Raw genomic sequence first — 57671 nt, 5'->3', positions numbered from 1 at the left:
ATTATTGAAGCTAAAGGTAAAGCAGAATCAAATAGAATTCTAAGTGCATCTTTAACAGATAAAATTCTTCAAGATAAAGGGATTGAAGCTACAGTAAAGTTATCTGAATCACCAAATAGTAAAATTATTGTTATTGGTTCTGGAGATTCTGGAATGCCAATCATTTTAGGGAATCAATAATTTAGAGAAATAAATATTATTGATTTGTTAAAAGTTTAATTCTTTTGAGTTAAAATTAGGATTTACAAATATTATTTAACAATCTTTGTAACAAGAAATAAAAACATGACATCTATTCAATTTCATCATCATTTTCATTTAATCGTTCAGACGAGGTGAAAGTGTGTTGAGTAAATTCAAAATATATTTTAAAACCCGTTTGAGAATTTCAAGCGGGTTTTCTATTTTTAAAACTCAAAGTTATTCTTAGACATTATCCAATAAGAAATGAATAAATTAAAAATTGCAGTACAAAAATCAGGACGTCTTAATGAAGACTCCATGAAAATTTTAAAAGAAATTGGTATTTCTATCGATAACGGAAAAGACCAACTTAAAGCTTCGGCTCGTAATTTTCCTTTGGAAGTGTTTTATCTTAGGAATGGCGATATTCCTCAGTATCTAAAAGATGGTGTAGTTGATGCAGCTATAATAGGAGAAAACGTATTGATAGAAAAAGGAAATGACCTCACTATTGTAGAACGTTTAGGTTTTTCGAAATGTAAAGTATCTATTGCTGTTCCGAAATCTTCTAAAGCTAAAAATTTAAAAGATTTAGACGGAAAACGAATAGCAACGTCATATCCAAATACTGTGAATCAGTTTTTAGATAAAGCAGGAATTAAAGCCAATTTACACATTATTAATGGCTCTGTAGAAATCGCACCTAATATTGGTCTAGCTGATGGTATTTGTGATATTGTGTCTAGTGGAAGTACATTATTTAAAAACGGATTAAAAGAAATTGAAACCCTTTTAACTTCTGAAGCCGTTTTAGCAACATCGCCTTTAATTTCAGAAGAAAATCAAGCCTTAATTGATACATTACAATTCCGATTAAAATCTGTTTTAAAAGGAAGAGAAAGCAAGTATATTTTACTTAATGCACCAAATGATAAACTTGATGCTATTGTTAAAATTCTTCCAGGCATGAATAGTCCAACCATTATGCCTTTGGCAAAAGAAGGCTGGAGTTCTATTCACTCCGTTTTAAACAAAAATGACTTTTGGAATATTATTGATGCCTTAAAAAGTAATGGAGCAGAAGGTATTTTAGTGAGTCCTATTGAAAACATGATATTATAAATAATTAAATAGACTATGAAATTATTTATAAATCCAGATAAATCAAGTTGGTCATCGCTATTAAAAAGGCCAACACAGACCATTGGTGATATTGAAACCATTGTAAAAGAAGTGTTCAGTGATGTCGCTAAAAATGGCGATGATGCTATAGATAAATTCACCTCTAAATTTGATGGTGTTTCGCTAAAAACCAATATAGTTTCAACAGAAGAGATTAAAAATGCTGTAAGTAAAGTTGATGAAAACTTAAAGTCAGCGATTCAACTTGCAAAGTCTAATATTGAAAAATTTCATAGTGCTCAAAAAACAGAAAAAGTTTTTGTAGAAACGATGTCTGGTGTAAGCTGTTGGCAAGAAAAACGTCCGATTCAAAAAGTCGGACTTTATATTCCTGGTGGAACAGCACCTTTATTTTCTACCGTTTTAATGTTGGCTGTTCCTGCGCAGATTGCAGGTTGCAAAGAAATTGTATTATGTTCGCCACCCAATAAAGAAGGCAATATTGCTAATGAAATTTTATATGCTGCGCAACTATGTGGTGTAACTAAGATTATTAAAGTTGGAGGAATTCAAGCTATTGCTGGTTTAACTTTTGGTACCGAATCGATTCCTCAGGTTTATAAAATTTTTGGCCCTGGAAATCAGTTTGTAACTGTTGCGAAACAATTAGCAACACAATTTGGCGTAGCTATAGATATGCCAGCTGGTCCAAGTGAGCTTTTAGTTATGGCAGATGATTCTGCTAATGCTTCTTATGTGGCTTCAGACTTATTAAGTCAGGCTGAACATGGCGCAGATAGTCAAGTGATTTTGGTAACAACATCCAAAACATTCGCTGAAGAAGTAAGTGTTGAAGTTAAAAAACAATTAGAAGCATTACCGAGAAAAGACATGGCTAAAGTGTCTATTTCTAATTCAAAAACGATTGTTGTTAATGATTTTGTAACTGCACTAGATTTAATTGACACGTATGGTCCTGAACATTTTATTATAGCGACTGAAAATGATGATTTCTTCATAGAAAACATAAGTAATGCAGGTTCTGTATTTATTGGAAGTTATACACCAGAAAGTGCAGGTGATTACGCTTCTGGTACTAATCACACCTTACCAACCAACGGATTTTCTAAAGCGTATTCTGGCGTAAATTTAGATAGTTTTCAAAAGAGCATGACGTTTCAGAAAATATCTAAAGAAGGGATTCAAAATATTGGTAATGCTATAGAATTAATGGCAGAAGCAGAAGGATTACAAGCACATAAAAATGCAGTAACTTTAAGGCTTAATGATTTAAAAACAAATTAACTAGCGTCACTTCGAGTGATTTTGAGGAACGAAAAATTGTATCGAGAAGAAATAATGAAAAATTTCAATCTAAATAATCTATTAAGAGATAATATTAAGACTATCAAACCATATTCTTCAGCAAGAGATGAATACAAGGATATTACAGATGGCATGCTTTTTATTGACGCTAATGAAAACCCTTTTAATACTAATGTTAATCGCTATCCAGATCCTCAACAAGTAAATCTAAAAAGTCAATTAGCGCAATTAAAAGAAATTTCAGAAAACAACATTCTTTTAGGCAACGGAAGTGATGAAGTTTTAGATTTAATATTTAGAGCATTCTGCGAACCAAATAAAGATAAAATCATTTCGCTTCCACCAACATATGGTATGTATTCAGTTTTAGCAAACATCAATGCTGTTGAAAATATTGAAGTGCCATTAACTAGCGAATTTCAACCAGATTTTGACGACATATCAAGAGCTGCCAATTCACATACGAAGCTATTGTTTATATGTTCACCAAATAATCCGACAGCTAATAGTTTTGAAGCCAATATTATTGAAAAATTAATTGTTGATTTTGAAGGTATTGTAGTTATTGATGAAGCTTATATTGATTTTTCAAAAGAAAAAAGCTGGTTGAGCAGATTAAATGAATTTCCTAATTTAATTGTAACACAAACCTTATCTAAAGCTTATGGTTTAGCCGGAATTAGACTAGGTATTTGCTATGCTTCAGAAGACATTATCTTAGTTTTAAATAAAATAAAGCCACCATATAACATCAATCAATTGACACAAGATAAGGCATCAGAACGATTGAGTAATATTAAGGATATTAAAAATGAAGTTGACATTATTTTGAATGAACGTGAAAAATTAGCAGCTGAATTAAAATCAATTTCACTTGTAGAGATTGTTTATCCATCAGACGCTAACTTTTTATTAGTCAAGGTTGATGATGCTAATAAACGCTACAAACAACTAATAGAAAAAGGTATTGTTGTTAGAAATAGAACAACACAGGCTTTGTGTGAAAACTGTTTGAGATTTACAGTTGGAACTAAAGTTGAAAATGAGAAGTTAATCGAAGTATTAAATCAATTATAACAAGGTTTGTCATTCCTGCGAAAGCAGGAATCCAAAAAGATGAACTATAATTTAAAATAGATTCCTGCCTGCGCAGGAATGACAGAAAAAGATGAAGCCAATATTATTCATAGACAGAGACGGAACTATTATAAAGGAACCTGCAGACGAGCAAATAGACTCGTTCGAAAAATTAGAGTTCTATCCAAAAGTATTTCAATTTTTAAGTAAAATCGCTAAAGAATTGAATTTCGAAATTGTAATGATTACTAACCAAGATGGTTTAGGCACTGAGGTTTATCCTGAAGATACCTTTTGGCCAGTTCATAATTTTGTATTAAAAGCTTTCGAAGCCGAAGGTGTTGTTTTTAAAGAACAATTTATAGATAGGACTTTTGCTAAAGACAATGCGCCAACTCGTAAACCAAATACAGGTTTGTTAACTAAGTATTTTTCTGAGGATTACGATTTAGCAAATTCATTTGTGATTGGAGACCGTTTAACTGATATTGAATTAGCAAAAAACTTAGGTGCAAAAGGGATTTTTATAAACGATAACACCAACTTGGGTACAGATGAAGTTACGGTTAGTAACAATGAATTAGAAGACTATATTGCTTTAGAAACCAATGATTGGGAAGAAATTTATAAATTCTTAAAAACCACAGAACGTATTGGTTCTATTGAAAGAAACACCAACGAGACCAAGATAAAAATTGATGTTAATTTAGACGGAACAGGAAAAAGTAATATTGATACAGGTATTGCTTTCTTTGACCATATGTTAGACCAAATTTCACGTCATGGACAGTTAGATTTAAACATTAAGGTTAATGGTGATTTAGAAGTTGATGAACACCACACTATAGAAGATACAGCAATTGCTTTAGGTGAAGTATTTGCAACAACTTTAGGAAACAAATTAGGTATTGAACGTTATGGTTTCTGTTTGCCAATGGACGATTGTCTTGCGCAAGTTGCCATAGATTTTGGAGGTAGAAATTGGTTAGTTTGGGATGCAGATTTTAAACGTGAAATGATTGGAAAAATGCCAACAGAAATGTTTTATCACTTTTTCAAGTCGTTTACTGATGGTGCAAAATGTAACTTAAATATTAAAGTTGAAGGTGATAACGAACATCATAAAATTGAAGCTATTTTTAAAGCATTTGCAAAAGCAATAAAAATGGCAGTAAAGCAAGATGTTGAAAAAATGATTTTGCCAAGTACAAAAGGAATGTTGTAATTGTGATTTGTCATTCCTGCGAAGGCAGGAATCCAAAAGTATAAATAAAATAGATTCCTGCCTTCGCAGGAATGACAATAAATTGTCAATGAAATTATCAATAGTAAATTACGGAGCAGGAAACATTAAAAGCATTCAATTTGCATTTAAGCGATTAGGTGTAGATGCTATACTAACTGATAATCCAGGTGAAATAATTGCTTCAGACAAAGTAATATTTCCTGGAGTTGGTGAAGCTAGCTCAGCTATGAAAATGCTCAAAGAAAGTGGCTTAGACCAATTAATTCCAAAGTTGAAACAACCTGTTTTAGGGATTTGTTTAGGTATGCAATTAATGTGTAATCATACCGAAGAAGGCGATACCAATGGATTAGGGATTTTTGATGCTAAAGTCAAGCGGTTTTCAAATAAAGTAAAAGTACCTCAAATGGGTTGGAATACCATTTCAAACTTAAAATCTGATTTATTTAAAGGTATTAAGGAAAAGGAGTTCATGTACTTAGTACATAGTTATTATGCTGAGAATTGCGATGAATCTATTGCAACTTCAGATTATGAATTAGAATATGCTTCCGCTTTAGAAAATGACAATTTTTATGGTGTACAGTTTCATCCTGAAAAAAGTGGATTTAAAGGTTCAAAAATTTTACAGAATTTTTTGAATCTTTAAATCCATTCTGAACTTGTTTCAGAATCTTTTGAATATGAAAGAATATTATTGTTACATACTGTCAAATAAAAATAGAACAGTTTTGTATGTTGGTTATACTGATAATATAAAAAGAAGAGTTTTACAGCATAAACAAGGAAATGGAGCTTTATTTACCAAGAAATACAATGTAGTTGATTTAATATTTTATGAAGAGTATGATAATTCTAAAGAAGCTAGAGATAGGTAAAGACAGCTAAAGAATTGGCATAAAGAATGGAAATTGAATTTAATAAAAGGTGTGAACCCAAATTTTAATACAATAAATATTATATAAAGACCCTGAAACAAGTTCAGGGTTGATTAACAAGTTAATCAATGAGAATAATACCAGCAATAGATATCATAGACGGAAAATGTGTTCGACTTACAAAAGGCGATTACAATACAAAAAAAATATACAACGAAAGTCCTTTAGAAGTCGCCAAAGAATTTGAAGCTTCAGGAATTGAATATTTACATGTCGTAGATTTAGATGGTGCAAAGGCAAGTCATATTGTAAATTACAAAGTATTAGAGCAGATCGCATCTCAAACCAATCTTAAAATTGATTTTGGAGGAGGCTTAAAATCTGATGAGGATTTAAAAATAGCATTCAACTCTGGAGCAAACCAAATAACAGGTGGAAGTATTGCTGTTAAGAACCCAGAAGTTTTTCAAAATTGGATTTCTAAGTTTGGAGCAGAACGTATTATTCTAGGTGCAGATTGTAATAACGAAAAAATCGCGATAAGTGGTTGGCAAGAAGAAAGTAGTTTAGAAGTTATTCCTTTTATTAAAGACTATCAATCTAAAGGTATTCAATATGTAATATGTACAGATATTTCAAAAGATGGTATGTTAGAAGGGCCTTCTTTTGAGTTGTATGAGCGTATTTTAAAAGAATGTCATTCAGAGCAAAGCGAAGAATCTATAAAACTCATCGCTTCAGGAGGAATTTCAAAATTTGATGAATTACCACAATTGTTAGAAATGGGTTGTGAAGGTGTAATTATTGGTAAAGCTATTTACGAGAATAGAATCAGTTTAAAAGAACTAGAGAATTTTATAATTAACAAATAATCAAAATGTTGTCATTCCGTACTTGATGCGGAATCCACTTTGAAGATTAAATAATTAGATTTCTGCTTTCGCAGGAATGATAGAAAAATATGTTAACAAAAAGAATTGTACCATGCCTAGATATTAAAAACGGTCGTACTGTTAAAGGTGTGAATTTTGTAGATTTAAGGGATGCTGGCGATCCTGTGGTATTAGCAAAACAATATGCAGATTTAGGAGCAGACGAATTGGTGTTTTTAGATATTGCAGCAACATTAGAAAATAGAAGAACCATGCATGATATGGTTTTAAAAGTAGCGGAACAAGTCAATATTCCTTTTACCGTTGGTGGAGGAATCTCATCTGTTGAAGATGTTGATGACTTATTGCATTGTGGAGCAGATAAAGTGTCTATTAACTCTTCGGCAGTAAAACGACCAGAATTAATTAATGAATTATCTCAGAAATTCGGAAGTCAATGTGTTGTTGTAGCTATTGACGCCAAAGAAGTTGATGGAGAATGGTTAGTGCATTTGGCAGGAGGAACAATTCCGACTGAAATAAAACTATTTGAATGGGCAAAAGAAGTAGAGCAACGTGGTGCTGGCGAGATATTATTTACGTCAATGAATCATGATGGTACAAAAGCAGGCTTTGCAAATGAAGCTTTAGCTAAATTATCAGATTTAGTAAATATTCCAATTATAGCTTCAGGAGGTGCAGGAACTATACAACATTTTGTTGATACATTTAAAGAAGGAAAAGCAGATGCAGCATTAGCAGCTAGTGTTTTTCATTTTGGAGAAATCCCAATTTTAGAATTAAAAGAAGAATTAAAAAATAAAGGAATCCCAGTAAGGATATAAAATATTATGAACGTAGATTTTAATAAAAACCCAGACGGACTTGTTCCTGCAATTATTCAAGATGCATCAACTAACAAAATTTTAATGTTAGGTTATATGAATGATGACGCACTTCAAAAAACAATTTCAACACAATTAGTGACGTTTTTTAGCAGAACAAAACAAAGACTTTGGACAAAAGGTGAGGAAAGTGGCAATGTTTTAAATCTAGTTGATATTAAACTAGATTGTGATAGTGATTCGTTGTTAATTAAAGTTAATCCAAAAGGGCCAACGTGCCATAAAGGTACAGATACGTGTTGGAATGAAACGAATAAAGAAACTTATGGTTTTATTTCTAATCTTGAAGAGACTATAGAATCAAGAATAAAAGCTGGTGATTCTGAAAAATCTTATGTGGCATCACTTTTTGCAAAAGGTATAAACAAAATCGCTCAAAAAGTAGGAGAGGAAGCCGTTGAAGTGGTTATTGAAGCTAAAGATGATAATGACGATTTGTTTTTAGATGAAAGTGCAGATTTGTTATTTCACTACTTAATGTTGTTGCAAGCTAAAGGTTTTAAGCTGAATGATGTAGTTAGTGTGTTAAAAAGTAGGGAAAAATAAACTGTCACTAACTTAGTTAGCGACAGTTGTTCTAATGAAATTTCAGAAAGTTTAATCGTGCATTAGAATCACGTAAATACTTTGTAACTGTTTATATATTGTCAGTTTCAATGATTTTTAAGGTTTGATCAATCCAATCACTATCAAAAGCTAATGGGATTTCAGGATTGATACCTTTTCCTTCGTATTCAAAATATTTATGAAAATTCATATCTGTAGGTGTTATTCTAAAATGTTCTGAAGGCGTGTTGTAACTTCTTCCGTAATTTAGACCATAAGCTATAACTCCAAAAGTAGTTTGTCCTAAGTGTTTAGCATTTTTATTATTTAATAATTTAAGCGTGAACTGTTCACCATTACTTGCTGTAAAAGAATTGGTGAGCACATAAACATTTTTATTCTTTAATAATTTTAAGAAAACATCTGAGTATTTCTTGTTTCCACCACTGTTGCTTCTAAGGTCTACAATTACATTTTTTGCTGTTAGTTTGTCTTTAGTGTCATTATAAAATGTGGTTAATTCTTTTTTCTTGCTATTCCCAAAAGATTTAAAATACAAGTACTGTGTATCTTTATTAATTTGCTTAAAGACTGTAAGGCTATCATTGTTGTCTGCAAACTCAAAATCATTACTGTTTCCTACTTTTTTGTAAGACCAGATTCTGCCGTTATCAAAAGATAAACTTTTTACTAATCCAGGTGTTTTTGTCGCTGTATTATAATAGTAAACGTTGTACTTTTTATTATTGGTGTGTTCAGCATAAAATCTAATGTCGCCAACAGTCCATTGTTTTAAATTCGTTTCTAATACCACACCAATAAGGTCTTTTTTATTATCAGAATAATAGATGCCTATTTTTTCGTTGTCTTTATAATTGTAGATGCCTTCTAAATCGTCTAAAGATTTTTGTGCTAATTCATCTTTTAAATTTGAAATATCAAGACGGGTTTTTGGATGTTGCTTAAATAAGTCTGTAGTTTTAAATTCTAAAAATTGAGAGTCGTTTTCTAAAATAGTTTCAGGTATAATCGTGGTATTAATTTGAAGTGAAGCATGTGCATCATTAACTAAAAGCATTTGTTTTAAAAGCATTTTATAGCAGTCTTCAACAAGAATAGGTTCTTTCATTTTTGAAGAAAGCGTATGGTAAGTTGTTTCAAATTCTACTTCTTTATTGCCGTTAATTTGCTTTTTGTAAGAAGGCATTTTCTTTATTTTTTCAACTATGAAATCTAAATCTGTTTTGCAGTCGCAAGTATTAGATTGTGCAAAAAATGCTAATGTTGAAATAAAAAATGTAATAGTAAATAGTGCTAATTTTTTCATGATTCAATGATTTATATGATTAAACTTTCTGAAGCAAATATATTTTATAAATCAATTACAATTCAATAATAGCAGGTGTTTGGGGCGAAACAACCTTAGTTTGTGGTGGAATTAATAGCCGTTTTTATTTCAGATTGGTAGGTTTTAGAAATTGGCACTTCCACATGATGATTGAGAATAACGGAGAGCTTACCATTTTCTGTTTTCCATTGCTGAAAATGAAATGGATTAATAAGATAAGAACGATGCGCACGGAGTAACTCCGGAAATTCGGCATCAATAGCGGACAGTTTATTTCTTATTAATGTTTTCTTCAAACTAACTCCAGAAAGGTAGGTAACCTCGATATAATTATCTGCAGATTGAATACTTATAATATCATTTATAAATAATCTTAGGCCTTCATAATTACCGTCTCCTTTAATTTCAATTTTTAGATCTTCTAATTGTTTTTCGTAAAATTTACCAAAAGCAAAACGACCTATTAATATAATTGGTAAAATAGTAGCCATTGCAGGAAGAAGTATTGCAGAAAGCATGTAGCCTAAAGTGTATGGATTAGGTTCGTTAGCAACAACGATATAGAGGTAATAAAGTCTAGCAATTAATAGGGTTACAAAAGTGAACGTGAGAATAAATATAATTTCGCTTAAAATGGTCCATGCTGTGTTAGACGTATTGTACAAAAATTGTTGAAAAGGTAGAAATAGAAAATAACAAAATCCGCCAACTAAGCCATAACCAGGTAAATAAATAAGTTTTTCATTATCAGGTAATTCACTGACGTCTAGAGGTTCTGTGAAATACAAAAACATAAACACCCAAATAGCGAGTAATATGCTAATTATAATGTGATGCTTTAATAAAGGATCAAACGGATACGGTCTTTTCAAATTTGTTATTTTGGATCATAAAAATAAGCATTGCTTTTGGATTCTTCAATAAAATAACGTTCTTGCTAGAATGTTTGATAAACGTTATTATTACCTCATAAAAATTCAATATTTAGGCTATCGTTTTCATGGTTGGCAAAAACAACCTACTGTTAAAACGGTACATCTAATGATAGATCGCACCTTGAAATTTATTCTTCAGGACACTAAGTTTAAAACGTTAGGTGCTGGTAGAACAGATGCCATGGTTTCTGCTAATGAAGCAGCTTTAGAATTATTCATTTATAACGATCCTATTCAGGATTTTGACGAATTTTTAGATCTATTCAATCATAATTTACCTCAGGATATTAGAGCGTTATCTATAAAAGAAGTGGATAAAGCGTTTAATATTATTCAGGATTCTAAATTAAAGGAATATCATTATGTATTTTCTCAAGGGCAGAAAAATCATCCGTTTTGTGCACCAATACTAACTACAATTCTAGAGCCTCTCGATGTAGAGATTATGAAACAAGGAGCTAAATTATTTGAAGGCACTCATAATTTTAAAACCTATTGTTATCGTGCAACAGATAAAGGAGAATATGTAAGAGCCATTAAGTCTGCAGAAATTATTGAAAACACCATATATAGAGCCAATTTTTTTCCTGAGCAGACTTTTGTCTTCAAAGTTATTGGAAAAGGATTTATGCGTAACCAAATTAGGTTGATGTTTGGTTGCTTAATAAAATTGGGTAGAGGTGAAGTGACTTTAGAATACATTGAAAGTACCTTAAAACTAGAAAGTACAGAAGTTATGGATTACATAGCACCAGCTTCTGGACTAATTTTACATTCTGTAAATTTTGAATAAAAAAAGCGGTCTAAGATTAATCTTAAACCGCTTTAAATACGTTGTGGAACTTATATTTCTGAATCTCTTATATAAGATTACTAAAAAAAGAGACTATTCACTTACATATAATAAAGAACAGTATTAATTAGATTTCTTTAAGAAACTAAATTATAATATAAGATTCAGGAATTATCCTGCAACGTGAACTTTTGGATCTTTATCCACAAATTTTCCATTAACAGATTCTCCTAAAATGATAACTTCTTTAGATCTTTCATACATTTTTATAGCACGATGCATCTGTAACTTGGTGCCACTGTAAAGTTTTACACCTGATCTAGAGCCTTTATTTCTTATCTCAATATAGAATCCGTCCTTGAGTGCTGTTGGTCTTGTTGCTGGTCTACCCATAAATATAATATCTGTTTTAAATAGTAGTGCATGATAGGGAAAAAAATAAAACCTCACAAGCATTTTAGTTGATAATTTTTAACAAAACTTCAACCGTGATAAAAGTTGTTTGTCGAGTTCCCTTTTTCCTATTGAATTAGCTCTAATTTTTACAATTATCAATATTTTTTTAATAATTAGGAATTTTAGAAAGTATGAGATTAGGTTCAAAATATTTTGAGTTGTATTAAAAACGCTACAAATTTCATTAGCGTTAACACTTAGAGGATACGAGCAAATTTCATCTGTAAAACATAATGATCTTTGTGTGTAATTAAAAAAAATCAAAATATAATATGAAAGATCAGTTTAATACAGCCTTAGGAAACCTAACAGATAAATTAATTGGATGGTTTAACGCCATAATTGAGAATATTCCCAATTTTATTTTAGCTGTCTTAGTGATGATGGTATCGTATTTCGCTGCCAAATACATAAGTAGATTGGTTAAGAAATTAGTATCAAAACAAATCGAGCAAGATTCTATAAAAAGTGCGATAGGTAAAGTTACAGCTGTTCTAGTAGTATCGTTAGGATTATTTGTTGCTCTAGGAGTCTTAAATTTAGGAAAAGCCTTAACGTCTTTACTTGCTGGTGCAGGAGTCGTTGGTTTGGCTATTGGTTTGGCATTACAAGGAACTATAGCAAATACTTTTGCTGGTTTGGTTTTATCGTTTAGAAAGAAAGTGAAAATTGGAGATTGGATAGAAACAACAGGCTTCTCTGGTGAAATTATGGATATTAGCCTTAAAAATTTCACGATTAAAGAAGCCGATAATAATATTGTGATTATTCCAAATACTACGATTTTAGATAATCCAATGAAGAATTATTCACTAACGACAAGAATGAGAGTTTTTCTAGATTGTGGTGTAGGTTATGGATCTGATTTAGAACAAGTGCAGCAATTAACCAAAGAGGTTATTGCAAACACTTTTGATCAAATAGAAACACCAGAAGATGTAGAATTTTATTATACAGAATTTGGAGACAGTTCTATAAATTATTTATGCCGTTTTTGGATTGATGCAGAAAGCATGCTAGAAAAACTAAAAGCAAAAACTAAAGCGATTATTGAAATTAAAAAAGCCTACGATAAAGCAGGTATTAATATTCCATTTCCAATTAGAACATTACAGTTTGATAATCAGTTAGACTTAAAAAGCTCAGAGAAAACAGCTCCAATGTCTGCTAAATAGAAATTAAGTGTTATTTGTTTTTATGCAATTGCGTTAAAACCTTTACGATTTGAGCAAATAATATGTAAACGATTCATCTACATTAGAACCTATTAACTAACAATCAATAAAACCCAATTACAATGAAAAAATTAAGTTATTTATTTATCGCATTATTTAGTTTAAGTTTAATGACAACGAGCTGTAGAGAACAAAAATCTACAGGCGATAAAGTTGAAGATGCCATTGACGATGCAGGAGATGCGGTTGAAGATGCAGCAGATGATGTCGAGGACGCCGTTGATAATAATTAGAAACACAACAAGTATTAACTTTTAAAAGCCATCAATCCGATGGCTTTTTTTTATTTTTATAAAAAATTAAATTGCAATGAACGATACTATTCCTAAAGAACTCTTTAGCTTTTTTAAAAAGCTTGAAAAAAATAATAATCGGGATTGGTTTAATGAAAATAAGCCAGAATTTAAAGCAATTGAGACCAAGGTTAAAGCAGCTTATAATCATTTGGGAGCGTTAATGGAAACTCACGATCAGATAGAAAAAATTAAAATCTTTAGAATTTATAGAGATGTTCGTTTTTCTAAAAACAAATTACCTTATAAAACGCATTTTGGAGGTTCTTTTGCGAGACGTAAACCAGAACTAAGAGGTGGTTATTATCTACATATTCAGCCTAATGACGAATCTTTTATTGCTACTGGGTTTTGGGATCCCAATAAAGAAGATTTACTACGTATAAGAAAAGAGTTTGAAATGGATGACAGCGAAATTCGAGACATCTTAAACGATAAAACCTTTAGCAGTACTTGGGGAGGTTTCACAGGAGACGAACTAAAGACATCTCCAAAAGGGTTTGATAAGACACATCCTGCAATAGATTTAATAAAAAGGAAACAATTTATCTTTGTTAAAAAATATACTGATAAAGAGGTTTTAGCAGATGATTTTTTAAATGATGTTAATATATCTTTTAAAAACGTAAGACCTTTTTTTAATTATATGAGTGATGTGCTCACTACTAATTTGAATGGGGAATCTTTGATTTAATAGCTTAAATTATAATTCATATCACTTATTTAGCCTTCGGTTTAGAAAAAAGTTGAATACTATGAATTAATCGTTCTTTAATAATAGTGATGATGCGTTTATTTAATGCTGAAGAGTTTTGAGTATAAAGATCATATTCTTCAACTGTAAATTGACCAATAATTAAGCCTTTTAAATTATTTCTAAATTTGGTGTCTTTTTGGACGGCATGCTCTATGTATTCTAACTGTTTTGGAAGTTCTAATTCAAAAAATACATTTTTGCGTTTAGCAATATAGTTACTAAATACAGCCATTAGTAAATCGTGCTGTAATTTTATAACAGGTCTCAATGTTGTATTCTGAAAAGCTTCTTCAGTACTCATACCTTCGTAAGTTCTTGCAGATGTAATCTCTGGTCTAATGTCTAGTAGGTTTTTAGATCTTGAAGTCATGATGATTTGGTTTCGGATTAATTCAATATTAAAATTAAAGGATTAGCCAACACCGCAGTTTAAGATAGAAATATATTATTAACGCTGTTATTAACATTATACATTTAAACATTCATAAATCTAATAGAATTGAAAGTATACCAAGCCATGTAAGCCTTATCTTTATAACTATAAAAAAAGGACTAAGTACAACTTAAAGAAAAATAAATATGATGAGATTCCATACCCGAAAATGGGTTAAACCCGAAGATTTAAATCCTAACGCTACTTTATTTGGAGGACAACTTTTAGCTTGGATAGATGAAGAAGCGGCACTTTATACAATTATTCAGCTAGAAAATTCTAAGATTGTTACGAAGTACATGTCTGAAATTAATTTTATGTCATCTGCAAAACAAGGAGATATTGTTGAGATTGGTATAGAGGTTACCAAATATGGTAAATCTTCAATAACTTTGAAATGTGAAGCCAGAAATAAAATGACTAGAGAAACCATTCTTACTGTCGATAATATTATAATGGTAAACTTAGGAGAAGATGGTAAACCTAAACCACATGGAAAAACAGAAGTAGAGTTTGTGAGAGATAGATTGAATAAAGTCTAGTTTATTTTCCTAGAGAAAGTTCGTAAATTTCAAGATCAAAATATTTTACAGCAGCTAACACGTGGTCAAAGATATCTCCAATGATAAATTCGTAATTTACCCAACGTTGATCTTTGCTAAACGCATAAATTTCCATAGGAATACCTTGAGAAGTAGGTTCTAATTGACGTACCATTAAGGTCATGTTTTCATTAATTGCTGAGTGATTCTCTACATAAGTTTGTAAATATTTTCTAAAGACTCCAAAATTGGTGAGATTAATTCCGTTAATTAATACGGATTTATCTGCACCAATTTTTTCGTTATACAGATTAATCTCTTTAGATTTTGATTCAATATATTTGGTAACTAATTGAATTTTCTTAAAACGCTCAATATCTTCAGTATTAAGAAATTTAATGGTAGAGACTTTTATAATTACAGAACGTTTAATACGTCTGCCTCCAGAATCCATCATACCTCTCCAATTCTTAAAAGAATCTGAAATTAAAGCGTACGTAGGAATTGTGGTAATCGTCATATCCCAATTCTGTACTTTTACAGTAGCTAAGTTAATTTCAATAACATCACCATCTGCTCCGTATTTGTCAAAAGTGATCCAATCTCCAATTCTAACCATATCGTTAATTGAGACTTGAATACTCGCTACAAAACCTAAAATAGTGTCTTTAAAAATTAATATAATTACAGCAGAAGCGGCACCTAAGGTTGTGGCAAACTTTAAAAATGATACTCCAGTAATAATCGCTAATATTGAGAAACCACCTAACATCCAGGCAAAAATCATGAAGACTTGTACGTAACTATCAACAGGTTTGTCTTTGTATCTGTCTAACGTTTTAAGATAATCTTTAATAGATTTTAAAAGGCTTCTAATAATCTGAAGCGTTAAGAGAATGGTAATAATTATTAAGGTCTTTTCAATAAAAATCTGCACCAATTCAAAATCTGTAAAAACCTGAGGTATAAATTCAATTAAAATTAAAAGCGGAATAACGTGAGCAATGTTTCGTGGTAGTTTATTGGTGATAAGAATATTATCAAAATCAGTTTTGGTACGTTTTGCAACTCCTGCAGAAAATCGCCAAAGTAAACGCTTAGTAATATAGTCTACTATAAAAACGCCAATTAAAAGCGCAATTAAAAGTCCAAGCATATTAAGATACATTGCTGTATTTTCAGATATGCCTTTTTCTATGAGAAAATTATATAGAATGTGTCTTATATTAAGCACGACTCGTTTTATTTAAGTATTTCTTATCAATATAAAAAGTTCCAAACGGAAGAATAGAAGCAATTAGTACAATCCAAAGTGTACGCGTAGACCATTTCATGTCAGAGCTAATTAATACTGCAATAACTACATAAGCCATAAATAAAATGCCATGTGGCATTCCTAATAATTTTACATATTGAGGATCGTCATAAAACCATTTTAGAGGAGACGCAATAAACAATAATAAGATATATGAAACACCTTCTAACACTGCAATAATCCTAAAAATGGGTAATAGTTTTGACATGACTGTAAATTTGAAGCAAAAGTACTTTAGAATTAGGTAATAAGAGCAGGTTTTAACAGGTTTTAAGAAATTCTTAAAAATATAAAATCTATTAATTATCTTTAGCAGTATTTTTAATAAACTTACCTTTAATTTATGAGAAAAATTCTAGCATTAACACTTTGTTCTTTCATTTTATTGTCGTGTTCAACAGCAAGATCTGTAGGTAATAAAAAAGGCAAAAACCAAACTGCGCAAACAAAAACGCAAGGACCTAAAAAAACGAACGGAAAAATCAAAGATTACGATAAAGTAATTACTAAGGATGCCATTTCGGATTCTGGTTTATTTGATGTGCATTTAGTAGGAGACACTTATTATTTTGAAATACCAATAAAATATCTAAGCACAGATATGTTATTGGTAAGTCGTTTTTCAAAATTACCTTCAAATTTAGGAGGAGGTTATGTTAATGCAGGAACCAAAACTAATACAAGAATGATTAATTGGGAACGTTTCAAAAACAAAATCCTGATAAAAGAAAAATCATCAAGCGCTATAGCTGCAGATAGCTTACCAATTCATATATCTGTAAAATCTAACAATTACGAGCCTACATTATATGCTTTTGATATTGCAGCATTTTCAAAAGATTCTTCATCTGTAGTTATTGATGTTACTAGCTTTTACAGTTCAGATGTAAAGGCCATTAGCGGCTTATCTTCAAGATTACGATCATCTTATAAAGTTAAGAATTTAGATAAATCCAGAAGCTTTATTAATTCTGTTAAAAGTTTTCCTGAGAATATAGAAGTAAAACAAGATTTCACCTATAATGCGTCTAATCCTCCAATAAATACTGGTGACGAAACAATCAGTGTGCAAATGAATCAATCTATGATTTTATTGCCAGAAATACCAATGCAATCGCGTCTTGCAGACAATCGTGTTGGTTGGTTTACAATGAATAAATATGATTATTCAAGTGAAGAATTAAAATCTGAAAGTAAATCATATTTAAGACGTTGGAAATTAATTCCAAAAGATATTGAAGCTTACAACAGAGGAGAATTGGTAGAACCTATAAAACCTATTGTTTATTATTTAGATCCAGCTACACCGATGAAATTTCGTTCATATATGAAAGAAGGAATCGAACTTTGGCAAAAGGCCTTTGAAGCTGCTGGATTTAAAAATGCCATAATCGCGAAGGATCCTCCTACTAAAGAAGAAGATCCGGATTTTAGCCCAGAAGATATTCGATATTCCGTGGTTAGATATGTAGCTAGTACCACTAGAAATGCAACAGGACCAAGTGTTTCAGATCCGAGGAGTGGTGAGATTATTGAAAGTGATATTATTTGGTATCATAACCATTTACGCTCGTATAGAAATCGTTATTTATTAGAAACAGGAGCTGCAAATCCTTCAGCCAGAAGTTTAAATACTCCAGATGGAGATATTGGTGAAATGATGAAAATGGTAATTGCTCATGAAGTTGGTCATACGCTAGGTTTACCACATAACATGAGTGCAAGTTATGCTTATGACGTAGAGAGTTATAGAGATGGCGACTTCACTCAAAAAAATGGTATTGCAGCAACGATTATGGATTATGCACGTTACAACTACATTGCGCAACCGGGAGATGAAAACATTAGGTTTGTAAGACAATTAGGACCTTATGATAATTATGCTATTAATTATGGTTACAGATATATTCACGATGCCAAATCTGCCGATGCTGAAAAAGAGATATTGAGTAGTTGGGTTATGGAAAAAGCTGGAGATCCTATTTATAAATATGGAAAGCAAAGTAGCCGATTTGATCCTACGGCCCAAACCGAAGATATTGGCAACAATAGTATTAAAGCGAGTACATACGGACTTAAAAACCTAAAAATAGTTGCTAAGAATTTACCATCTTGGACAAGTGATAAAACAGATAATTATGACGATTTAGAAGAGCTTTATGGAGAGTTGCTTAGCGTTTGGAGCCGTTATGTTGGTCATGTAGTTGCTCATGTTGGTGGAGTAGAGGAAGAGACTAAAAATCCATCGCAAGAAGGTGTTGTTTATACTCCGGTTTCAAAATCTTACCAAAAATCGGCGATAAGTTGGTTGCATAGTAATGCTTTTGAAACTCCAGATTGGTTAATAGATCAATCTATTCTTCAAAATATAAATTATGCAGGTTATACAGATCGTATTAGAAGTTTACAAGCAAGACACTTAAATAATTTATTGAATTTTGAGCGTTTAGGTAGACTTATAGATCATAAGGCTTTGGATTCTAAAAACTATTCTGCTTTAGAATTAATGAGTGATTTACGAACAGGAATTTGGTCAGAAACAAAATCAGGGGCTAATGTTTCCGTTTTTAGACGTAATTTGCAACGTGTTTATTTAGATGCTATGTTTGATTTGATGACAGAAGATTTAGATCAAAATCGTAGCAGACAATATTATAACGTTAATCAATCGGACGTTAGATCATTGGTTAGAGGTGAGTTAACCGTTGTAAAGCGTTTACTTACTTTAGCCTCAAAAAGAGGAGTAAATACAGAAACAGAATATCATTATATCGATGCTATTGAGCGTATTAATATTATTTTAGAACCTAAATAAGAATTATAATATATGAAGAAATTAGTTTTATTAGCCTTACTTTTTAGTCTCTCTGCAACAACATTTATGTCTGCACAATCTAAAAAAAGTCAAAAAGAAATCTTTGCTGCAACTTATAAAACCTCTAAAAGTGTTGTTGAAACTGAGCACTATCAATTTGTAGCTAACGTTATACGTAATAGTCAGGAAAGAGAAATACTTAACGGAGATGTAAATAAAATAGAAATTAATAAACGAAGTGTATCTGGTCAATTACATGCGTTTTCAAAAGATAGAGCTGTACATTCATTAAAAGATAACAACAGTGAAATAAGTACAACCTTTAATGATGAGGACCAAGAGATTTCAATTAGTATAAAAACTAAGGCTTATACCATAAGTATAAACGTAAAACCTAATGGCAACGCTTTCTTAGAGCTAACAAATACTAACAACACTAAATTATTATATACAGGTAAATTAGTTAGGTTATAAATTCATTTAACATTTTTAATGTTTATTTCGCAGATGAACAGTAAGATAAGTTGCTTAAAAATAATTTAAAATCTTTCTTTTTAGATAAAAATAAGGCAATAAATGAGTTAAAACTTGTAGATAGTACACTTTTTGCGATTGTTTATAGGCTTTAAAATTTAATATTTGGTATAGAAATTGTATCTTTGTCCTTCGTTTATTGAAGATATACTAAAACAAATAACTTTATCTTTAAGTTATTGTACTAGATTTTAATACTATTCATTGTTAAGTTAGTTAACTTGTTTGCATTATACATATTTTCAAAAGCACACACACATATTAATTTTTAAAACTACGAATGGCTAAATCACAACAGACTTTTAGTAAAAGTGAAAAAGAAAAAAAACGATTAAAAAAGCGAGAAGACAAGCGCAAGAAAATGGAAGCGCGTAAACTCAACAAAGACGAAAATGGTTCAGACGGAATCCCGATCGCTTATGTAGATCATAATGGGAATTTAACTGATACTCCTCCGGATCCAGCAATGAAGATTAAGGTGAAAGCTGAGAATATTGTTATAGGTATTCCTACAAAAGAAGAGTCTGATGAAGAACCTTTTGATCCTATTAGAAATGGAAAAGTATCTTTCTATGATAATTCTAAAGGATTTGGATTTATAATAGATACAGAAACTAACGAAAAGCATTTTACGCACGTAAGTGGTATTATTGATGAAATTGCAGAAAATGACAAAGTAACTTTCGAATTAGAGAAAGGACAACGTGGTATGAATGCAGTAAGAGTTAAGCAAGCAAAATAATCATTTAGTTGAAATAAAATAGTAAAGCCATTATCTCTGATAATGGCTTTTTTTTGTGCCTTAGTTTTAGATTTCAGTTTAAGTATTACAATCTTTTTTAAAATAATTCAGATGTTTTAAAACCGACTCCTAAATAACTTCGTAAGTAGAGAAACAATTAATTTAAAACTTAAACGATGAAAACGAAAACATTTATTTCAGCAGTAACATTAGCAGTAGCATTAATGTTTGGAACTAGTGCAATGGCACAAACTAAAATGGAAAAGAATACAAAAATGGTTGGTGGTGCAGAAATGTATCCTTCTAAAGACATTATTTCTAATGCCGTAAATTCTAAAGATCATACCACTTTAGTTGCCGCAGTAAAAGCAGCAGAATTAGTAGAAACATTACAAGGAGATGGGCCTTTTACAGTATTTGCTCCAACAAACGCAGCATTTGATAAGTTGCCAAAAGGTACCGTTGAAACATTATTAAAGACTGAAAATAAAGCAAAATTACAAGCTGTATTAACATACCATGTTATTGCAGGGAAATTTAGCGGAAAAGATATTATGAAAGCGATTAAAAAAGGTGGTGGAAAAGCGACATTTAAAACTGTAAATGGTGGAATGTTAACGGCTATGATGGATGGTAAAGCTTTAGTGTTAAAAGATAGTGCTGGTAATAAATCTATGATAACCATCGCAGATGTTAATCAATCTAATGGTGTAATTCATGTTATTGATACAGTAGTGTTACCAGGTATGTAAGATGTTTTTGGTTAGTTAAAGAATTAGTGAATAATGATTGGTTGGTGTTAATGCTAATTCTTGGAAGCACAAGTTTAAACACTTGTGCTTTTTTTATACCTTTAAGTTTCAATTTTATATACACTATGAATCCTACAATAAAACAAACTCATGAAATAAAAGTAATTGGATTATCTACTAAAACTAAATTGAATGAATCGCAAGATATATTGGGACTTTGGAAACAGTTTATGCCAAGAAAACATGAATTAAAACATATTGTTTCTGAAGAATTCATAGCCATACAGATCTTCAATTTGCAGGAAAGCGGTGAACCAAAAACAGAATTCGATATATGGGCATGTGTAGAAGTAGCCAATTTTAATGCTGTACCTCAAAGCATGAAAAGCTTTAGTATTCCGAGTGGTACATATGCGATATTTCTACATAAAGGGATGGATGCTGGATTAACGTATCAAAAAATCATGACCGAATGGTTGCCTAATTCAGGTTATAAAATTGATAATAGACCACATTTTCAGATAATGGGAGCGAAGTATAAAAATGGAAGTTCAGATTCTGAAGAAGATTTTTATGTGCCCATACAACTATTAGAAGAATAACAATCAGCTTTGATTTTGTTACTAAACGCTAATTAAAATCCAACCCTAAAATCGCAACCTACTTTGTAATTACTGCAACCAAAAGCCGATTTTCCTTTTAAGACTTTTCCTGTTTTACACTTAGGACAAGCATCTCCAGCTTTAAGCTGTGGTTTTTGAATCGTTTGTTTTGGTTCGAATTTTAATTTGAACGCCTCATCAAAACGTAACAAACCTTCTTGAGACGTACCATCAATTTTAAAACCTTTTAAATTTACAGTCGAGCCTTTTGTGGTTAATCTAATATATTGCTTTTCTGAGATTTTTTTATCGCCAAAACTAAAAGGTAAAGTGAAATCACAAGTTTTACCATAAAGATTACAACCATAAGCAGATTTTCCTTTTAATAAAGAACCCGATTTACATTTAGGGCATGAGCTGCCAACTAGAGTTTCGGTTTTTGTCTTCGTCTTAGATTTTGCTTTTGTTTTAGAAGTTGAGACGGGTTTGTTGTTAACCGCAGAAATTCGGGTTTGTACTTTTTCACTTCTAACCTCGTAAACTAAAGCATCAACCATACGTTTCATGCTTTTTATAAAAGCACTAGCGCTAAATTCTCCTTTTTCAATATCTTTTAATTGTTTTTCCCATGTACCAGTTAATTCAGCAGATTTTAGAAGTTCATTTTGAATGGTATCAATAAGCTGAATCCCTGTAACTGTTGGTAATATTTGTTTTTTATTTCGCTTTATATATTTACGTCTAAATAAGGTTTCAATAATATTGGCACGAGTAGAAGGACGACCAATACCATTTTCTTTCATTAAATCTCTTAACTCATCATCATCTATTTGTTTTCCTGCAGTTTCCATGGCACGCAGCAATGTGGCTTCTGTATAGTAATTGGGTGCTTTAGTCTGCTTTTCTATAAATGAAGGTTCGTGTGGTCCTTTTTCTCCTTTAACAAAAGTTGGTAATAACTTATCTTTTGAATGACTAGGTGAAGCTGAACGGTCTTGTTTTTCAAAAACAACGCGCCAACCTTTAGATAAAATTTCTTTTCCTGTAGTTTTAAAATTGACATCTGCAGCTTTTCCAATAACAGTAGTGTTAGATACTTTACAATCGTCATAAAAAACGGCAATAAAGCGTTTTACAATAATATCATAAACCTGTTGCTCATTGTATTGCAAATGCGTTTGCATTCCGGTTGGAATAATCGCATGGTGATCGGTTACTTTTTTATCATTAAATACTCGAGTAGATTTCTTTATCTTTTTATCCAATAAAGTAGCTGTAAGACTTGAGTAATCAGTTAGTTTAGATAATATACCTTTTACTTTAGGATAAACATCATTAGGTAAAAACGTGGTATCTACTCTAGGATACGTAACCGCCTTTTTCTCGTATAATTTCTGTGCTATTTTAAGCGTGTCATCTGCAGAAAATCCAAACTTAGTGTTACAGTAAACCTGTAAACCAGTAAGATCAAATAACTTTGGTGCATATTCTGTACCTTTCTTTTTGGTAATAGAGACAATTTCAAAATCGTGTTCTTTTACTTTTTTAGCTAAAATTTCGCCATCTTCCATCTTAAGAAAACGACCTTCTTCATAACTAAAAAGGGTATCTCTATAAAGGGTTTGTAATTCCCAATAGGGTTGTGGTACAAAATTCTCAATTTCTTTAAAACGATTAACAAGCATTGCTAAAGTTGGTGTTTGCACACGTCCAACAGAAAGAACTTGTTTATAACCACCATGTTTTACAGTATAGAGTCGTGTGGCATTAATGCCTAAAAGCCAATCTCCAATAGAGCGCGAAAAACCGGCATAATAAAGGTTATCGTAATTTTCAGAAGGCTTTAAATTTTTGAAACCTTCTTTAATCGCTTCCGTTGTTAATGACGAAATCCATAAACGCTGTACTTTTCCTTTGTAATTCGCTTTATTAATAACCCATCGCTGAATCAATTCTCCCTCTTGGCCAGCATCACCACAATTAATCACTAATTCAGCTTTGTCAAATAAACTTTTTACAATGTTGAATTGTTTTTTAATACCATCATTATTAGAGACTTTGACCTCAAATTTTTCGGGTAACATGGGTAAGTTGTTTAAGTCCCAACTTTTCCAATACGGTTTGTAATCTGCAGGTTCATATAAGGTGCAAAGATGTCCAAAGGTGTAAGTTACCGCATAACCATTACCTTCGTAGTAGCCATCACGTTTAGTGGTAGCTCCTAAAACAGATGCAATTTCTCTGGCAACACTTGGTTTTTCGGCAATACAGACTTTCAAATCGAAGAAAATTTTTAAAGGTGCAAATTAATCAATTTTCAAAATACTCAATCAGAATTAAGAGAATAGATTATCTTAATTTCGGTTATATTCTGAATTAATAGGAGGAATAAGACCCTCTAGTATTTAAAGGTAATAACGAATTTTGTTTAGACTATTAAGAACCAAGTCTTAATTCTTGATTCTAACAGAGAAGTGTCTTATTGTCTTTGTTTAAAGTTCTAAAACTAATTTTTGACCAATCTTTAATGGAGATGATTTTTTAATAGCATTGGTATTACAAAGAGCCGAGATAGACATGTTATTTTTTCGAGAAATATCATAAAGTGTATCTCCTTTCTTTACCACATAGATACTGCGTTGTTTTACTAAACTAGCCAAAGCAGCTTCTTTAGATTCTAGGACATTAACTTTACTTACGCGTCTAGAATTATGAAATCTAGCATGTGTCCATTTTTGTGTAACCCAAACTTTTTCTGCTCTAATGGAGTTTTTTGGTGAAAAATCGAAAAGGTATTCAGGGTGAATAGATTCTCCTTTATAACTCAATTCTAAATGGAGGTGACTTCCTCTAGAATTCCCAGTATTTCCACCTTTTGCAATATACTGACCTTTATTAATAGTGTCATTTGCCTTGGTATCAATTTTAGATAAATGTGCATATGTAGATTCTAAACCATTATAATGACGAATAACAACTGTATTTCCATAACCATTAACATATTTTGCCAAACGAACCACGCCATCCAGTATAGCAACGACACTATCTCCAGTAACTAAATCTATATCAATACCATTGTGAGGTCTACCTCCTCGCCAACCATAATGAGACGTTACTACCTTTTTATGAGAAACAGGAGACGCATAAGTAGTGTCTGTAAATTTTAATTCTAATGGAAATTGTTGAAGCGTATTTGCATAAGGATTGTATAATGTGTTATTCCAATTTTCAGCCTTAATATCAATTGAAGGAGCTGAATTTGTAATTAATGGAATTTCTATGGTTTCGATTATTAATCCTCGGTTAAATTTAACCGTTTGTAATTCAATCTTTAAGGATGTAGAAAGTGAGTCTTCTTGCGCAAGACACATAAAAGTAGTGCATACCAGCGTAAAACAAAAAAGGATGTATTTCATAGAGGAAAAAAGTAATCTAATAATTGTTTGAAACGTAAATATATAATAATTATTGTTTCGTTATATAAATTGATATTATATCAATTGAATTGATACTTTTTTTGTGAGCCAAAGTGTTGTAAATTTGCAACTGCATTTAAATACTTCGAAAAAAAATATGTCTCAAACAAGTCAAGCTGTAAAAGAAAAGAAAACAGATAAAGAATTATACGACTATCAACAAGGAGCAATAAGCCAGATTTTTGAAAAATTTGATTCAGAACGTGACGATTACCACTTACTATATCAATTACCTACAGGTGGTGGAAAAACGGTAATTTTCTCTGAAATGGTGCGTCAATATCTAAAAAACCACAATAAAAAGGTTTTGATAATGACACACAGGGTTGAGCTTTGTAACCAAACATCTAAAATGTTAGATAGTTTTGGTGTGACAAATAAAGTGGTTAATAGCAAGGCGAATTTAGATGATCAAGCAGATTTTTCTTGTTTCGTAGCTATGGTTGAAACCTTGAACAACCGTCTAAACGAGAATATGTTAGATATTTCTGACGTTGGTTTGGTGATTATTGATGAAGCGCATTATAACTCTTTTACGAAACTTTTTAAGTTTTTCGAAAAATCATTTATTCTAGGTGTAACCGCAACACCTTTAAGTTCTAATAAAGAGTTGCCTATGAAGGATAACTACGATGAGCTTATTACAGGAGAAACTATAGAGAGTCTTATAGAAAATGAGTTTTTAGCACGTGCAGAGACGTTTGCTTACGATATGGGTTTAACGTCTTTAGAAATTGGTTCTAATGGAGATTATACGGTAAAATCTTCGGAAGATTTATATTCTAGTCCATCAATGCTTCAAAAATTAGTAGATGCTTACAAAAAGCATTCATTAGGTAAAAAAGCGTTGATATTTAATAATGGGATTAACACGTCTATTAGTGTGTATTATGCTTTTAAAGAAGCAGATTTACCAATTATGCACTTGGACAATACGGCTACAAAGAAGCAACGTAAGCAGATTTTAAAATGGTTTCATGAAACGCCAGATGCGATATTAACTTCGGTAAGTATCTTAACCACTGGTTTTGATGAGCCTACTATTGATACCATTATTTTAAACAGAGCAACAAAATCATTGACATTATATTACCAAATGATTGGTCGTGGTTCTCGTATTTTAAATACTAAATCTAAATTTACAACTATAGATTTAGGAAATAACCTTCATAGATTTGGTCCTTGGGGAGATAATTTAGATTGGCAAACAATTTTTAAGTCACCAAACTGGTTTGCAGATCGTATTAAAGGTGATGAAGCCATAGAATCTAACTTCAAACATGATTTATCTGACGAAGTAAAAGAAGAATTTTCAAAGTCTGAAGAAACCTATTTTGATATTAAACAAACCTATAAAGATGCCGTTGCCAAAGGGGAATCTTCTAAGGTTGTTTTAGAGCGCTCTATAGAGCAACATGCTAAAATTTGTATTGAAAATAGTGAAGATGTCTACGATGCTATTGCGTTGTCTAAGTTGCTAAAAGCAGATATTAATCAACGAATTGATACTTATGCAAAATGCATTAGTAGAAGTACTTATAACTTCTTGAAATGGTTAAAAGATGATTATCAGAAGAAATTAACGTCTTATTTAAGAACTAATTTTGATGAAAAATTTGAAGAAATTCATGGGTTTCCACCAGAAGATTAATGCCTATAACAATTAAATAAGACTAAGGTAAAATTCTTGTATATTTGAAAGAACCAATTTCAAAATACACTGAAAAAGGCAACACTATTTTTACTATTCGTTCAGCTGTTATTACCTTTAATTAGTAACGCTCAAGAAGTGCTTACTAGTGAAGAAGCCTTCTTGCGCTATAATAACATATCTAGGGAAATGCAAGTTGATTTCCCTGAGAATGATTATAAAACGTTTAGACGCGAATCTTTTTCCGAATCACAATTGCAAACGTATTTAGCGCAACATTTCCAGCGTATGGAATTGTTGGATGCAATAGAGAATCATCATGATTTTAAATTGCACAGCTACTTGCATTCTGGAAATTGGTTTATGCAATTACGTTTTCCTAAGGAATCGATAAAGTGGTACAGAAAGTTTTTTGCATATTATTCTGAAAACAAAGCCGAATTAAGTGGGTTAGAAGAGGAGGATTTAGTTGAAATGATTACGTACTCATATAGTGTTCAGGCAGAGAATTATGCGAAAATCGGTTATTTAGATAGTGCAAAAAATCAACATATACAGAATATAAAGTTTATTGAGCCTTATATTTTTATTGCCAAACCTTCAGCTTATAACAATTATGGTTTGTATTATTATTGGAATAAAAAGCAATTAGATTCTGCTTTAATATATTTCAATAAAGCGTATTCTTACACTAAGGCACACTTTCCAAAACATACATTGCTTGGTAGTATTCGGGATAATATGGCTGATATTTATTTTGAATCTAATAAGTCCGACAAGGCCTTACAGCTCTACAGTGAAAATTTTGAATTTTACAAACATGCCATTAATGAGAAATCACTTACTAGAGATATTCCAAGGTTAATAAGTTCAGGGAGTCAGAAAGCAAAGACCTTAATAAAACTCAATAGGCCTGCAGAGGCTCAAAAGGTTATAGATGAATTACAGTTAGTTGTAGATGATTCTATAAATAATGCTTCTCTGAGGTCGTCTTCTCAGTTAGAGTTTTTAACAGTAAAATCTAATTTATTTTCCGTTCAAAAAGATTATAAACAAGCCTACACAACCTTAGATGCTATTCAAGAATTAACAAATATCAATCATAATTTAACGCTTAATTCAGAAAATAGATGGAGAGAAGAACTTAATACTATAGCTTTAGACCGCATACAATTACAGGCCGAAATTGCTGAAATTGAAAAAGAAAATAAAATAGAAAGTCAACGTTTAAAACTTTGGATGGTCTCCATAGTATCATCAACATTTATAATCATATTGCTACTCTTATTTTTAAGACGGAGACAACACCATATTAATGCAAAGAACAAACAATTACTATCCGAACAAAAATTAGAAAACACGGCTTTAAAAGTAAAACAATTGCATTCTGAAATTAAATCGAAAGAACGTGATTTGTCTGATTTTGCCATTAATCTAACTCAGAATCAAGAATGGGCTAAAACATTAGCAGATAAAATAAAAGCCTATAAAGATGCGAATAAAACGGACAGTAAAAACTTACTACAAGAGTTAGAACTAGAAATTCATAACAAAGTTACTTTTGATAATGACACCAAAGAATTCTTTGAACGTTTAGATAAATTAAGTGATGGTTTTTATAGTGAACTTACCTCACGATTTCCTAATTTGAGTAAGAACGAAATACGACTATGTTCATTAATTCGTTTAAAAATTGATAGTCGTAGCATTGCTACATTGCAGAATATTACCTTGGCTTCTCTCAATACAAGTCGTTACAGACTTCGAAAAAAACTTCATCTTACAGAAGCTGTAGATCTGGATGATTTTATTCAGAATATATAATCAAATTCATACGTTTTTTATTACTGTCTATTAAATGTCTATTGGATGTTCATTAGCTGTCTATCTATATATCAGTAGATTAGGATATAAGTTATATACCTTGGTTGCACCTTTAAAAAACAACTCATTGTATAATTCTTAAAAATCTTATCTTATGAAAACGCATGTACTTGGTTTAATTGCTTTAGGTTTAACCAACCTTATGATTGCACAGAATGACATCGCAGAAGTAACAAATTCAGATGCTATTATGTATTCTAAAAGTAAATCTATTAATACTGTAGCAAACTTAAATAGCGAGTATTTGTCTTTGGCTAGTCATGATGGTGTTGCTATTGTAGTTAAGAAAATACAGAAGATTGTTGCCAATTATGATATTAAGACGGCTGATGTCTATCTATCTAACCGCAACACAACATACACCGTTAATTTTATGGAAGGTGGTAATACCGTTGAAGCTGTATATAACAAAGCAGGTAAAATAATAAGTTGTAAAGAATATTACAATGACATTCGGTTACCTTATAATGTAAGCACTAAAATTGCTAAACAATATCCTGGTTGGTCTTTTGATAAAATTAAATGTGAAATTGTTTATGCCATTGATAAAGCATCTCTAACAACTTATAAAATTACTATTAAGAAAGAACGGAAATCCAAAAACGTAACAATCACTATCTAATCCTTTATTTATCCCTTAGTATTGATGGTAAACGGAACTAATTATTTAGTTCCGTTTTTTATTTATTCCGACTTATTTAGGCCGTAAAAAAGAGTTAAAATGATATACTGATTTAATAGATCATTATATCATAAAATATCGTAATTTTGCGCCTCAAAATAAAGCACTCAACATGAAACGCATCAACCAGTACAAAAAGTTATTTTCTATAGAAGAAGGTCCATTAGATTTAAAAACTTTGAAAAAGACTTATAGAAATTTAGTAAAAGAATGGCATCCAGATAAGTTTCAAGATGGAGATGAAGGACAAGAAGAAGCGGAATTAAAAAGTGTTGAGATTATTGACGGTTATCACTTTTTGGTAAGTATTGCACCAGAAACAAGAGCTGCAAACTTAGAAGAGTATACAAATACTATAACGAATTCTACAATTTTAGATTTTCAGCATAAAGGATTGCTTTTAGAAATTACATTTCAAGATGGTGCTACTTACGAATATTTTGGAGTACCTAAAGGTGTGTTTATCAAATTTTTAAATTCAGATAAACAAATGCGTTTTGCAAGACGTAGTATCTTTAATTCTTATACATATAGAAAGTCTAAGAAAGAGCTTCAAGAAGGTTAGTATTATATAAAGAGTAGTCCTAAAATAGAGTTATGAGCAACGATAAATCAGATAAATTAGATGAAATTTCAGTCCATGAGATTGAAAACTGTATTTCTATTTTAGAACGTTTAGTTGCTGATACAGACCAAATTTTCGAAATTCCAAAACCACAACGAACCGCTTTAATTAAAGCTTCAGGACAATTATCACGTCCAAGTCGTGAGGAATTTTCGAGACGTAAAAAGGATGGAAAAAAAGCAGCGAAAAGAAAACAAGCTGCTCGAGATAAAAATGCTCGTAAAGAAACAGGAATACGTAGTGCAAGAGAAGCACATATTTTTGTTGCACCTAAATTATTGCCTGAAGCCGACTTAAAAGCCAAAGAACAATTAGAGTTAGAATCTCCTAGAAACTGCTACGTTTGTAAAACGTTATTTACCAAGTTGCATCATTTTTATGATACTATGTGTGAAGAATGTGGCGATTTTAATTATGCCAAACGTTTCCAAACGGCAGATGTAAAAGGCCAAGTAGCTGTGATTACAGGATCTAGATTAAAGATTGGTTATCATATTACTTTAATGTTATTACGAGGTGGAGCAACGGTTATTGCTACGACGCGTTTCCCTGTAGATTCTGCGTTGCGTTTTTCTAAAGAAGAAGACTTTACAGAATGGGGACACCGTTTAAAAATTCATGGTTTAGATTTAAGGCATATTCCTAGTGTAGAAATCTTCTGTAATTTTATAGAACAACGCTACGAAAAACTTGATATTCTTATCAATAATGCGGCACAAACCGTTAGAAGACCAGCAGGTTTTTATAGTCACTTAATGCCAAACGAAGAACTTCCAAATGAAGAGTTACCTAAGTTTGCACGCGATTTATTAAACGATCATACAGAATGTTTATTGGAGTTACAACAGTTAACATCTACAGCATCTCCTAATAAAAATATGCCAGTAACTTGGCATGGACCAGAACCAGGAATTGGTTTACGCTCGTCTGCAAAATTATCTCAGATTCCGTATAGTTTTGATAATACATTGGTATCCCAAGAAGTTTTTCCGGAAGGAGAATTAGATGCCGATTTACAACAAGTGGATTTAAGAAAAACCAACAGTTGGAGATTAAAGCTTGGTGAAATTGAAACCACAGAAATGATTGAGGTTCAACTCGTAAATTCTGTAGCACCATTTGTTTTGTGTAATCGCTTGTCTGAAGTCATGAAAAAAGACAACACAGGACAAAAGCATATTATCAATGTGTCTGCGATGGAAGGGAAGTTTCACTCCTTTTTTAAGGAAGACCGTCATCCGCATACCAACATGGCAAAAGCCGCTTTAAATATGTTAACGCATACAGCAGCTGGTAGTTTAGCTAAAGAGGGTATTTATATGAATGCCGTTGATACAGGTTGGGTTACAGACGAAGATCCTGCAGAATTAGCGAAACGCAAACAAGACTTACACGATTTTCAACCACCTTTAGATATTGTAGATGGTGCTGCTCGTGTTATGGATCCTTTATTTGATGGTATTAACACTGGAAAACATTGGTCTGGTAAATTCCTAAAAGATTATCGCCCAATTAGTTGGTAGTTTAACTATTGAAGACATACATTTTTTCTGATTTAGAACGTCAGTTCGAGTGATTTTGACGAATGAAAAAATCATATCGAGAACACATCTTATTAAAAATTCTTATTCTCGATACAAATTTCACTTATTGTCGATCGTAAAATTTACTCAAATTGATAAATTTCATCAAAAGAACAAATTACCTTTGCAACACAATTACATATTATGACAACATTTTCACAATTAGGAATACATAAGAATTACATAAAAGGTTTAAAAGAACTTAACATTGTAAATCCAACAGAAATACAAGAAACTGCAATTCCTATTTTATTAAAATCTAAGACCGATTTAATTGGTTTAGCACAAACAGGAACAGGAAAAACGGCTGCTTTTGGCTTGCCAGTTTTACATGCCATTGATACCAATAATTCTGATGTTCAGGCTTTGATAATTGCTCCAACTCGCGAATTGGTACAACAAATACAAAAACAACTGTTTAGATTCACGAAGTATATTGATCAGAAGATTTTTGCCGAAGGTGTATATGGTGGTGAAAAAATAGATAAACAAATTAAAAACTTAACCAGAACAACACATATTGTTGTGGCAACACCAGGACGTTTACTAGATTTAGTAGAACGTGGAGCTGTAGACATTTCGAATGTAAAAATCTTAGTTTTAGATGAAGCAGATGAAATGTTAAGTATGGGTTTTAAAGAGGACTTGACTAAAATATTATCATACAATACAAAGAAACGTAACACGTGGTTATTTTCTGCAACGATGCCAGACGAAATTAAAAATATCGTTAAAACATACATGTCTAAAGATGCGGTTAGAGTTGAAGTAAATAAAAATGCTTTGGTTAACGAAAACATTTCGCATCATTTTGTTCACACTAGTATTAAAGATAAGTTGAATATAATTATCCGCATCTTAGAGAAACGTCAAGATGAAAGAGGCATCATTTTTTGTAAAACTAAAGCAGGTACGCAAGCCTTAACACATCAATTACAACAAGAAGGTTTTGCAGTTGGTGCTTTAGAAGGTGATATGCAACAAAGAGATCGAGATAAAGTAATGCGTGCTTTTAAAAATGAAAGCTTACAAGTATTAATATCTACAGACGTTTCAGCGCGAGGAATTGATGTTAATAATTTAGCGTTTATATTACATCACCAATTACCAGAACACTTAGAATATTACACACATAGAAGTGGTCGTACAGCCAGAGCTGGGAAAACTGGGCAATCTATTGCTTTAATTATTCCAGGTGAAATGCAAAAAATTCTAGATACACAGAAAGCTTTAGGGATTACGTTTAAAGAGATTTCGATTTAATAAAAGTATTAATCGTTATCATTTTATTATATAGTGGATTTCTGGCTTCGCAGGAATAACACTCTCTATTTGTAACTGCAGAAGTACTTATTAACATCAATTCGAGTGAAATTCCTTTTTTTTGGATTATTGTATCGAGAAGCATCTATTTACAAGAGGTTCTCGAAACAATTTTCATAATTTAAAATCACTCGAACTGACTTTTTGAATTATAAACAACTATCGATATTAACTATGTTCTGTAAAAGGGATGAGAAATTATTCAAATTGATAGAATTCTTCAAACCACGACATACGTCATTTTCAATTATTAGTATTATCTTGTGTGTCTATTAATAAACACACAATTTTACAGCAATGATATCATTTTCAATAGAAGACATTAACGCCTTTGTGAACGGCGAAGTTGTAGGTACAACAACACATAAAATTACAGGATTAGAGCAGATCCAAAAAGCAACCGAAAATCAGGCGACCTTTATTGGCAACCGAAAGTTTGCAGCGCTTTGGAAAGATTCAAAAGCGAGTTTAGCTATTGTTAATGATAATTTAGATATCGAACCTGGTGAAAACCGTGTTTTAATTAAAGTAAAGAATGCCGATTTAACCATGGCTAAATTACTAGAGTCTTTTACACCAAAAGCACCTCATTTTGAAACTGAAATTCATCCTGCTGCTATTATTGATGCGTCTGCTAAAATTGGAGCAGGAAGTAGAGTAGGAGCGGGTTCTTATATTGGTAAAGACGTGGTTTTAGGAGAAAACGTTACCATTTATCCTAATGTAACTATTTTAGACGAAACTACGATTGGTGATCATACTACAATTTGGCCTGGTACTGTGATTAGAGAGCGTTCGGTTATTGGAAGTCATTGTATTTTTCATAATAATGTGAGTATTGGAGCAGATGGTTTTGGCTATCGTCCAAGTGATGATGGAAGAGGCTTAGTTAAAATTCCGCATATTGGAAACGTAGTTATAGGAAATGCTGTAGAAATTGGTGCCAATTCTTGTGTAGATCGTGGTAAATTCAGTTCTACTATATTAGGAGACGGTTGTAAGATTGATAATTTGGTTCAAATAGCACATAACTGTGTACTTGGTCGTTCTTGTATTATGGCAGGAAGTTCTGGACTTGCTGGTTCTGTAACTCTTGGAGATGGTGTTATTATTGGTGGCTCTGCTTCAATAAAAGATCATACTACTATTCATTCTGGTGCTACTGTTGGTGCTGGTTCTGGAGTTATGAATGATGTTGCTGCTGGGAAAACGGTATTAGGTTATCCTGCTGTAGATTCTAGGGAAATGTTGAAACAATGGGTGGCGCTAAGAAAGTTAGCACGTTAGATTATATAATTTTATTGAATTAAACAATTACGTCAGTTCGAGTGAATTTCTCTTTTTTGAGAGAAATCTGTATCGAGAACCTTGCTTAAACTTCATAATGTTCTCGATACAAATTTGCTTAGGCAAATCCACTCGAACTGACGTTATTTAATAAATTGACCTATGCCGATTTCTGCTCTACATTTTGCTTTAAATGTAATAAGCCTGCTACCATACCATCTAGTTCGTGTTCTAAGAAGGTGGCATTTCGTTTACTAAATCCTTTAATAGTGTTTGAGTAGAGTTCTATTCCACAATGTTTAATACATACACTATACGTGTCGTTTTCGGCATTGAGATTCACTGACGTTCTGTAATCGCTTGAGACTAATAACCAGTAGCATAAACTATTAATCTGGTTAAACAATGAGAATTTTGTTTCCATAATATTTAGATTTAATAGATGTGAGGGAAGATCTTATTACAAAGGTATAAGCTAAAGCGTTGATTGTTAAACTTATCAGTTTAAGGTGTTTGTTTTTACGTTCATTTGTATACCATCACAGAAATATCCGTTGATAGACATTAAATTCAATATTATAATTTTTGGCATCATTATTGAATACCATATAGTATTATTAATAAATTAAATATAATACAATGAGTACAGGAACAGTAAAATTCTTCAACGATGACAAAGGATTCGGATTTATTACAGAAGAAGGTTCAAACAAGGAACATTTTGTTCACATTTCAGGATTAGTAGACGAAATTCGCGAAGGCGATACCGTTGAATTCGATCTTACAGAAGGTAAAAAAGGATTAAATGCAGTAAACGTAAAAGTTATCTAATATATCGCTTAACCTCAGTTATGAAAGCCCATCACATATGTGATGGGCTTTTTTTTATACTTTATTTTAATGTGAAAGCTATTCGCTATTCAGTTGTTACGTTTTAATGATTAGCCTATCATAATTGATTTGGCATTTACAAACTCTTTCATACCAAATCCTCCATGTTCTCTACCAAATCCTGAGTCTTTTACACCACCAAATGGCATGTTAGGATATGCTGTACCAAATTTGTTAATAAAGACCATTCCTGTGTCAAAATGTTTTTCTGCCAGTTCTATAGCATGATCTACGTCTTTAGAGAAGATACCACCACCTAGACCAAAACGACTATCGTTGGCAATTCGCATGGCATCATTTTCGTCTTTAGCTCTTATGAGTGCTGCTGCAGGTCCGAATAATTCATCATCGTAAGCGGGTTGTCCAGGGTTTACGTTTTCTAGAACAGTTGCAGGATAAAAGAACCCTTCACCATCTGGTATTTTACCACCACACAATAGTTTCGCGCCGTTTTCAATACTTTTTTCTACCTGTTCGTGTAGTGTATCTCTAAGATCCTCTCTTGCGATTGGTCCTAATTTGGTATCGCTATCCATAGGATTTCCCATTTTAAGGTCTTTCATCGCTTTCACAAATGCCTCTTTAAATTGGTCGTAAACGGCATCTACCACTACAAACCTTTTGGCTGCGATACATGTTTCACCATTGTTATAGATTCTTCCCATTACCGATGTTTTCACTGCTAATTCAATATCAGCATCTTCTAAAACAATGTAAGCATCGTTACTCCCTAATTCTAAGACTGATTTCTTTAATGCTTTCCCTGCTTTTTCACCAATAATCTCACCAGCTTTAGGACTTCCTGTTAAGGTAATTCCTCTGACTTGTTTGTTCGTTATTACCAAATCAGATTGGTCGTGATCTATTAATAATACACTGAATAAACCTTTTGGTAATCCTGCCGTGGTAAAAATAGTTTCTAATAGTTTGGCCGTTCCTGTAACATTGGCAGCATGTTTTAATAAGATGCTATTTCCTGCCATAAGATTGGTGATGGTATAGCGAATGACTTGGTATGATGGATAATTCCATGGTTGTATGCCATAAATAACACCAATGGGAGCATAGGTAATGATGCCTTTACTACCATCCTGTAGTTCTCGTTCTTCATTCTTCAGGAATTCTGAAGCGTTATCAGCTGAATAGTCACAAATACCAGCACACAGATCTACTTCCTGCTGACTCTGTTTTAAGAGTTTCCCCATTTCATTAGTCATTAGTTCTGCCAACTCAGGTTTATAGTTAAGTAATTCTTTTCCTATGGCTTTAATGATGGTTCCGCGCTCTTCAAAAGACTTTGTTTTCCAATCTAAAAATGCTTTGTGAGATTTATCGATGGTATTTTTAACCTCTTCATCTGACATATAATTATAAGATGTTAGGTTTTTTCCTGTGGTAGGATTTATAGTTGTAATGTCGTTTTTAACTGCAGTCGTTTTCATAATTCTCTTTCTTTTTTGATTCATTACAAAGGTGGGATTCTTTATAAAAAGCTATTGACGGTATCCTTATAATTGTTAACGTATATAAGAATAGGGGACTTGGAGTGTTGGTTTTATTAGGATTTAGCTTTCGGATTAATAGAATTTGCATACGAGATAAGAATAGTAATGTACAGTGATTAATTTTGAGCATTCCGCTATTGGAATTGAAATAATTATCACATAAAAAAGAAAAAGACATGTTAAAACCAAGACAGAAAACACCAGATTTAACTATTAATTTAACTAACGGTACCGAATGGACACTGAGCAAACAAGATCCAGAAGCGTTTACTATGATTATTGTTTATAGAGGTCTACACTGTCCGGTTTGTAAAACGTATTTAGAAGAGTTACAAACGAAGTTATCTGACTTTAAAGATATCGGTGTCAATGTTATTGCTATCAGTAGTGAAACGAAAGCGTTAGCTGAAAAGACCACTGAAGAATGGGAGATAGGCGATGTGCCGTTGGGTTATGAATTCCCTATAGAAGACGCTAGAGATTGGGGTTTATTTATTTCTAAAGGGATTAAGGAAGAACCAGATACTTTTATAGAGCCGGGCTTATTTATTATTAGACCGAATCAGGAATTGTATTGTGCTTCCATACAAACGATGCCTTTTGCAAGGCCAGACTTAGTTGATGTTATTAAAGCGATCAAGTTTGTGTTAAATAAAGATTATCCGGCTAGAGGAGAAGCTTAATATATATAATCCATTATCTAAGCGTAAAGTCCTTATGGGCTTTACGTTTTTTTTATAAATTCAATCTATGACCTTACCACAAAAGTTTCACATAAAAGATTTACCACAGCTTTTAGTAGCTGCAGGCCAATCATGGTTTAATGGCGCACCCTTTGAACGCAGCGCAATTGTGGCTTATTACGCTGTATTATCGTTACCTGCTTTGGTAATTATTATACTGAAAGTGGTAGGAAGTTTTTGGGGCGAAGCGCTTGTACAAGGTGAATTGCTGGGTGAAATTTCGCAAGCTATAGGTCCAGATGCCGCAGATGCTATTAGAACGATGATAGAGAATCAAAGTGGTGAAAAGACCAATATCTTTGCAACGATTATTGGTATTGGAACTTTATTGTATGGTGCTACAGGAGTGTTCTTTCAATTACAATCTGCTTTAGATACTATTTGGGAGCAAGAACCCGCGTACAAGAATAACTTGGTTGCCACATTAATGAGTCGGGTTAAGAGTTTTGGATTTATTTTAATTCTAGGTTTTTTATTACTGACAAGTTTTGTATTAACCTCATTGTTAAGCACGTTTAGTAAGCAATTGAATCGGTTTTTACCCGATGATTTATTTGATTATTTGTTTGTGGTAGACTTTTTAGTCTCTGTAGGCTTCATTTATTTATTGTTTGCGACGATGTTTAAATACTTGCCATCTGCAAAGATTACGTGGAAATCTGTACGTACAGGCGCCGCATTGACCACCTTTATGTTTCTTATTGGAAAGTACTTATTGGCTTTGTACTTTAATACTATGGAACCTGGATCTACATATGGTGCTGCAGGTTCTATTATTTTAATTATGCTTTGGGTGTCTTATTCGTGTTTGATCTTATTATACGGGGCTCATTTTACCAAACAGTATGCGGATCGTTATGTAGAAGGCGATTATATTTCATAAGGATTTATTATTATATGAACAGTTTGTTTATAGGGTATGGTTTCTTTAATATCTATTTTACATAATATAAATTATAGGACATTAAATACATTGTGTTAGAATAGTGTTGTTTGCTGGTATTTGGTTCGTTTGTTGTGTTTTATGTTAGAGATTCCTGCTTTATTAGGAATTTGGCGCACGTTTACCCGAAGTTGACCCGAATCAGACCCGGCTTTCATACGGAGTTAACCCGAGGTTACTATGGGTGAACCTCTTATTAGGTGTCCTTGATAATGGCTTGCGGTATACTGTTCCGTAGCTTGATATGCTTGGCTTGTATGGGTTTTTAGCATTGCCATTTTGATATTATAGTGTTTAAACGTCTTAAGTCCTTAAATTTGTGCTGTATTTTATTCTATAATACCTATTAATACTTACCAAAATACTTAGCAATGACTGATTCTATACCTCACATTAATGTTTTAGATTTGGACGGTGTTCCTGTAGATTTAATGCAACTCTATAAGGATAAGATTCTGCTCCTAATTATCTATAACAACGATTGTTTGGGTTGCACAGGCCGTGCGATTCCTTTAGCTTATGAGTTTCAGCAGGAATTTCCTAGTATACAAGTGGTTGGTGTTCATGCGGATTTTATAGGTCGGATTGGCTCAAAAGCTACTATTAAAGCCATTTTTACAAGTGGTGAGCTTGCTTTTCCTATTTATATAGATCGTGATCACCAGGTTTATGATCAGTTTGCGTCTGAAGGGACTCCGCAATGGGTGTTGCTTGCTAAGGATGGAACGGTGTTTCGTTCTGTATTTGGTTCTCAGGCGAATGCCAAAAACCGTTTGTATTATGCTTTGGAAAGTTTAATTACCACCGATACTCCGACTTAATTTCTTTTATTTAGATCACTGCGATACATGCCATTGCTTGAGTTGTTTTTAACCTCTCCAACGCGTTATGCTGCTGTTTTAGATATGTGATGCCTAACCAGATGGTATGTGCCACATTTGTTGGCGTGTTATTTGTATTTGGATGTTGCAATTGCAGACTTATATTGTGATGGTCTATTTTACATAATAACGGTTGACTTTGTACAACGGCACCTAATGCGTTATTGTTTGAATCTTCTGTAATGTATTCATTTTTATAGGATTGCCATATGCTATTTGAAACGGTACTTAAGGCTGCTATTAATTGAGAATGTGTCGCGTTTTCTGGAGTTTGGTTGTGGTTAAGCTGTTCGCTTTTAGGGATATTGATTGTGATGATGCTGCGGTTGGTGTTTGAATTCACCACTGCTTTTGCGGTATAGATTTGCTGAAATGGAAGGTCTTTTTTTAGTGGAAACCCGATTATAGCGTTCGGATTATTAAACAGATTGACCTCTCGTTCTCCAAGGGCACCACTCCCCTTTTGGATGACTTTACGGCAACGGCCCGTTAATCGGCTTGCCATATATGTATCTTGAAATGCTTTACCTGTAGCTCCTAAGCCTCGTCTTATGGCTTTAGATAGTTGGGCTGCAGCTGTGAACTCTTGGTTATTCGCCTTCACGTTTACAAAGGCAGGATCTGTATTAATACGTTCTCTAGATGGGCCTACGGCTTTACGCACCACATATTCTCCATTGAGTTGGTAATAGCATCGGCCTTGTAATGTGCCTTTGAATTTGAATATGCCTTCTTGTTTAGGCATTTGATTTTGTGTTGGTTATGGGTTTAAAGTTAGTAAAAAAAAGTTATCTGATGCTGTTAATTTGTTTAAAGTTAGAGTTTTAGGTGTGTGATTGTAAAATGTATTTTTAATATCTTTTGTCTTGAAACACTCATAATTAAAGATATCTAGTAGGTGTTTTTTATGATTACAGAAACAAAATGTTTTAGTTAAATCTAATTTGAAATGAACATTTCCGTAACGTGTTGTATCCAAATACAATCATCCACAGGATAATTGCATTTTGATAGCTATCGTTTTCGCCAAAATGATATGAGGCCGGGCTAAACATTGGAACTCTGTTTTTCATTATGATGATTGGGTTTGTATCGTTAGTTTACTTGATCCATCTAAAAGTCAGGTTAATTCTAGGTTGAATTTGTTTTGTTGTTTTAGGTATTTTGTGCTTCCAGTTCTCTTGCGTAGCCCCTTGCATTAGTAGTAAACTTCCATGAACCAATGGAATAGAAATTCGTTTTAAATCGTTACGCGTTGCATGCTTTAGTTGGAAAGGTCTTGTGGCTCCAAAGGTAACGGATCCAATCACTGTATTTTCACGTTGACTTTCTTCATAATCTTGATGCCAGTCTACACTATCTTTTCCATCTCTGTAGTAATTTAGCAAACAGCGTGTAAATTTGATGTTAACCTCCTTTTCTATCCGTTCTTTAATTTCTATCAAATCGGTATTCCAAGGACTTATTTTACGGTTGTTATTGGCATAAGATACTGTTTTAGCTGTATCTCCATACCAAGCGGTTAATCTGGGTAAATTAACTCGTTTACCATAAATCGTCATTGCGTCTTGTTCCCATATGGTATTTTTTAGCAAACTATTGTAAAGTCTATTACTTTCATTTACGGTGAAAAAGTTTTCAAATAAAGTTACCTCAGCTCCAGGTAAATCAAAAGTTGTTTTACGAATTTCACCTGTAGAAAATAAGTCGGTTTGATTACATAGATCCATATCGTTATCCCTTAAATCGTTTATTTATTAATCGCATAAAAAGTAAAAAACTAACAGCTAAACGTTGTGTTATTTGCATTTTTCGATCTTGCTTTTTCTAAGGTCTTTAATAAAATAGCCTAGCATAATGATGATAAAAAAGGCAAATGGTAATGAGGTTATAATTAACAGTCGCTGCACGGCTTCTAAAACATTAATATTCGCTTTTACATTACCTAATAACACTAAAGCTATTGTGGCTAATAAAATGAAAATAGACCAAATGACGCGGTGCGTTTTGCTTGGGTTTTTAGCGCCATTATCCGTAAACATACTTAAAACAAATACGGCAGAATCTACAGAAGTGATTAAAAAACTGATTAATAAGATAACGGATGTTATGTTTAAAAAGGTGGCATAAGGATAGTGCTCAAAAAAGGTAAATATGGAAGAAAATACGTTACCGAATTCATTGTTGTAGACTCCCCATTCTTCAATTAAATTAAAAGCAGCGGTGCCAAACACAGAAAACCAAAAGAAGGTTCCTAAGCAAGGAATAATTAAGACTCCTAATAGCAATTGTCGTATTGTACGTCCTTTTGAAATACGTGCAATAAAAATACCTGTAAAAGGTGCCCAAGCCAACCAAAATGCCCAATAATAGAACGTCCAACCTGTTAAAAACTCTGTTCCAGGATTATAGTTTCCAATGGCCAGGCTCATTGGTATAAAGTCTATGATATAATGAAACGTCGCTGTGGCAAATGCCGTTAGGATAGCACTCATATCGCTAGTGACAAATACAAATATTAGGATCGCCAACGTGGTTATGATATTTAATTTAGAAAATATTTGAATTCCTTTGTTTACGCCTTGCCAAGCCGAATAACAGGCTACAGCAGAAATGAGTACACAAAGTAAGATGGTTGCAGTTAACCCGAAGTCAGCTCCCATTATATGATTAATACCGCCTTTTATTTGCGTAGTTCCCAAGCCTATGGCCGCAATTAGGCCAAAAATAGTTGTAATAATGGTAATGATATCTACTGCATTTCTGGCCGTATTACTTTTTATATGATCCTCTATGGTGGCACTAATACTCACTTTCTTATTTCTTATGTATAAGCCATAAGCAATAATTAAGGCAAAAAGGCCATAAAAGGCCCAAGCAGTTAATCCCCATTGATAAAACGTAAACTCTAATGCTAAGGTATTTGCTGGTAAATTAGACGCATAAGGCGGATTCTGTTGCATAAAAACAGGCTCTTGCACGGCACGTAACAAAATGCCAGATCCCATACCTGCACTATATAGCATGGCCGTCCAAGCCCAAAGGGAATATTCAGGTTTGGCGGATGGTTTGCCTAGTTTGATGTTTCCATAACGCGAACATGCTATTGCCAATACCGCTAAAACACAAGCAAACCCTAAGTAGAGATAGAAATATCCAAAATAATTGCGCACCCATAATGACGCTTTATCAATAACGTTATAACTTGTTTCGGTAGCAAAAAAGACTAGTATGGTACAGCTGAAAATGATGGCCACAGAAATGGATAAAATGGCATGTTTCTGAATGTATTTGAACATTAAGATAGGTTCTGTTTTTACAAAAATAAGGATTAGAATATAAATCTTAATGCCTAAAGATGTTGTTGTGTTGGTTTAGTGCCTAAAACGGATATTCCTCAAACAGAATTGTTATATGGTTATATAGGTTGACTTTGAATTTAAAACGAAGAGGACGCTGTTAATTACTGTGATACCAAAATGTGTGTAAACAAAAAAAATCTCGCAAGCCTATGATAGACCTACGAGATAAAAAAAACAAAACACTATTTTTTAATTTTTAAGGAATCGTTCAGTTAAAACACTTCCGTTTTCATCTTCAATTTTAATTAAAAATAATCCATTAGATAAGCCAGATACATCAACAGTATTACTTTGAGTGCTTACTATTGCTTTACCTAACATAGAATAAATGGTTACTTGTTTTATGCTCTGAGTCATTTCTATATGTAATACCGACGTAGCTGGATTTGGGTATATAGAAACGGTATCTAAACTCAATTCACCTACGCTTAATGAAGCACAATTATCACTATAACTTGCAGTAGCATCTTTTTGCCAACCAGCTGAGTTTGGAGTAAAACCAGCATCTACTTGAATACAAGTTAATGCAGCATTACTAGTTGCATCAAAATTTATCATGTTTGCATTATTACCATTAGCAATATTCAGACTTGTTAAATTGTTATTATCACAAAATAAATCAATTAAGAACATGTTAGCAGACACATCTAAACTCGTTAAATTATTATCATAACAATATAATGCTGTAATATTTGTAAATGCTTCAATACCTGTTAAATCCGAAATATTATCATTATCAGCATAAATAGTACCTATGGCATCCGTTGCTTCGCTACACTGTATTTCTGTATCACCGTTGGTATTTATTGCTGTGTCGCCTACTAATGCAGCTTTAAAGTTTGCGTCTGGTATGTTTATCGTACAAGGTGTACAGTCATCACTGTAACTTGCAGCGGCATCTTTATACCAATTATTTGGTGATGTACCTGCGATATTAGCATCTACTTGAATACATGTTAAAGAAGGATTATTACCCGTAGATAAAAATGTCAAGTTTGTATTAAAACCATTGGCAATATTCAAACTTGCTAAATTATTAGCATAGCTTGTAATTGATGTCAACGCTGTATTTGCAGAAAGATCTAAACTCGTTATGCTATTATTATAGCACTCAAAATTTATTAAAGCAGTATTGTTAGCAACATATAAGCTCGTTAATTGGTTATCTTGACATTTTAATTGCGTTAAAGCGGTGCTAACAGAACCATCTAAACTTGTTAATTGGTTACTTCTACAATCTATAGATATTAAATCAGTATTAGAAGAAACATCTAAACTTGTTAATTGGTTAAAACCACAGAATAAATATTGTAAACTAGTGTTAGACGAAACATCTAAACTTGTTAATTGGTTAGAATTACAATACAATTCTGTTAAAGCAGTAAATGCCTCTATACCTGTTAAGTCGCTTATATTTAGATTTGTACAGTTTATTATTCCAGAAAAAGCAGTCGCTTCACTACATTGTATTTCTGTATCTCCGTTGGTGTTTATTGCTGTGTTAGCTACTAAATACGCTTTAAAATTTGCGTCTGGTATGTTTACGGTACAAGTTGTACAACTTGCGTTATACGTTGCCCCAGCATCTTTATACCAATCCGTTGGCGATGTACCTACAATAGCAGCATCTACCTCAATACACGTTAACGCCGTATTATCTGTAGCATAAAAAGAGGTCATATTTGCATTATTTCCATTGGCTATATTTAAACTTGTTATTTGGTTCTTATTACACCATAATAATACTAAATTTGGTTGCGCAGAAACGTCTAAACTCGTTAATTGGCAATCAGTAGCAAAAAAGTCCTCTAAAGCGGTGTTAGTAGAAACATCTATACTGGTTAATTGGGTTCTACTAATAGCTAACCTTACTAAAGCAGTATTAGCCGAAACATCTATACTTGTTATTGGGTTTGTATCAAAATCAAGTTCTGTTAAAGCTGTATTACTTGAAACGTCTAAACTCGTTAATTGGTTAGTATAACAACTTAATTCAGTTAAAGCCGTGTTAGCCGAAACATCTAAACTCGTTATTTGGTTTTCACCACAATTTAATTCTGTTAAAGCAGTGCTAGAAGGAAGGTTTATACTCGTTAATTGGTTATTTCGTAAATCTATAGTTGTTAAAGCTGTATTAGCAGAAAGGTCTAAACTTGTTAATTGGCTGGTAATACACTCTAATTGTGTTAAAGCAGTAAAAGCTTCAATACCTGTTAAATCTGAAATACCAAGATTATAAAGACCTATTGCTCCTGTAAAAGCAGTTGCTTCACTTACTTGTATTTCTGAATCTCCATTGGTGTTTATTGCTGTGTTACCTACTAAATAGGTTTTAAAATTAGCATCTGGAATGGTTACGTTTTGTGCATAGCCAAATGTTGCTATGAGTACGAATAATAAAAGTAATTTGTTTTTCATTTTTATTGTTTTTGGGGTTTGTTATTGATCAGTTACGCTATTTGTTTGGCAGTATTTGCCATCTAGGAATTGCTTCCAGTCTAAGTTGCGTAAGGAATAAATTGCTATGTGTAAATGAATTTAATGGAGTCCTACTATTAAAAGTTAATAGTAGGACTCTTGTTTTTATCTTACAGTAACGGTATCACCACAACCAGAATTTGAACTATACACTTTGGTATTGGTGGTTGTACCATTGACCTGTATATAAGCGTCTTGCCCACAACTCCATGATGCAGAACCACCTGCACTAATTTTTGTACCTCTGTTTTTGCTTCCACTACGTGCCACATAAATAGTGCTTCCGCTTGTATTACGTAAGGTTACCACATCTACCTTTTGACGACTTTGATAATTAGCTTCGTTTTGTTTTTTTCTTCGCTCTAAGTCTTTCCATTCTGGCGTTGCCATTACAGAATCGTTGTATCTTTTAGCTTCTGCGCGTTCTGCATCTCTTGCCGCTTTTCTTACGACTTCTATATTTGCTACGTTGTTATCCGATTGTTTTTGCTTTGCAGTTCTACCCTCTTGTTTTGCTTTCATTGCCACCAAATAATTTGTAATCATTTCCCTTATGTTCTTGGTTTCAAATTCCTTATATTCAGGACCAAAATTACCAGCTGCTGCTTTTGCTTGGTTCTTTAGTGCTTTCATTTTTGCCATAAATGAATTTTTCTTTTTTGGCTTTTTCTTATTTTTGGTTTTTTCCTTTTCAGATTTTGATCCTACTTTAATATAAACCTCAAGAAGCGACTTAAAAGAAGTTTTGTCTTTTGAAAGTCCTTCAACAAAAAACACATAATTATCAATAGAGATATATGAAAGTTGACCTTGCTTCTTGCTTAATACTGATTCATACGGATAACCTACACAGCTGTTTCCTTTACCAGAAGCATCAATTGAAAAATAAGTTTTTCCTATATCTGTGCCTTCGTCTACAGTAGCTTCTAATTTGTAACCTTCGCCTGTTGGTAAATAGTCTATTTTAAATTTAACTACAGCATTTCTACTTTTTGCCTTAAAAAAGCCATTCTCTGATTCAGACATTTCTAGATAACCATGGTATTGATCTTCTTCAGAAATGTTATCAAAAAAACCATTTTGTGCTTGTAATCCTGTAGTCATTACTAATAGCATACCTAAGATTACCTGTTTTGTTTTGTTCATTTGTTTCATTTTAATTTGTTTTGTTTGTTTTATTTTGTTTGATGCAAATCTATTAGGCAACAGGTGTTTACATCATTCACAAAACCACTATTCGAGCCATACGCTGACTATTTGAGTCAAAAACCAACTATTTGAGTCAAAATGCATTTATGCCCAATTCATTGTCCCAAAAAAAGATATATTTACAATTAAAGCCTACCTAAACGGTATGGTTTAAGTTGCTTGTTTTTAGCTCATGCCTCTGCAATTTGTTTAGGTGATATTTAGTCGTGATATGAAGAAAAAGTATGAAAGTGTTATTAGTTTAGGAACCCAAGCGCGTTATTCTATTAGCTTAAATAAACGCATACGTTTACTCAATACCTTTTGTTTAATTTGGATTCATTTAATTCTATTTTTTTATTCTATAGAAATGATTGTAGGTCTACTACTAGAGGTTATTAAAGAACGTGTTATTAGGTTTTCTTTTTTTGACGCCACATCCTTTTTTACGCTATTCTTTATCCTTAACGCCTTACTCATTATACTCTTTATTAATAAGCATCACCATTTTAAATGGGCACGCTTACTTTTTATAAGTGTTTTTATGATTAGTAATACGCTTGAATCTCTAGTCATGACACCAGGTCATTATCTAGAATATTATTTATTACTCTCCTCTCCTATTGCTCTTACTCTTTTTACAAAGAAAAGTTCATCATACATTGTGTTAGCCGTCAGTTTCTTGTTGTTTTTAGCGCCTTATTATTTTTATGTGGTTTATCCCATAGCATATGTTGATCGGCTACTGGTATTAGAAACCTTATGTGTTTTTCTAGTGATCCATCTTTTGGTCAGTTATTTTAAAGAAAGCAATCTAAAAAGCGAAAAGCTATTAGCCTTAGAACGCGATAAAGTGCTCTCTGATAAGATGATTTTAGAAGAGCAGGAAGCCGAATTGCGTGAGTTGAATGCATTTAAATCGCACTTTTTCGTGAACCTATCTCATGAAATACGTACACCTTTAACCTTAATTCAAGGGTATACCAATCAATTAGACTTTAAAGCTTCTGATAAAGAAAACCAACAAAAAACAGCGATTATAAAAGAGCAGTGCCTTCAAATGCAAACTATTATTAATAGTATTATGGATTTGAGCAAGATGGATAGCAATGAATTTCAGCTTCATCGTATGCCAGTTGATGTTCACTCTTTTTTAGAAAAACATGTCATTAATTTTCAAAGTCTTTTTGTTAAAAAAAACATCGACTTTACCTTTAATAACAACACGTTAAAAACCACTATTTTAATAGATGAAGACCTATTTTCTAAAGCCATAACCAACTTACTGAGCAATGCCCTAAAATTTACGCCTAATCACGGCAGCGTTGCTATACATACGTCTTTTAAGAATGAAGGAATTACCATTAATGTTATAGATTCTGGTATTGGTATCCCTAAAGAAGAACGTGAAGCGATTTTTAAACGCTTTTATCAGGTGAAGAATGATATTACCAAAAGTCAAGGTAGCGGTATTGGTTTGGCTTTTACAAAAAGTATTATTGGTGCGCATCAATTTGCTATAGCTGTAGAAAGTAGTTTTGGCAGTGGTACTTGCTTTAGCATTTCTATTCCTAAACCTTTTGTGAATTCTGGGACTAACACAACCTCTGTTGCACCTTTTGATGTTATTGACGATGCTAACACTAGCCTTACAGCAGCACCAAAGCCTTCTTTAAAAACCAACAGACAAAGCATCCTTGTTGTCGATGATCATGAACAAATGCGGAAGTACTTAACCAAGGTTTTGCATCATTATGAGATCACAGAAGCCGAAAACGGAAAAGAAGCCCTTGAAATTCTTAAAACTAACAGTTTCGATCTAATTTTAACGGATTATATGATGCCTGTTATGGATGGCGAAACGTTAGTCAAACAATTAAAACAGCAACAGGACAAAACTCCTATTTTAGTGCTTACGGCACGGACCGACCAGCAAGGGAAATTATCGATGCTACGTTTAGGGATTGATGGCTATTTACAAAAACCCTTTATGGAAGAGGAACTTTTAATTAATGTAAAAAACTCTATTGCGCTTTATAGAAATATTGTTGAATTTGATAACGCTAACGCTCCTGAAGTGCTGCAAAACTTAAATGCCTATGCAGATAAATTTAATCTTAAGATTACGTCTTACATCAACAAAAACATCAACTCACCACTGCTTACTGTAGATGCTATTGCAGATTATATGAAGGTGTCTAGAAGTACACTGAACCGCAAGGTTAAAAGTTTACTAGGACAAACGGTGAACCAATTAATACAAGAAGCCCGTTTAGAGAAAGCCCGAAATTTAAGAGCCGAAGATCCTTTTGCTTCTAAAAAACAAATTGCAGAAGCTGTTGGCATTACTAATACCACGTATTTGTTTGATAAGTTGAAGGAACGTTATGGTGTTTAGGAGGAGCGTTTAATAATACAATCTAAAATCTAGTAATTGGCAAACGTTATAATGTCTTTGGTGCAACTCTTCTACAACCGCAAACATATCATCATCTTCTTTAAATAAATTAAAGAAAGCTTCATCTAGTTTTGTGCTCGCTATGCCATTATAGGCATGACCATAGCCAGAAATCGCTTTTGCTCCCGTAATATCTAAAAAGTATTGAGCTTCTTCTTCGTCTAAATCGAGAATTTTGGCATTTGAGAAATGTAAAATCTTACCGTCTAATCGGCCTTCAAAAAGTTCTGCAATTTCTTGTAAACTATAGTAGTAGTCATTTAAACATATATTATTGGCTTCTCCCCTAATCACCAAATAGATGATTTCATAATCCTTAAAGTTATGATCATCTAGTACCAGTGCGTTTAGGCTATCTTCTAGGCCTTCAATGGTGTCGCAGGTTTTATAGATGCTTGCTATGCCATAGTTTAAGGCCAATTGCTCTAAGTTTTGTTGTGCTTCGGTTACCGTGTTGGCGTCTACATCATCTACTCCTTCTAAGCAATAAATAAAGTAATCTGTGTCTGTAATCTGTTCTTGTGGTAATTGTGGTTGTTTTTCTAGCAAGCTTCTCAATTTATGCAGCGTTTGTAAAGTGCGAAATTAAAAGAATGTTTTTAATGTTATTAGTGGTTTGGTGTGAAATTTTGTTATGGGTTATATTAATTTCCTTCTAAAAATAAGTTACTGAAGTTGTTGGCATTACTAATTCTATGTATTTGTTTGATAAGTTGAAGGAATGTTATGGTGTTTAGTAAGGAATATTTGTTTTAATTATGAAACTTAAGAGCTTATTATGTCTTTTTTTCTTGTTAAAAAAGAAAAAAAAAATTAAGGAGGTATATTATTTTGGAAACAAACATTTAGTAACGTGTTGTAGTATATTTGGCTGTAATGATGGAATTATATAAAATTAAAAAGCACCTTATATAAGGTGCTTTTAAATGTTTTTAATGTTGTTGATAAATGATCGTGCGACCTTTACGACCGTTACCACCGAGTTTTATATAAACTCCCGTTTTTCCAATCCAAATTCTTAATCCTTTTATATTTAAAAGGTGTAAATAGTTGAAATAAAAACTCAATAATTCCATTTTTAATAATTTTAATGGATTACTAAAACTATACCTATTTTATAAGGTCAAAAAAACCTCTATAGATTTAGAGGTTTCAGCGAATATAAATAAAATTATCTAAACTAACAATTATTTATTGTAAGAAGCTTTATTAGTAATGCCATAAAGCATACACAATTCACTGACCTATTTCTGTAGTATTAGAAGTAGATTTGTTGGTTGCGATGCTCAAAAGGATGGTTTGCTGTTTTTTGTTTTTTAGGCATTAGTGTTTGTTGAAATAATAAAGTTAAGCATTAATCATGTTTCATATTAAGCATTAATCATGTTTTATACGGATTATTTACATTCAATATGGATTCAAAATTGGATTAGTCGTTATAACAACTAGTCTTTTAGATGCTCTCGTCAAAGCTACATAAAGATGTTTTGGGCTTTTAAAATTATTAGCATTTAAAATTACAACTGTATCAAACTCTAACCCTTTAGTTAGAAGTGTAGTTCCTATACAATTCCCATAAATATTTCTACCCATTCTACGAATCTTATTTCTCTTGTCTACCATTGCTTCATACACTGTTATATCATTAATATGAGCCTGGTATAATGCATCAATCATTGACTTTAACAACTCTTTTCTATAGCAAGTAATTTTTAATGAGTTTTTAATTATTTCCAAAGAATCTGAAATAATTAGAAATGACTTATCGTTTTTCAAAGCTTCAAAGTTTGTTTTCAACTGCTCTATTCTTGCTTTATCTTCTTCTCCTCTTTTCGATATAGCGCCATTTTTATTTAGCCATTTTTTTAATTCTGTTTTCTTAAAAACTGAAAGAGAAAATTTAAAAACTATCGAAGCAATATTATCAGTATCTGCTCCATCTATTTCTTTAGAAAATTTATAAAAATCTTTATTGTCAATCGACTCCAATAATGAAAAACTATTATTGAATTTTTTTATTATATAAAGCCTTGGATGAATAGATGTCGAATCTGGATGTATTAATAAAGGATTATTATTCTTATTAATAACTTTCCACATTAATTTAGAATATCTATTTGGTCTGTAATCTGTCAACTCATTTTCTTTGAAAATATTAGTTTCAATGGATTTATAATCTCTTAAGTCTATAACTTCTTTATTTAATAATTTTTCTCTTATTGCTTTTAAATCATCACCAAGATCTTTTCTGCTATTGTTGTACCATCTCCATGGAATCTCTAATTCAAAAAGATTAGTTTTGAATTCTTTCATTGATTTATGATTAAAATCTACAAGATTACCATTATTAAAATCAAATATTCCTTGTAAATGATCTCCAAGAATTCTTGTTGGTAATAAACCGGAAAGAGCAAGAATTAATTTATGTTGTTCAATTGTACAATCTTGATACTCATCTACAAACAAACCGCTATACGTTGAAGAAATCACCTTAGTAATTGGTTTTAACTTAATGATATTTACAGCTTCTTTAATTATAAATGGATAATAAGCATTTGAATCTTCTTACTCAGGGATTTCATCTTTATTTATATAAAATGATAGAACATATTTTTGAGCAAAACTAGTAATAGTTTCAACATTAAAATTATGACTGGCTATTTGAGCTTTTTTTAATTTTTCTTTTATTGATGAAACTCCAGCATGAGTATGTTTTAAAATTAATTGCCTCCCTGTTGTTTTTTTTAAAGATTCGGAAATAGTATGTGTCTTACCATATCCAGCTGGTGCAATAAGCAAGCTTTTTTGTTTTGAAACAAAATTCTGAACATCAAACATTATCTATCCAATTTGAGAGTTTAGTAACTTGTTTTCCAATATGAGTTTTACCTATTTTATCAATATAATTGAATAAAATACTTCCAATCTTTTCGCCATGATCCATTCTTTTAAACCATTCTTTTTTTAATGCAACTTTTCCCAAAACAATTCGCATTTTTGGATCCTCAGCTATAATCCATGAATTAGGCTCTCCCTTATAAATCTCAATAAATTTTGCGTCAACACTATCTTTTATACTACTTAGTGTTTTTAATTCAATTGCATAAGACACCATTTCTTGAATCGCATTCCAGGGCAATTCCTTAAACATTTGGTTTTCTATAGCATTTTCATCTTCACAATCAATAATAGTAACACCAATATCTTTCAACCCTTGCTTCTTATCATTAATATTTGTATCATCAGAATCGCAGAATGCACAAACTTCATAACCGCATTCTACAAAATCTTTGCAATAATTAATAAATGCGGAACCTGTTCCATCAACTAATCGAACTCCTTTAAGCGAAATATTATCTTCTCCACCCAAGAGTCTTTTATTATTTAAAGCTCTACAAAAACCTACTTCTGTAGCACCCTCACAAACAACAACTTTATCAGAGAAAAAAGCTTCAGGATTTTTTCTAACTGTACCTTGCATGGACTCTTTAAGCTTCCTTAAGTTTTTTTCTTTTTTAATTATTTTATATAGATTATCCACGTCAAGTTCAACTATAACATCTCTTGAATGTGTAGTAATAAAAACCTGGCCAGTATTTTCTAATTTTAATGTTTTAGCAAGATGCTGTGCTCTATCAGGCTCTAGACCCTGTTCAATTTCATCGATTAAAACAATCCCTCCAGATTTAGCTAGTTCTGCTTGAATCGCGATAGAAATTAACCTTTTTGAACCTTTTCCCTTTAATCTAAAAGGAACATTATCATCATGTAATGAAAATCTACCTTCAGATAATGAAATATTCTTTAAATCTAAATTTGTAGAAACTTTCGAAATATCAATTCCAAAAGTTTTAGAACTAGTAATAATCTTTTTTAAAACGTTTTCGAATTCTCTAAAATCTTTTTGATCTAATTCATACTTTACATTTCTCATTGATTCGATTAAAACATCAGCAATGCTACTCTCTTCTTCGTCTAATTTAAATAGGGCTTTTAATGGACTTCTTTTATCCCAGGAAAAATGATTATCTATATAATCAGAAATTTGAAACATATTTAAACTACTTCTTTCTGAGGAAGAAATTTCTATTGGATCTTGTCTATCATTTATTATATACCATTTTGGTTGTAAACTTTTGTCAACCAATAGTTTTAAGGTTAAAATAATCTCCAAATCATCTTCGATTTCATCCTTAATAGTATCATTAGTTTTATCTAATCCTCTTATATACAATCCAAATTTACTTTCTTGGATTAATTTTTTTGGTAAGTCATATAAAGAAGCTTCAATTTCTATAGATTTTAAAATATCACAATTATGAAAATCAGTATCTTTTATAGTTAAATTCCAATTAGGATTTAGAACATAAGAAATAGCTTCTAATATTGTACTTTTTCCAGAGTCACCACGACCTATAATGCAAACAAAATCATTTAATCCAAATACTTGTTCAAAGGATTCTATTCCTCTAAAATTATTGATTTTAAGTGTATGTATTTTAGACATATTTATTTTTAATATTATATTAATAATACAAGAAACTTAAAACTAAAGTTAAAAGCTAATTAGTTAATTATAAGGAGAATTTAAATATAGTATTTTTTGTAGGAATTATTTTGAGTTAAACCGTATTAAATGTTTGATTACTAGTTTGAATAAAATTATTCAACACAAACAGAAACGTACACATTTACTTTTTTTATTACTTTAAAAACTAAAACGTTAAATCACCAAATTAGCTTTCTCATCAGCTAATCCAATCTCTACAATACTACCAGAATTGAAATTTAAAAAATCGGATTCTATACCATCACTAAAGATGATGCCTTTTGTAGGCATATTGGATTCAATTTTTAATGTGTTAGTAGTGTTTATTATGCCGTAACCGACTACTTTATTTTATAATTAGATATCAGTCTGATATAGTGGATTCCTGCCTTCGCAGGAATGACAGATTTACATTCGTGATACTATTTTAATTAACACTTCTAACATTGCAATTTATGAATGCTATTTATTTCGTTCTCGATACATTCTTAAGAAAAATGATCGGGACACTCGAACTGACGTCAGCGGTTTTGAGGTGTTTGTTAGATTGCCTATTGTTTTGTGAGGTTCTCGATACATCCCGACAAAAGGGTCGGGACACTCGAACTGACATCAGTGGTTTTGATGTGTTTATTATTGGTTTCTATTTGATTTAGTGGATTCCTGCCTTCGCAGGAATGACAGATTTTCATTGGTAATACTATTTTCATTAATACTTCTAACATTGCAATTTAAAAATGCTATTTAGTTGGTTCTCGATACATCCCAACGAAAAGGTCGGGACACTCGAACTGACGTTAATGGTTTTGAGGTGTTTGTTATTGGTTTCAATTTGATTTAGTGGATTCCTGCCTTCGCAGGAATGACAGATTTTCATTGGTAATACTATTTTCATTAACACTTTTAACATTGCAATTTAAAAATGCTATTTATTTCGTTCTCGATACATCCCGACGAAAAGGTCGGGACACTCGAACTTACGTCAACGGTTTTGAAGTGTTTGTTATTGGTTTTAATTTGATTTAGTGGATTCCTGCCTTCGCAGGAATGACAGATTTTCATTGGTATTACTATTTTCATTAATACTTTTATCATTGCAATTTAAAAATGCTATTTATTTCGTTCTCGATACATCCCAACGAAAAAGTCGGGACACTCGAACTGACGTCAACGGTTTTGAAGTGTTTGTTATTGGTTTTAATTTGATATAGTGGATTCCTGCCTTCGCAGGAATGACAGATTTTAATTGGTATTACTATTTTCATTAACACTTCCAACATTGCAATTCAAAAATGCTATTTATTTCGTTCTCGATACATTCTTACGAAAAATGGTCGGGACACTCGAACTGATATTAGGGTTTTTGATGTGTTATTGTGGTAATGGTTGGGATACTAGAACTGATCATATAGCTTAATTTTTAACTTTATGGCTCTAGTAAAGTGTGCTAGTAGTATGGACTATCTTAATTTTTCCAAAATTTAATACATCGTATTTTCATTCGCTGCTGTTTTAGGAATCTGTTGGATAGCGTCCCAATGCTCAACTATTTTTCCGTTGTCATCGCACCTGAAAAAATCCATGGTGATATATTGGTCATTATCGGGCCAAATTTGATGCGTGTGTAAGGAGACTAAATCGCCTTCAGCAATACTGCGTACAAAGTTTATGGACTTATTAGGAAATTCCGTTTGCATACGTTCAAAATAATCAATAAAACCTTGTGTCCCGTTTGCAACTGCTGGGTTATGCTGAATATATTTATCACCTACATAAAGTTCTATCGCTTTTTTAGGATTCCCTTCGTAAGCCATTTTATAAAAGGCAATGGCATTTTGCTTATTTTGTTCTAGATTCATAAGGTTTGCTTTTTTTATTAGTTGTTTTCGTCAGTTCGAGTGTCCCGACTTTTTCGTCGGGATGTATCGAGAACCATAACAATTAATAAGCTTCTCGATACTAATTTCTCGTACCTCGAAATGCACTCGAAGTGACAATTATTTTTTATAGGATACTTTCTAAAAAGATTAAAACCCTTCTAAAACAATTTTACCCTTTGCTTTTCCTGTTTCTAGGAATGCATGCGCTTTACGAAGATTTTCTGCATTGATAATTCCGAAGTTTTCACCTAAAGTGGTTTTGATGGTTCCGTTATCAATCAACTCAGCCACTTTATTTAAAATGTTGTGTTGCTCCATCATATCTTCGGTTTGAAACATAGAACGTGTAAACATAAACTCGATATGCGTAGACACTGCTTTTGATTTAAAAGGCATCACGTTGAACGCTTTTGGATCGTCAATAAATCCGAATTTACCTTGTGGTTTTATCAGTTTTACAATGTCATCGGCATGCTGTTCTGTGGCATTTAAACTCACCACATATTCTGGAGCCGGAAGGTTGTGTTTTTCAAACTCTTCGCTTAATTTATGTCTGTGATTTATAACAGCATCTGCACCTAAGTCCTTTAACCAGGTTGTGGTTTCTTCGCGAGACGCTGTAGCAATAATATTTAGTTTAGTAAGCTTTTTTGCTAATTGCACTAAAATAGAACCCACACCTCCAGCGGCACCAATGACTAAAATGGATTTACTAGTATCATCGGTTGCGACTTGTAATCTATCAAACAATAGTTCGTAAGCTGTAAGTGAAGTTAAGGGTAAGGCCGCAGCTTCAGCATAAGATAAACTTGATGGTTTTTTACCCACAATGCGCTCATCTACTATTTGGTATTCGGCATAACTGCCTTGACGTGTAAAATCACCAGCATACCAAACTTCGTCACCAACTTTAAATAAAGATACGTCCTCGCCTACTTCTTTTACTATTCCGGTTGCATCCCAACCAATTACTTTCCAATCGTCACCTTCTACTGGCATACCTGCGCGGACTTTGTAATCTACAGGGTTTACAGAAATAGCTTTTATGTCTACTAATATATCTCTACCTGTTGCTTTTGGTGTGTTTAATTCTATGTCTTGTAATGATTTAACGTCTTCTATTGGAAGATTCTCTTTATATCCTATGGCTTTCATGTTTTGTGTTTTTTAGATGGAATTGCTTACTTAAATGTTACAATATCTTCAAAGTTTCGTCTTGATTTTCCATGTTCTGGATCTGCTTTTCTGTACCCAAAAGCTGTCATAAATGATAAGCCGTATTTATCTGTGTCTACTCCGAACTTCTCTTTTAATAAGGCTTCTGCTTTTTCTTGGTGGAACCCTTCAATAGGACAAGAGTCTATACCTATTAACGCTGCAGCAGTCATCATATTACCCAAAGCAATATAGGTTTGTTTAGACGACCAATCGAATAACTTTTTGTCGGTATCTAAATCAAAATCACGCTCTTGAAACTGTCTGTAAAATGTTGAGTACATCTCAATAACCTCTTGTGGTAATTGTTTGACGTCTTTCATCATGTGCATAATATATTCTGAATCGTGTTTTACCATTGGTGCTTTCATACTTAAACCCAGAACAAAATGGCTTGCTGTATCTAATTTTAAAGGAGCTCCCCAAGCTACAGGTTTTAATAGTTCGCGTAATTCTTTGTCTTGAACCACAATAAAGTGCCAAGGTTCAAACCCAAATGAACTCGGTGATAAATGTGCGGTTTCTAAGATGAATTTCATATCCTCATCTGATACTTTTTTTGTGGCATCAAATTCCTTAGTCGCATGTCTGAAATTAAAAGCGTTTAATATGTCTGCTTTGGCAATGTTAGGTGTATTCATAATTCTATAGTATTAGCTTGATTAATTGTTTTTATAATTTATACTATTAAAAGTATAGTGACAAAAGTATGTATAGTTTTAGTTTCTTACAATAACGGTCAAAAAGGATAGTATAAAATTTGTTAGATAAGTATTTGTATTACAAGGTTTTGTAAATTAAATAATTTACTATAAAAAGTATAGTTGTGTAATTTAGTATAGTACTATATCTTTGTGCTCGCAGAACTATGACTGCTATAATTTTTTAACTGTATGATGTATCACTATAAAGGAAAAGACTACCCGTGTTGCGCAAGTTTAACTATGGGCATTATTGGAGGTAAATGGAAGACGGTTATTTTGTATCATTTAATAGACGGTACACTTCGGTATAATGAATTAAGAAAAGAAATGCCTAAAGTTACAGAGCGCACCTTAAGCTTACAATTAAAGACTTTGGAAGAAGATGGTATTGTAAAACGAAAAGTATATACTACAAAGCCTCCTTTAAAAGTAGAATATTCGTTAACCGATTTGGGAAAAACGCTTATTCCGGTTATTCAATCTATTGCAAATTGGGGAGTATCTGTTGTTGAAGACAAAGAAGGCGTTGTGGTGTAACACTAGATTGGTGTTTTTTCACTATAGTATTGTTTTGTGGGTTTCTCGATACATCCCGACAAAAGGGTCGGGACACTCGAACTGACATCAGTGGTTTTGATGTGTTTATTATTGGTTTC

General features: G+C 32.3%; 55 protein-coding genes (1 of these 55 running past the window's edge). 33 read left to right on the top strand and 22 right to left on the bottom strand.

What is annotated here, in order from left to right:
* From HM981_RS10770 to hisIE, 10 genes are all read left to right on the top strand, one after another.
* Positions 1-180, top strand: the end of a protein-coding gene (locus HM981_RS10770; RefSeq protein WP_179338807.1) for a prohibitin family protein. 633 nt of this gene lie to the left of the window's left edge; 180 of the gene's 813 nt are visible here — the last part of the coding sequence; its start codon lies off the left edge, out of view; it ends in the stop codon at positions 178-180.
* Positions 181-447: 267 nt separating this feature from the next.
* Positions 448-1305 (top strand): ATP phosphoribosyltransferase, encoded by an 858-nt coding sequence (gene hisG, locus HM981_RS10765; protein WP_179338806.1) that lies wholly within the window; start codon positions 448-450, stop codon positions 1303-1305.
* Positions 1306-1320: 15 nt separating this feature from the next.
* Positions 1321-2610 (top strand): histidinol dehydrogenase, encoded by a 1290-nt coding sequence (gene hisD, locus HM981_RS10760; RefSeq protein WP_179338805.1) that lies wholly within the window; start codon positions 1321-1323, stop codon positions 2608-2610.
* Positions 2611-2664: 54 nt separating this feature from the next.
* Complete coding sequence (hisC, locus tag HM981_RS10755; RefSeq protein WP_179338804.1) at positions 2665-3708, top strand: histidinol-phosphate transaminase; 1044 nt, start codon at positions 2665-2667, stop codon at positions 3706-3708.
* A 91-nt stretch (positions 3709-3799) separates the two neighbouring features.
* Positions 3800-4933, top strand: a complete 1134-nt coding sequence (gene hisB, locus HM981_RS10750; RefSeq protein ID WP_179338803.1) for a bifunctional histidinol-phosphatase/imidazoleglycerol-phosphate dehydratase HisB — start codon at positions 3800-3802, stop codon at positions 4931-4933.
* 88 nt (positions 4934-5021) lie between these two features.
* Positions 5022-5603, top strand: a complete 582-nt coding sequence (hisH, locus tag HM981_RS10745) for an imidazole glycerol phosphate synthase subunit HisH (protein WP_179338802.1) — start codon at positions 5022-5024, stop codon at positions 5601-5603.
* A gap of 34 nt (positions 5604-5637) precedes the next feature.
* Positions 5638-5832: a GIY-YIG nuclease family protein gene (locus tag HM981_RS10740; protein ID WP_218846408.1), complete on the top strand. Its 195-nt coding sequence runs from the start codon at positions 5638-5640 to the stop codon at positions 5830-5832.
* Positions 5833-5960: 128 nt separating this feature from the next.
* Positions 5961-6704, top strand: coding sequence for a 1-(5-phosphoribosyl)-5-[(5-phosphoribosylamino)methylideneamino]imidazole-4-carboxamide isomerase (gene hisA / locus HM981_RS10735; protein WP_179338801.1), 744 nt, complete (start codon positions 5961-5963; stop codon positions 6702-6704).
* Positions 6705-6793: 89 nt separating this feature from the next.
* Complete coding sequence (gene hisF, locus HM981_RS10730) at positions 6794-7549, top strand: imidazole glycerol phosphate synthase subunit HisF (RefSeq protein WP_179338800.1); 756 nt, start codon at positions 6794-6796, stop codon at positions 7547-7549.
* Between the two features lie 6 nt (positions 7550-7555).
* The gene (gene hisIE / locus HM981_RS10725) at positions 7556-8155 is read left to right on the top strand and encodes a bifunctional phosphoribosyl-AMP cyclohydrolase/phosphoribosyl-ATP diphosphatase HisIE (protein ID WP_179338799.1); all 600 of its coding nucleotides are present in this window, start codon (positions 7556-7558) and stop codon (positions 8153-8155) included.
* A 91-nt stretch (positions 8156-8246) separates the two neighbouring features.
* Here hisIE and HM981_RS10720 read toward each other — a convergent pair whose 3' ends face one another.
* Positions 8247-9482, bottom strand: coding sequence for a S41 family peptidase (locus tag HM981_RS10720; protein ID WP_179338798.1), 1236 nt, complete (start codon positions 9480-9482; stop codon positions 8247-8249).
* Between the two features lie 95 nt (positions 9483-9577).
* Positions 9578-10375 carry a LytTR family DNA-binding domain-containing protein gene (locus tag HM981_RS10715; RefSeq protein WP_246286218.1) on the bottom strand — a complete coding sequence of 266 codons (798 nt, stop codon included), beginning with the start codon at positions 10373-10375 and terminating at the stop codon, positions 9578-9580.
* A 70-nt stretch (positions 10376-10445) separates the two neighbouring features.
* Between HM981_RS10715 and truA the strand changes: the two genes are divergently transcribed.
* On the top strand, positions 10446-11231 hold the full coding sequence (gene truA / locus HM981_RS10710) for a tRNA pseudouridine(38-40) synthase TruA (protein ID WP_179338797.1): 786 nt from the start codon (positions 10446-10448) through the stop codon (positions 11229-11231).
* Positions 11232-11402: 171 nt separating this feature from the next.
* Here truA and HM981_RS10705 read toward each other — a convergent pair whose 3' ends face one another.
* The gene (locus HM981_RS10705; RefSeq protein WP_179338796.1) at positions 11403-11624 is read right to left on the bottom strand and encodes a hypothetical protein; all 222 of its coding nucleotides are present in this window, start codon (positions 11622-11624) and stop codon (positions 11403-11405) included.
* 335 nt (positions 11625-11959) lie between these two features.
* On the opposite strand from HM981_RS10705, the gene HM981_RS10700 reads away from it, so the two are divergent.
* The 3 genes from HM981_RS10700 (at position 11960) to HM981_RS10690 (ending at position 13909) form a co-directional block, all read left to right on the top strand.
* A complete protein-coding gene (locus tag HM981_RS10700) occupies positions 11960-12862 on the top strand; it encodes a mechanosensitive ion channel family protein (protein WP_179338795.1) in 903 nt (300 codons plus the stop codon).
* A gap of 122 nt (positions 12863-12984) precedes the next feature.
* Positions 12985-13155 carry a hypothetical protein gene (locus tag HM981_RS10695; RefSeq protein ID WP_179338794.1) on the top strand — a complete coding sequence of 57 codons (171 nt, stop codon included), beginning with the start codon at positions 12985-12987 and terminating at the stop codon, positions 13153-13155.
* A 76-nt stretch (positions 13156-13231) separates the two neighbouring features.
* Positions 13232-13909, top strand: a complete 678-nt coding sequence (locus tag HM981_RS10690) for a DUF2461 domain-containing protein (RefSeq protein ID WP_179338793.1) — start codon at positions 13232-13234, stop codon at positions 13907-13909.
* 25 nt (positions 13910-13934) lie between these two features.
* Here HM981_RS10690 and HM981_RS10685 read toward each other — a convergent pair whose 3' ends face one another.
* Complete coding sequence (locus HM981_RS10685; RefSeq protein ID WP_179338792.1) at positions 13935-14342, bottom strand: glyoxalase; 408 nt, start codon at positions 14340-14342, stop codon at positions 13935-13937.
* A gap of 212 nt (positions 14343-14554) precedes the next feature.
* Between HM981_RS10685 and HM981_RS10680 the strand changes: the two genes are divergently transcribed.
* Entirely contained in the window at positions 14555-14947 is a 393-nt protein-coding gene (locus HM981_RS10680) for an acyl-CoA thioesterase (protein WP_179339137.1), read from the top strand.
* A gap of 1 nt (position 14948) precedes the next feature.
* Here HM981_RS10680 and HM981_RS10675 read toward each other — a convergent pair whose 3' ends face one another.
* On the bottom strand, positions 14949-16181 hold the full coding sequence (locus tag HM981_RS10675) for a mechanosensitive ion channel family protein (RefSeq protein WP_317167173.1): 1233 nt from the start codon (positions 16179-16181) through the stop codon (positions 14949-14951).
* A complete protein-coding gene (locus tag HM981_RS10670; RefSeq protein WP_179338791.1) occupies positions 16174-16470 on the bottom strand; it encodes a DUF3817 domain-containing protein in 297 nt (98 codons plus the stop codon). Before HM981_RS10670 ends, HM981_RS10675 begins: the two co-directional genes overlap by 8 nt.
* 135 nt (positions 16471-16605) lie before the next feature.
* Here HM981_RS10670 and HM981_RS10665 point away from each other — a divergent pair, with 135 nt between their 5' ends.
* From HM981_RS10665 to HM981_RS10645, 5 genes are all read left to right on the top strand, one after another.
* Positions 16606-19077, top strand: a complete 2472-nt coding sequence (locus tag HM981_RS10665) for a zinc-dependent metalloprotease (protein ID WP_179338790.1) — start codon at positions 16606-16608, stop codon at positions 19075-19077.
* 12 nt (positions 19078-19089) lie between these two features.
* The gene (locus HM981_RS10660) at positions 19090-19551 is read left to right on the top strand and encodes a DUF4251 domain-containing protein (RefSeq protein ID WP_179338789.1); all 462 of its coding nucleotides are present in this window, start codon (positions 19090-19092) and stop codon (positions 19549-19551) included.
* 340 nt (positions 19552-19891) lie between these two features.
* Positions 19892-20353, top strand: coding sequence for a cold-shock protein (locus HM981_RS17425; RefSeq protein ID WP_218846406.1), 462 nt, complete (start codon positions 19892-19894; stop codon positions 20351-20353).
* Positions 20354-20529: 176 nt separating this feature from the next.
* Positions 20530-21105 (top strand): fasciclin domain-containing protein, encoded by a 576-nt coding sequence (locus HM981_RS10650; protein WP_179338788.1) that lies wholly within the window; start codon positions 20530-20532, stop codon positions 21103-21105.
* Between the two features lie 125 nt (positions 21106-21230).
* Complete coding sequence (locus tag HM981_RS10645) at positions 21231-21707, top strand: GyrI-like domain-containing protein (protein WP_179338787.1); 477 nt, start codon at positions 21231-21233, stop codon at positions 21705-21707.
* 32 nt (positions 21708-21739) lie between these two features.
* On the opposite strand, the gene HM981_RS10640 is transcribed toward HM981_RS10645, so the two are convergent.
* Positions 21740-23986, bottom strand: coding sequence for a DNA topoisomerase 3 (locus HM981_RS10640; protein WP_179338786.1), 2247 nt, complete (start codon positions 23984-23986; stop codon positions 21740-21742).
* 213 nt (positions 23987-24199) lie between these two features.
* Entirely contained in the window at positions 24200-25123 is a 924-nt protein-coding gene (locus HM981_RS10635) for a peptidoglycan DD-metalloendopeptidase family protein (RefSeq protein WP_179338785.1), read from the bottom strand.
* Positions 25124-25280: 157 nt separating this feature from the next.
* Between HM981_RS10635 and HM981_RS10630 the strand changes: the two genes are divergently transcribed.
* From HM981_RS10630 to lpxD, 7 genes are all read left to right on the top strand, one after another.
* Positions 25281-26834 (top strand): DEAD/DEAH box helicase, encoded by a 1554-nt coding sequence (locus HM981_RS10630; RefSeq protein ID WP_179338784.1) that lies wholly within the window; start codon positions 25281-25283, stop codon positions 26832-26834.
* A 189-nt stretch (positions 26835-27023) separates the two neighbouring features.
* Positions 27024-28658 (top strand): tetratricopeptide repeat protein, encoded by a 1635-nt coding sequence (locus tag HM981_RS10625; protein ID WP_179338783.1) that lies wholly within the window; start codon positions 27024-27026, stop codon positions 28656-28658.
* 154 nt (positions 28659-28812) lie between these two features.
* Positions 28813-29340: a hypothetical protein gene (locus HM981_RS10620; protein ID WP_179338782.1), complete on the top strand. Its 528-nt coding sequence runs from the start codon at positions 28813-28815 to the stop codon at positions 29338-29340.
* A 172-nt stretch (positions 29341-29512) separates the two neighbouring features.
* Complete coding sequence (locus HM981_RS10615; RefSeq protein ID WP_179338781.1) at positions 29513-29965, top strand: KTSC domain-containing protein; 453 nt, start codon at positions 29513-29515, stop codon at positions 29963-29965.
* A gap of 32 nt (positions 29966-29997) precedes the next feature.
* Positions 29998-31548: an SDR family NAD(P)-dependent oxidoreductase gene (locus HM981_RS10610; RefSeq protein ID WP_179338780.1), complete on the top strand. Its 1551-nt coding sequence runs from the start codon at positions 29998-30000 to the stop codon at positions 31546-31548.
* 204 nt (positions 31549-31752) lie between these two features.
* Positions 31753-32871 (top strand): DEAD/DEAH box helicase, encoded by a 1119-nt coding sequence (locus tag HM981_RS10605; protein WP_179338779.1) that lies wholly within the window; start codon positions 31753-31755, stop codon positions 32869-32871.
* Positions 32872-33228: 357 nt separating this feature from the next.
* The gene (gene lpxD, locus HM981_RS10600) at positions 33229-34218 is read left to right on the top strand and encodes a UDP-3-O-(3-hydroxymyristoyl)glucosamine N-acyltransferase (RefSeq protein ID WP_179338778.1); all 990 of its coding nucleotides are present in this window, start codon (positions 33229-33231) and stop codon (positions 34216-34218) included.
* 160 nt (positions 34219-34378) lie between these two features.
* On the opposite strand, the gene HM981_RS10595 is transcribed toward lpxD, so the two are convergent.
* A complete protein-coding gene (locus tag HM981_RS10595) occupies positions 34379-34642 on the bottom strand; it encodes a hypothetical protein (RefSeq protein WP_179338777.1) in 264 nt (87 codons plus the stop codon).
* A gap of 215 nt (positions 34643-34857) precedes the next feature.
* On the opposite strand from HM981_RS10595, the gene HM981_RS10590 reads away from it, so the two are divergent.
* On the top strand, positions 34858-35049 hold the full coding sequence (locus HM981_RS10590) for a cold-shock protein (protein ID WP_179338776.1): 192 nt from the start codon (positions 34858-34860) through the stop codon (positions 35047-35049).
* Positions 35050-35159: 110 nt separating this feature from the next.
* Here the strand turns inward: HM981_RS10590 and HM981_RS10585 are convergent, their stop codons facing one another.
* Entirely contained in the window at positions 35160-36551 is a 1392-nt protein-coding gene (locus HM981_RS10585) for an NAD-dependent succinate-semialdehyde dehydrogenase (protein ID WP_179338775.1), read from the bottom strand.
* A 239-nt stretch (positions 36552-36790) separates the two neighbouring features.
* Between HM981_RS10585 and HM981_RS10580 the strand changes: the two genes are divergently transcribed.
* The 3 genes from HM981_RS10580 to HM981_RS10570 all read left to right on the top strand — a co-directional run bounded on the left by HM981_RS10580 (position 36791) and on the right by HM981_RS10570 (position 39121).
* Positions 36791-37297, top strand: a complete 507-nt coding sequence (locus HM981_RS10580) for a redoxin domain-containing protein (protein WP_179338774.1) — start codon at positions 36791-36793, stop codon at positions 37295-37297.
* A 67-nt stretch (positions 37298-37364) separates the two neighbouring features.
* Complete coding sequence (locus HM981_RS10575; RefSeq protein ID WP_179338773.1) at positions 37365-38240, top strand: YihY/virulence factor BrkB family protein; 876 nt, start codon at positions 37365-37367, stop codon at positions 38238-38240.
* A gap of 431 nt (positions 38241-38671) precedes the next feature.
* On the top strand, positions 38672-39121 hold the full coding sequence (locus tag HM981_RS10570) for a TlpA family protein disulfide reductase (protein ID WP_179338772.1): 450 nt from the start codon (positions 38672-38674) through the stop codon (positions 39119-39121).
* A gap of 10 nt (positions 39122-39131) precedes the next feature.
* Here the strand turns inward: HM981_RS10570 and HM981_RS10565 are convergent, their stop codons facing one another.
* The 5 genes from HM981_RS10565 to HM981_RS10545 all read right to left on the bottom strand — a co-directional run bounded on the left by HM981_RS10565 (position 39132) and on the right by HM981_RS10545 (position 46167).
* Complete coding sequence (locus tag HM981_RS10565; RefSeq protein WP_179338771.1) at positions 39132-39926, bottom strand: hypothetical protein; 795 nt, start codon at positions 39924-39926, stop codon at positions 39132-39134.
* A gap of 355 nt (positions 39927-40281) precedes the next feature.
* Positions 40282-40911, bottom strand: a complete 630-nt coding sequence (locus HM981_RS10560; RefSeq protein ID WP_179338770.1) for an alpha-ketoglutarate-dependent dioxygenase AlkB family protein — start codon at positions 40909-40911, stop codon at positions 40282-40284.
* A 69-nt stretch (positions 40912-40980) separates the two neighbouring features.
* Positions 40981-42480, bottom strand: a complete 1500-nt coding sequence (locus tag HM981_RS10555) for a BCCT family transporter (protein WP_179338769.1) — start codon at positions 42478-42480, stop codon at positions 40981-40983.
* 252 nt (positions 42481-42732) lie between these two features.
* Positions 42733-44961, bottom strand: coding sequence for a T9SS type A sorting domain-containing protein (locus tag HM981_RS10550; RefSeq protein ID WP_179338768.1), 2229 nt, complete (start codon positions 44959-44961; stop codon positions 42733-42735).
* A 165-nt stretch (positions 44962-45126) separates the two neighbouring features.
* Positions 45127-46167: a hypothetical protein gene (locus HM981_RS10545; protein ID WP_179338767.1), complete on the bottom strand. Its 1041-nt coding sequence runs from the start codon at positions 46165-46167 to the stop codon at positions 45127-45129.
* Positions 46168-46441: 274 nt separating this feature from the next.
* Here HM981_RS10545 and HM981_RS10540 point away from each other — a divergent pair, with 274 nt between their 5' ends.
* Complete coding sequence (locus HM981_RS10540; RefSeq protein ID WP_179338766.1) at positions 46442-48607, top strand: response regulator; 2166 nt, start codon at positions 46442-46444, stop codon at positions 48605-48607.
* Positions 48608-48616: 9 nt separating this feature from the next.
* Here the strand turns inward: HM981_RS10540 and HM981_RS10535 are convergent, their stop codons facing one another.
* The 7 genes from HM981_RS10535 to HM981_RS10505 form a co-directional block, all read right to left on the bottom strand.
* Positions 48617-49216, bottom strand: coding sequence for a DUF6642 family protein (locus HM981_RS10535; RefSeq protein WP_179338765.1), 600 nt, complete (start codon positions 49214-49216; stop codon positions 48617-48619).
* 858 nt (positions 49217-50074) lie between these two features.
* The gene (locus HM981_RS17560; protein WP_394351710.1) at positions 50075-51181 is read right to left on the bottom strand and encodes an ATP-binding domain-containing protein; all 1107 of its coding nucleotides are present in this window, start codon (positions 51179-51181) and stop codon (positions 50075-50077) included.
* Positions 51182-51232: 51 nt separating this feature from the next.
* Positions 51233-51505: a DEAD/DEAH box helicase family protein gene (locus tag HM981_RS10525; protein ID WP_179338763.1), complete on the bottom strand. Its 273-nt coding sequence runs from the start codon at positions 51503-51505 to the stop codon at positions 51233-51235.
* Positions 51498-53174, bottom strand: coding sequence for an ATP-dependent nuclease (locus tag HM981_RS10520; protein WP_179338762.1), 1677 nt, complete (start codon positions 53172-53174; stop codon positions 51498-51500). The genes HM981_RS10525 and HM981_RS10520 overlap by 8 nt, the downstream gene beginning before the upstream one ends.
* A 1523-nt stretch (positions 53175-54697) precedes the next feature.
* Positions 54698-55075 carry a nuclear transport factor 2 family protein gene (locus tag HM981_RS10515; protein WP_179338761.1) on the bottom strand — a complete coding sequence of 126 codons (378 nt, stop codon included), beginning with the start codon at positions 55073-55075 and terminating at the stop codon, positions 54698-54700.
* 168 nt (positions 55076-55243) lie between these two features.
* A complete protein-coding gene (locus HM981_RS10510; protein WP_179338760.1) occupies positions 55244-56251 on the bottom strand; it encodes a zinc-binding alcohol dehydrogenase family protein in 1008 nt (335 codons plus the stop codon).
* Between the two features lie 26 nt (positions 56252-56277).
* Positions 56278-56952 (bottom strand): NAD(P)H-dependent oxidoreductase, encoded by a 675-nt coding sequence (locus tag HM981_RS10505; RefSeq protein WP_179338759.1) that lies wholly within the window; start codon positions 56950-56952, stop codon positions 56278-56280.
* Between the two features lie 255 nt (positions 56953-57207).
* Between HM981_RS10505 and HM981_RS10500 the strand changes: the two genes are divergently transcribed.
* Positions 57208-57552, top strand: a complete 345-nt coding sequence (locus tag HM981_RS10500; protein ID WP_179339135.1) for a winged helix-turn-helix transcriptional regulator — start codon at positions 57208-57210, stop codon at positions 57550-57552.
* Positions 57553-57671 lie beyond the last annotated feature (119 nt).

It is taken from the genome of Winogradskyella ludwigii (assembly GCF_013403985.1).
GTDB classification, from domain to species: domain Bacteria; phylum Bacteroidota; class Bacteroidia; order Flavobacteriales; family Flavobacteriaceae; genus Winogradskyella; species Winogradskyella ludwigii.
This window is presented reverse-complemented; position numbering and strand designations above follow the sequence as displayed.

Bases quoted from the DNA above. Each gene is read 5' to 3' on its own strand.
- hisG (WP_179338806.1), top strand. From the start codon at position 448: ATGAATAAATTAAAAATTGCAGTACAAAAATCAGGACGTCTTAATGAA.
- hisD (WP_179338805.1), top strand. From the start codon at position 1,321: ATGAAATTATTTATAAATCCAGATAAATCAAGTTGGTCATCGCTATTA.
- hisC (WP_179338804.1), top strand. From the start codon at position 2,665: ATGAAAAATTTCAATCTAAATAATCTATTAAGAGATAATATTAAGACT.
- hisB (WP_179338803.1), top strand. From the start codon at position 3,800: ATGAAGCCAATATTATTCATAGACAGAGACGGAACTATTATAAAGGAA.
- hisH (WP_179338802.1), top strand. From the start codon at position 5,022: ATGAAATTATCAATAGTAAATTACGGAGCAGGAAACATTAAAAGCATT.
- HM981_RS10740 (WP_218846408.1), top strand. From the start codon at position 5,638: ATGAAAGAATATTATTGTTACATACTGTCAAATAAAAATAGAACAGTT.
- hisA (WP_179338801.1), top strand. From the start codon at position 5,961: ATGAGAATAATACCAGCAATAGATATCATAGACGGAAAATGTGTTCGA.
- hisF (WP_179338800.1), top strand. From the start codon at position 6,794: ATGTTAACAAAAAGAATTGTACCATGCCTAGATATTAAAAACGGTCGT.
- hisIE (WP_179338799.1), top strand. From the start codon at position 7,556: ATGAACGTAGATTTTAATAAAAACCCAGACGGACTTGTTCCTGCAATT.
- HM981_RS10720 (WP_179338798.1), bottom strand. From the start codon at position 9,482: ATGAAAAAATTAGCACTATTTACTATTACATTTTTTATTTCAACATTA.
- truA (WP_179338797.1), top strand. From the start codon at position 10,446: ATGTTTGATAAACGTTATTATTACCTCATAAAAATTCAATATTTAGGC.
- HM981_RS10705 (WP_179338796.1), bottom strand. From the start codon at position 11,624: ATGGGTAGACCAGCAACAAGACCAACAGCACTCAAGGACGGATTCTAT.
- HM981_RS10700 (WP_179338795.1), top strand. From the start codon at position 11,960: ATGAAAGATCAGTTTAATACAGCCTTAGGAAACCTAACAGATAAATTA.
- HM981_RS10695 (WP_179338794.1), top strand. From the start codon at position 12,985: ATGAAAAAATTAAGTTATTTATTTATCGCATTATTTAGTTTAAGTTTA.
- HM981_RS10690 (WP_179338793.1), top strand. From the start codon at position 13,232: ATGAACGATACTATTCCTAAAGAACTCTTTAGCTTTTTTAAAAAGCTT.
- HM981_RS10685 (WP_179338792.1), bottom strand. From the start codon at position 14,342: ATGACTTCAAGATCTAAAAACCTACTAGACATTAGACCAGAGATTACA.
- HM981_RS10680 (WP_179339137.1), top strand. From the start codon at position 14,555: ATGAGATTCCATACCCGAAAATGGGTTAAACCCGAAGATTTAAATCCT.
- HM981_RS10670 (WP_179338791.1), bottom strand. From the start codon at position 16,470: ATGTCAAAACTATTACCCATTTTTAGGATTATTGCAGTGTTAGAAGGT.
- HM981_RS10665 (WP_179338790.1), top strand. From the start codon at position 16,606: ATGAGAAAAATTCTAGCATTAACACTTTGTTCTTTCATTTTATTGTCG.
- HM981_RS10660 (WP_179338789.1), top strand. From the start codon at position 19,090: ATGAAGAAATTAGTTTTATTAGCCTTACTTTTTAGTCTCTCTGCAACA.
- HM981_RS17425 (WP_218846406.1), top strand. From the start codon at position 19,892: ATGGCTAAATCACAACAGACTTTTAGTAAAAGTGAAAAAGAAAAAAAA.
- HM981_RS10650 (WP_179338788.1), top strand. From the start codon at position 20,530: ATGAAAACGAAAACATTTATTTCAGCAGTAACATTAGCAGTAGCATTA.
- HM981_RS10645 (WP_179338787.1), top strand. From the start codon at position 21,231: ATGAATCCTACAATAAAACAAACTCATGAAATAAAAGTAATTGGATTA.
- HM981_RS10635 (WP_179338785.1), bottom strand. From the start codon at position 25,123: ATGAAATACATCCTTTTTTGTTTTACGCTGGTATGCACTACTTTTATG.
- HM981_RS10630 (WP_179338784.1), top strand. From the start codon at position 25,281: ATGTCTCAAACAAGTCAAGCTGTAAAAGAAAAGAAAACAGATAAAGAA.
- HM981_RS10625 (WP_179338783.1), top strand. From the start codon at position 27,024: ATGCAAGTTGATTTCCCTGAGAATGATTATAAAACGTTTAGACGCGAA.
- HM981_RS10620 (WP_179338782.1), top strand. From the start codon at position 28,813: ATGAAAACGCATGTACTTGGTTTAATTGCTTTAGGTTTAACCAACCTT.
- HM981_RS10615 (WP_179338781.1), top strand. From the start codon at position 29,513: ATGAAACGCATCAACCAGTACAAAAAGTTATTTTCTATAGAAGAAGGT.
- HM981_RS10610 (WP_179338780.1), top strand. From the start codon at position 29,998: ATGAGCAACGATAAATCAGATAAATTAGATGAAATTTCAGTCCATGAG.
- HM981_RS10605 (WP_179338779.1), top strand. From the start codon at position 31,753: ATGACAACATTTTCACAATTAGGAATACATAAGAATTACATAAAAGGT.
- lpxD (WP_179338778.1), top strand. From the start codon at position 33,229: ATGATATCATTTTCAATAGAAGACATTAACGCCTTTGTGAACGGCGAA.
- HM981_RS10595 (WP_179338777.1), bottom strand. From the start codon at position 34,642: ATGGAAACAAAATTCTCATTGTTTAACCAGATTAATAGTTTATGCTAC.
- HM981_RS10590 (WP_179338776.1), top strand. From the start codon at position 34,858: ATGAGTACAGGAACAGTAAAATTCTTCAACGATGACAAAGGATTCGGA.
- HM981_RS10585 (WP_179338775.1), bottom strand. From the start codon at position 36,551: ATGAAAACGACTGCAGTTAAAAACGACATTACAACTATAAATCCTACC.
- HM981_RS10580 (WP_179338774.1), top strand. From the start codon at position 36,791: ATGTTAAAACCAAGACAGAAAACACCAGATTTAACTATTAATTTAACT.
- HM981_RS10575 (WP_179338773.1), top strand. From the start codon at position 37,365: ATGACCTTACCACAAAAGTTTCACATAAAAGATTTACCACAGCTTTTA.
- HM981_RS10570 (WP_179338772.1), top strand. From the start codon at position 38,672: ATGACTGATTCTATACCTCACATTAATGTTTTAGATTTGGACGGTGTT.
- HM981_RS10565 (WP_179338771.1), bottom strand. From the start codon at position 39,926: ATGCCTAAACAAGAAGGCATATTCAAATTCAAAGGCACATTACAAGGC.
- HM981_RS10560 (WP_179338770.1), bottom strand. From the start codon at position 40,911: ATGGATCTATGTAATCAAACCGACTTATTTTCTACAGGTGAAATTCGT.
- HM981_RS10555 (WP_179338769.1), bottom strand. From the start codon at position 42,480: ATGTTCAAATACATTCAGAAACATGCCATTTTATCCATTTCTGTGGCC.
- HM981_RS10550 (WP_179338768.1), bottom strand. From the start codon at position 44,961: ATGAAAAACAAATTACTTTTATTATTCGTACTCATAGCAACATTTGGC.
- HM981_RS10545 (WP_179338767.1), bottom strand. From the start codon at position 46,167: ATGAACAAAACAAAACAGGTAATCTTAGGTATGCTATTAGTAATGACT.
- HM981_RS10540 (WP_179338766.1), top strand. From the start codon at position 46,442: ATGAAGAAAAAGTATGAAAGTGTTATTAGTTTAGGAACCCAAGCGCGT.
- HM981_RS10525 (WP_179338763.1), bottom strand. From the start codon at position 51,505: ATGTTTGATGTTCAGAATTTTGTTTCAAAACAAAAAAGCTTGCTTATT.
- HM981_RS10520 (WP_179338762.1), bottom strand. From the start codon at position 53,174: ATGTCTAAAATACATACACTTAAAATCAATAATTTTAGAGGAATAGAA.
- HM981_RS10515 (WP_179338761.1), bottom strand. From the start codon at position 55,075: ATGAATCTAGAACAAAATAAGCAAAATGCCATTGCCTTTTATAAAATG.
- HM981_RS10510 (WP_179338760.1), bottom strand. From the start codon at position 56,251: ATGAAAGCCATAGGATATAAAGAGAATCTTCCAATAGAAGACGTTAAA.
- HM981_RS10505 (WP_179338759.1), bottom strand. From the start codon at position 56,952: ATGAATACACCTAACATTGCCAAAGCAGACATATTAAACGCTTTTAAT.
- HM981_RS10500 (WP_179339135.1), top strand. From the start codon at position 57,208: ATGTATCACTATAAAGGAAAAGACTACCCGTGTTGCGCAAGTTTAACT.